General features: G+C 72.2%; 49 protein-coding genes and 1 pseudogene (2 of these 50 only partly in view). 25 read left to right on the top strand and 25 right to left on the bottom strand.

Annotated elements, in window-relative coordinates; genetic code table 11:
• On the top strand, nt 1-205 hold the 3' portion of the coding sequence (locus ABIC30_RS04430) for a hypothetical protein (RefSeq protein ID WP_020091655.1). It extends 47 nt beyond the left edge of the window; the window shows 205 of its 252 coding nt (coding positions 48-252); its start codon lies beyond the left edge, outside the window; it ends in the stop codon at nt 203-205.
• A 136-nt stretch (nt 206-341) separates the two neighbouring features.
• On the opposite strand, the gene ABIC30_RS04425 is transcribed toward ABIC30_RS04430, so the two are convergent.
• Nucleotides 342-626, bottom strand: a complete 285-nt coding sequence (locus ABIC30_RS04425; protein ID WP_020091654.1) for a hypothetical protein — start codon at nt 624-626, stop codon at nt 342-344.
• A gap of 304 nt (nt 627-930) precedes the next feature.
• On the opposite strand from ABIC30_RS04425, the gene ABIC30_RS04420 reads away from it, so the two are divergent.
• The 5 genes and pseudogenes from ABIC30_RS04420 (at nt 931) to ABIC30_RS04400 (ending at nt 4,907) form a co-directional block, all read left to right on the top strand.
• Entirely contained in the window at nt 931-1,605 is a 675-nt protein-coding gene (locus tag ABIC30_RS04420) for a MarR family winged helix-turn-helix transcriptional regulator (RefSeq protein WP_354454197.1), read from the top strand.
• 14 nt (nt 1,606-1,619) lie between these two features.
• Complete coding sequence (locus ABIC30_RS04415) at nt 1,620-2,339, top strand: hypothetical protein (protein ID WP_354454195.1); 720 nt, start codon at nt 1,620-1,622, stop codon at nt 2,337-2,339.
• Nucleotides 2,340-2,506: 167 nt separating this feature from the next.
• Nucleotides 2,507-3,508 carry a catalase gene (locus ABIC30_RS04410; RefSeq protein ID WP_331327750.1) on the top strand — a complete coding sequence of 334 codons (1,002 nt, stop codon included), beginning with the start codon at nt 2,507-2,509 and terminating at the stop codon, nt 3,506-3,508.
• 136 nt (nt 3,509-3,644) lie between these two features.
• A pseudogene (locus ABIC30_RS04405) lies at nt 3,645-4,194 on the top strand (peroxiredoxin family protein).
• On the top strand, nt 4,191-4,907 hold the full coding sequence (locus ABIC30_RS04400; protein ID WP_331327749.1) for an MOSC domain-containing protein: 717 nt from the start codon (nt 4,191-4,193) through the stop codon (nt 4,905-4,907). Before ABIC30_RS04405 ends, ABIC30_RS04400 begins: the two are co-directional and overlap by 4 nt.
• Before the next feature lie 75 nt (nt 4,908-4,982).
• On the opposite strand, the gene ABIC30_RS04395 is transcribed toward ABIC30_RS04400, so the two are convergent.
• Nucleotides 4,983-6,575 carry an FAD-dependent monooxygenase gene (locus tag ABIC30_RS04395; RefSeq protein WP_331327748.1) on the bottom strand — a complete coding sequence of 531 codons (1,593 nt, stop codon included), beginning with the start codon at nt 6,573-6,575 and terminating at the stop codon, nt 4,983-4,985.
• A gap of 387 nt (nt 6,576-6,962) precedes the next feature.
• Between ABIC30_RS04395 and ABIC30_RS04390 the strand changes: the two genes are divergently transcribed.
• Nucleotides 6,963-8,585, top strand: a complete 1,623-nt coding sequence (locus tag ABIC30_RS04390) for an adenylate/guanylate cyclase domain-containing protein (RefSeq protein WP_056521531.1) — start codon at nt 6,963-6,965, stop codon at nt 8,583-8,585.
• Nucleotides 8,586-8,601: 16 nt separating this feature from the next.
• Here ABIC30_RS04390 and ABIC30_RS04385 read toward each other — a convergent pair whose 3' ends face one another.
• The gene (locus ABIC30_RS04385; protein WP_354454192.1) at nt 8,602-10,491 is read right to left on the bottom strand and encodes a peptidoglycan DD-metalloendopeptidase family protein; all 1,890 of its coding nucleotides are present in this window, start codon (nt 10,489-10,491) and stop codon (nt 8,602-8,604) included.
• A 381-nt stretch (nt 10,492-10,872) separates the two neighbouring features.
• Between ABIC30_RS04385 and ABIC30_RS04380 the strand changes: the two genes are divergently transcribed.
• Together ABIC30_RS04380 and ABIC30_RS04375 are read left to right on the top strand one after the other, a co-directional pair.
• Nucleotides 10,873-11,202, top strand: coding sequence for a CsbD family protein (locus ABIC30_RS04380; RefSeq protein ID WP_026604704.1), 330 nt, complete (start codon nt 10,873-10,875; stop codon nt 11,200-11,202).
• A gap of 435 nt (nt 11,203-11,637) precedes the next feature.
• Entirely contained in the window at nt 11,638-11,898 is a 261-nt protein-coding gene (locus tag ABIC30_RS04375) for a hypothetical protein (RefSeq protein ID WP_020091644.1), read from the top strand.
• Between the two features lie 64 nt (nt 11,899-11,962).
• Here ABIC30_RS04375 and bcsS read toward each other — a convergent pair whose 3' ends face one another.
• Complete coding sequence (gene bcsS / locus ABIC30_RS04370) at nt 11,963-12,778, bottom strand: cellulose biosynthesis protein BcsS (RefSeq protein WP_091924485.1); 816 nt, start codon at nt 12,776-12,778, stop codon at nt 11,963-11,965.
• Between the two features lie 159 nt (nt 12,779-12,937).
• Nucleotides 12,938-15,361, bottom strand: a complete 2,424-nt coding sequence (locus ABIC30_RS04365) for a response regulator (RefSeq protein WP_331327746.1) — start codon at nt 15,359-15,361, stop codon at nt 12,938-12,940.
• A 426-nt stretch (nt 15,362-15,787) separates the two neighbouring features.
• On the opposite strand from ABIC30_RS04365, the gene bcsA reads away from it, so the two are divergent.
• Genes bcsA through bcsN form a run of 5 tightly spaced genes read left to right on the top strand, consistent with a single transcriptional unit; the run spans nt 15,788 to nt 24,915 of the window.
• Entirely contained in the window at nt 15,788-18,187 is a 2,400-nt protein-coding gene (gene bcsA, locus ABIC30_RS04360) for a UDP-forming cellulose synthase catalytic subunit (protein ID WP_354454189.1), read from the top strand.
• A gap of 5 nt (nt 18,188-18,192) precedes the next feature.
• On the top strand, nt 18,193-20,784 hold the full coding sequence (locus ABIC30_RS04355; RefSeq protein ID WP_354454217.1) for a cellulose biosynthesis cyclic di-GMP-binding regulatory protein BcsB: 2,592 nt from the start codon (nt 18,193-18,195) through the stop codon (nt 20,782-20,784).
• A complete protein-coding gene (locus tag ABIC30_RS04350; RefSeq protein WP_100251035.1) occupies nt 20,781-21,935 on the top strand; it encodes a family 8 glycosyl hydrolase in 1,155 nt (384 codons plus the stop codon). Before ABIC30_RS04355 ends, ABIC30_RS04350 begins: the two co-directional genes overlap by 4 nt.
• Entirely contained in the window at nt 21,920-23,929 is a 2,010-nt protein-coding gene (locus ABIC30_RS04345) for a hypothetical protein (protein ID WP_354454187.1), read from the top strand. Before ABIC30_RS04350 ends, ABIC30_RS04345 begins: the two co-directional genes overlap by 16 nt.
• A complete protein-coding gene (gene bcsN, locus ABIC30_RS04340) occupies nt 23,926-24,915 on the top strand; it encodes a cellulose biosynthesis protein BcsN (RefSeq protein WP_354454185.1) in 990 nt (329 codons plus the stop codon). The genes ABIC30_RS04345 and bcsN overlap by 4 nt, the downstream gene beginning before the upstream one ends.
• Nucleotides 24,916-24,950: 35 nt before the next feature.
• Here the strand turns inward: bcsN and ABIC30_RS04335 are convergent, their stop codons facing one another.
• The 5 genes from ABIC30_RS04335 to ABIC30_RS04315 all read right to left on the bottom strand — a co-directional run bounded on the left by ABIC30_RS04335 (nt 24,951) and on the right by ABIC30_RS04315 (nt 29,245).
• Nucleotides 24,951-25,292, bottom strand: a complete 342-nt coding sequence (locus ABIC30_RS04335) for a hypothetical protein (RefSeq protein WP_082557710.1) — start codon at nt 25,290-25,292, stop codon at nt 24,951-24,953.
• 41 nt (nt 25,293-25,333) lie between these two features.
• Complete coding sequence (locus ABIC30_RS04330; RefSeq protein ID WP_091678823.1) at nt 25,334-26,845, bottom strand: DUF2336 domain-containing protein; 1,512 nt, start codon at nt 26,843-26,845, stop codon at nt 25,334-25,336.
• Complete coding sequence (locus ABIC30_RS04325; protein WP_354454215.1) at nt 26,842-27,951, bottom strand: lytic transglycosylase domain-containing protein; 1,110 nt, start codon at nt 27,949-27,951, stop codon at nt 26,842-26,844. The genes ABIC30_RS04330 and ABIC30_RS04325 overlap by 4 nt, the downstream gene beginning before the upstream one ends.
• Before the next feature lie 89 nt (nt 27,952-28,040).
• Nucleotides 28,041-28,670, bottom strand: a complete 630-nt coding sequence (locus ABIC30_RS04320; RefSeq protein WP_020091635.1) for a flavin reductase family protein — start codon at nt 28,668-28,670, stop codon at nt 28,041-28,043.
• Nucleotides 28,671-28,681: 11 nt separating this feature from the next.
• A complete protein-coding gene (locus ABIC30_RS04315) occupies nt 28,682-29,245 on the bottom strand; it encodes a nitroreductase family protein (protein ID WP_020091634.1) in 564 nt (187 codons plus the stop codon).
• 153 nt (nt 29,246-29,398) lie between these two features.
• Between ABIC30_RS04315 and ABIC30_RS04310 the strand changes: the two genes are divergently transcribed.
• On the top strand, nt 29,399-30,316 hold the full coding sequence (locus ABIC30_RS04310) for an RgsD C-terminal domain-containing protein (RefSeq protein ID WP_026604700.1): 918 nt from the start codon (nt 29,399-29,401) through the stop codon (nt 30,314-30,316).
• 30 nt (nt 30,317-30,346) lie between these two features.
• On the opposite strand, the gene ABIC30_RS04305 is transcribed toward ABIC30_RS04310, so the two are convergent.
• Nucleotides 30,347-31,234, bottom strand: coding sequence for a DMT family transporter (locus tag ABIC30_RS04305; RefSeq protein WP_103985209.1), 888 nt, complete (start codon nt 31,232-31,234; stop codon nt 30,347-30,349).
• A 279-nt stretch (nt 31,235-31,513) separates the two neighbouring features.
• Here ABIC30_RS04305 and ABIC30_RS04300 point away from each other — a divergent pair, with 279 nt between their 5' ends.
• On the top strand, nt 31,514-31,912 hold the full coding sequence (locus ABIC30_RS04300) for a PRC-barrel domain-containing protein (RefSeq protein WP_020091631.1): 399 nt from the start codon (nt 31,514-31,516) through the stop codon (nt 31,910-31,912).
• A 51-nt stretch (nt 31,913-31,963) separates the two neighbouring features.
• On the opposite strand, the gene ABIC30_RS04295 is transcribed toward ABIC30_RS04300, so the two are convergent.
• Nucleotides 31,964-32,206: a hypothetical protein gene (locus tag ABIC30_RS04295; RefSeq protein ID WP_020091630.1), complete on the bottom strand. Its 243-nt coding sequence runs from the start codon at nt 32,204-32,206 to the stop codon at nt 31,964-31,966.
• A gap of 281 nt (nt 32,207-32,487) precedes the next feature.
• Here ABIC30_RS04295 and ABIC30_RS04290 point away from each other — a divergent pair, with 281 nt between their 5' ends.
• The 4 genes from ABIC30_RS04290 (at nt 32,488) to ABIC30_RS04275 (ending at nt 33,920) form a co-directional block, all read left to right on the top strand.
• On the top strand, nt 32,488-32,982 hold the full coding sequence (locus tag ABIC30_RS04290) for an HD domain-containing protein (RefSeq protein ID WP_020091629.1): 495 nt from the start codon (nt 32,488-32,490) through the stop codon (nt 32,980-32,982).
• 109 nt (nt 32,983-33,091) lie between these two features.
• A complete protein-coding gene (locus ABIC30_RS04285; RefSeq protein WP_354454180.1) occupies nt 33,092-33,298 on the top strand; it encodes a hypothetical protein in 207 nt (68 codons plus the stop codon).
• Between the two features lie 120 nt (nt 33,299-33,418).
• Nucleotides 33,419-33,676: a hypothetical protein gene (locus ABIC30_RS04280; protein ID WP_020091627.1), complete on the top strand. Its 258-nt coding sequence runs from the start codon at nt 33,419-33,421 to the stop codon at nt 33,674-33,676.
• 94 nt (nt 33,677-33,770) lie between these two features.
• Nucleotides 33,771-33,920: a hypothetical protein gene (locus tag ABIC30_RS04275; RefSeq protein WP_020091626.1), complete on the top strand. Its 150-nt coding sequence runs from the start codon at nt 33,771-33,773 to the stop codon at nt 33,918-33,920.
• A gap of 185 nt (nt 33,921-34,105) precedes the next feature.
• Here ABIC30_RS04275 and ABIC30_RS04270 read toward each other — a convergent pair whose 3' ends face one another.
• The 10 genes from ABIC30_RS04270 to ABIC30_RS04225 all read right to left on the bottom strand — a co-directional run bounded on the left by ABIC30_RS04270 (nt 34,106) and on the right by ABIC30_RS04225 (nt 43,927).
• Nucleotides 34,106-34,294 (bottom strand): hypothetical protein, encoded by a 189-nt coding sequence (locus ABIC30_RS04270; RefSeq protein WP_354454178.1) that lies wholly within the window; start codon nt 34,292-34,294, stop codon nt 34,106-34,108.
• A gap of 344 nt (nt 34,295-34,638) precedes the next feature.
• A complete protein-coding gene (locus tag ABIC30_RS04265; protein ID WP_354454176.1) occupies nt 34,639-36,327 on the bottom strand; it encodes a methyl-accepting chemotaxis protein in 1,689 nt (562 codons plus the stop codon).
• 227 nt (nt 36,328-36,554) lie between these two features.
• Nucleotides 36,555-37,004 carry a DUF3617 domain-containing protein gene (locus ABIC30_RS04260; RefSeq protein WP_020091622.1) on the bottom strand — a complete coding sequence of 150 codons (450 nt, stop codon included), beginning with the start codon at nt 37,002-37,004 and terminating at the stop codon, nt 36,555-36,557.
• 260 nt (nt 37,005-37,264) lie between these two features.
• Entirely contained in the window at nt 37,265-38,533 is a 1,269-nt protein-coding gene (locus ABIC30_RS04255; protein ID WP_020091621.1) for an MSMEG_0569 family flavin-dependent oxidoreductase, read from the bottom strand.
• Nucleotides 38,530-39,711, bottom strand: a complete 1,182-nt coding sequence (locus ABIC30_RS04250) for an MSMEG_0565 family glycosyltransferase (protein WP_020091620.1) — start codon at nt 39,709-39,711, stop codon at nt 38,530-38,532. Before ABIC30_RS04250 ends, ABIC30_RS04255 begins: the two co-directional genes overlap by 4 nt.
• Nucleotides 39,708-40,703 carry a sll0787 family AIR synthase-like protein gene (locus ABIC30_RS04245; protein WP_020091619.1) on the bottom strand — a complete coding sequence of 332 codons (996 nt, stop codon included), beginning with the start codon at nt 40,701-40,703 and terminating at the stop codon, nt 39,708-39,710. Before ABIC30_RS04245 ends, ABIC30_RS04250 begins: the two co-directional genes overlap by 4 nt.
• On the bottom strand, nt 40,700-41,242 hold the full coding sequence (locus tag ABIC30_RS04240) for an MSMEG_0567/Sll0786 family nitrogen starvation N-acetyltransferase (protein ID WP_020091618.1): 543 nt from the start codon (nt 41,240-41,242) through the stop codon (nt 40,700-40,702). The genes ABIC30_RS04245 and ABIC30_RS04240 overlap by 4 nt, the downstream gene beginning before the upstream one ends.
• Complete coding sequence (locus tag ABIC30_RS04235) at nt 41,242-42,345, bottom strand: MSMEG_0568 family radical SAM protein (RefSeq protein WP_020091617.1); 1,104 nt, start codon at nt 42,343-42,345, stop codon at nt 41,242-41,244. The genes ABIC30_RS04240 and ABIC30_RS04235 overlap by 1 nt, the downstream gene beginning before the upstream one ends.
• Nucleotides 42,299-43,375, bottom strand: coding sequence for a Nit6803 family nitrilase (locus tag ABIC30_RS04230; protein WP_020091616.1), 1,077 nt, complete (start codon nt 43,373-43,375; stop codon nt 42,299-42,301). Before ABIC30_RS04230 ends, ABIC30_RS04235 begins: the two co-directional genes overlap by 47 nt.
• A 69-nt stretch (nt 43,376-43,444) precedes the next feature.
• Nucleotides 43,445-43,927, bottom strand: a complete 483-nt coding sequence (locus tag ABIC30_RS04225; protein WP_020091615.1) for an MSMEG_0572/Sll0783 family nitrogen starvation response protein — start codon at nt 43,925-43,927, stop codon at nt 43,445-43,447.
• Nucleotides 43,928-44,286: 359 nt separating this feature from the next.
• On the opposite strand from ABIC30_RS04225, the gene ABIC30_RS04220 reads away from it, so the two are divergent.
• The 3 genes from ABIC30_RS04220 to ABIC30_RS04210 all read left to right on the top strand — a co-directional run bounded on the left by ABIC30_RS04220 (nt 44,287) and on the right by ABIC30_RS04210 (nt 48,643).
• Nucleotides 44,287-45,726: an aminotransferase-like domain-containing protein gene (locus tag ABIC30_RS04220; RefSeq protein WP_042672883.1), complete on the top strand. Its 1,440-nt coding sequence runs from the start codon at nt 44,287-44,289 to the stop codon at nt 45,724-45,726.
• Between the two features lie 442 nt (nt 45,727-46,168).
• The gene (locus ABIC30_RS04215; RefSeq protein WP_354454171.1) at nt 46,169-47,653 is read left to right on the top strand and encodes a methyl-accepting chemotaxis protein; all 1,485 of its coding nucleotides are present in this window, start codon (nt 46,169-46,171) and stop codon (nt 47,651-47,653) included.
• A 171-nt stretch (nt 47,654-47,824) separates the two neighbouring features.
• Nucleotides 47,825-48,643, top strand: a complete 819-nt coding sequence (locus tag ABIC30_RS04210) for a hypothetical protein (RefSeq protein WP_354454169.1) — start codon at nt 47,825-47,827, stop codon at nt 48,641-48,643.
• Between the two features lie 52 nt (nt 48,644-48,695).
• Here ABIC30_RS04210 and ABIC30_RS04205 read toward each other — a convergent pair whose 3' ends face one another.
• From ABIC30_RS04205 to ABIC30_RS04195, 3 genes are all read right to left on the bottom strand, one after another.
• A complete protein-coding gene (locus ABIC30_RS04205) occupies nt 48,696-49,409 on the bottom strand; it encodes a hypothetical protein (RefSeq protein ID WP_354454167.1) in 714 nt (237 codons plus the stop codon).
• Nucleotides 49,410-49,497: 88 nt separating this feature from the next.
• Nucleotides 49,498-51,282: a glycosyltransferase gene (locus ABIC30_RS04200; RefSeq protein WP_354454165.1), complete on the bottom strand. Its 1,785-nt coding sequence runs from the start codon at nt 51,280-51,282 to the stop codon at nt 49,498-49,500.
• A complete protein-coding gene (locus ABIC30_RS04195) occupies nt 51,282-52,979 on the bottom strand; it encodes a hypothetical protein (protein WP_354454163.1) in 1,698 nt (565 codons plus the stop codon). The genes ABIC30_RS04200 and ABIC30_RS04195 overlap by 1 nt, the downstream gene beginning before the upstream one ends.
• A 158-nt stretch (nt 52,980-53,137) precedes the next feature.
• On the opposite strand from ABIC30_RS04195, the gene ABIC30_RS04190 reads away from it, so the two are divergent.
• Nucleotides 53,138-54,133, top strand: coding sequence for a glycosyltransferase family protein (locus tag ABIC30_RS04190; protein WP_354454161.1), 996 nt, complete (start codon nt 53,138-53,140; stop codon nt 54,131-54,133).
• A 32-nt stretch (nt 54,134-54,165) separates the two neighbouring features.
• Nucleotides 54,166-56,049, top strand: the 5' portion of a protein-coding gene (locus ABIC30_RS04185) for a glycosyltransferase family protein (protein WP_354454159.1). Its footprint extends 1,320 nt past the window's final position; only the first 1,884 of its 3,204 coding nucleotides appear in the window; its start codon is at nt 54,166-54,168; its stop codon lies beyond the right edge, outside the window.

Raw genomic sequence — 56,049 nt, 5'->3', positions numbered from 1 at the left:
CACGGCCGCGCTCGCCGCGCCCATGTCGGCCGACGACAAGGCGGCGCTCCAGCAGCAATGCATGGGCGATTTCACGACCTTCTGCGGTGGCATGCCGCCCGACGATGGCCCCGAGACCCAGGCCTGTTTCGAGAAGAATATGGCCAAGCTGTCGCCGGGCTGCCAAGGCGCCATCCAGAGCTACAAGCAGGGCAAGAAGGGCTGATCCAACCCGGCTGTCGTCTCCCAAGATCGGACGCGATCAGCCTCGCCATCGGTCCCGCGCGGGTCTGATCGCACAGGCAATACAGCGGATCGAAGACCGTAGACGCGGGGGCGGCCCGAGCCGCCCCCGCCGGTGTTCAGTAGCTGTAGGACCGGCGTGGGTAGGCCTGGGGCGCGCCGTACCCGGTGTCGCGCGGCTGGACCCGCGACCCGTACTCGATCTCCTTGCGCCGCGCCTGCCGGTTGGCGAGGTAGCGGCCGCCCAGGCAGCCGGCGACGGCGCCGACGACGCCGCGCTCGGCGAGGTAATGGCCCGCCAGACCGCCGATGATCGCGCCCTTGATACAGCCCTTCGCCTCAGCCGCACCGACGCTCATGAGTGTCACGAGAGCGATGGCGGATGCTTGTCCCACGATGCGCATACTGATGCTCCTCTTCGATCCGGAAGAGAATGCACCTGCGTCACGACCGTTCCGGACGTCGGAAAAGGGGTCGGCGCCCCCTTGTTCGTCGCCGCGGAGGTCCGACTGTTTCGCGCGCGTCGCTTCGTCCTGATGTCGGCGCCGATCCTGTGGCTCCGCGACCGACGATCGTGCCGGACGGAGCCGTCGCCGTCGGAGGTCGTCCTCCGCAAGCAATGGCCCGTTCCAGAGCTGCGGTGCGCGTGCGGAGCGGCGGTTGCCACTCGGCTTGACTCCAATATTTAGGACTCCTAATTATAGATCCATGGACCACGCGGCCGACCCAGATCCCGTCCTGATCCGCCTGCGCGAGGGCTTCGAGCGCGTCGCCCTCGTGCTGCGGGCCGATCTGTGGGCGGCCGCGGGCGATGCGGGCCTGAATCCGACACAGGCGCAGGTGCTGGCGCTGCTCGCAAGACGCCCGGCCGGCCTGAGGGCGAAGGAGATCGCCGCGCAGCTGGCCGTCTCGGCACCGAGCATGGCCGACACGCTCGCCGCGCTCGCCCGCAAGGCCCTGCTGACGCGTGCGCCCGATCCCGCGGATGCCCGCGCGGTGATCGTGCGCCTGACCGACGAAGGCCGCGCGCTCGGGCGCGCCCTCGCCGCGGCCACGTCACAGGTGATGTCGGCTCTGGCGCGGCTGACGCCGCCTGAGCAGGCGGATCTCCTCCTGACCCAGATCAAGCTCATTCGGACCCTGCAGCAGGCAGGTGCCATCCCCGTGCAGCGGATGTGCGTCAGCTGCCGCCATTTCAGGCCGAACGCCCATCCGGCCGAGGCCCAGCCCCACCATTGCGCCTTCGTGAACGCCGCGATCGGGACCCGGGATCTCCGGCTCGATTGCGGCGAGCATGAAGCGGCCGATCCCGACGTCCAGGCTGCCACCTGGACGTCCTTCGCGAATGGATCGCCGCCCCTCCGAGCACCACGAGAGACCTGAAAGGACACATCGTCATGACGAGGATCAAGGCACGGGGCGTCGGCCTCGTGGCGGCGGCTCTGTGCGCGCTCTCCACCGGCGCCTCGGCCGAGCCCATCCGGGCGCAGCCGAGTCCCGCTGTCCTGGCGTCGTTCGACATCGTCGAGACGACGATCGCGACCAAGGGCGACACCGCCGTCTTCACCACCCGGGTCCGGGGCGAGGCGGGCAAGGACAAGCCGGATGCCACCGGCAAGTTCGAGGGCTCGAGCGTCTACGCCTACGTCTGGCCGACGACCCTCGACAGCGACGCGATCGGCTTCGACAAGGCTCAGGGTATCGTGGCGCTCGCCGTCACCTTCCACCCCGATTTCGACGACGCGGCCTACGGTGCCAGGAACCGCCATGTCTGGCACCCGCACTGGGTGGTGCTCGCCAAGGACGCGGCCTGCGGCGGCGGCCTGAAGGTCGTCGATATCCCGGACGGCGCGAAGCCGAAGGTTCCGCCGACCTGGCCGAAGGTCCCGCTTCTGATCGACAGCCCGGACTATCCGACCACCTTCCGGGGCGAGACGGTTCAGGTCGAGATCCCGGTCTCGCTCATCACCGGCATCAAGGGTGCCTCGTTCGACGGGGTGACGTCCGGCCTCAAGGTGAACGGCAACCTGCACGCGCCGCTGCTCTGCGTCAGCGACGTCTTCAAGGTCGCCTCGGGCAACCTGTCACTGCCGGGCAAGGTGACCCCTCAGAAGTAGGACGCGCGACAGGAAGCGGTTCGGCGACTGCCATCGCCGAACCGCCGGAAGATCCCCCTCCGAGCATCAGAGAAGGACGAGTCACCATGGCATATGCCCGCCTCGACGATCCACCCCCGGCCGCGGCCGGGCTCTCGCCGCGCGCAGACGTGATCGATCGCCGACCCGTGAGGGCGCCGACCGCGCCGAGGATCGCGGCGCTGGCACGCCTCGGCGGGATCCTTCTCGCGCTCCTCGCGCCGCCGACAGGGGCGATCGCCGCCGATGCCCAGGACTTGGTGGAGGCTCTGCGCACAGTCGCCGGCAGTCGGCCCGGCGTGCGCCCGACCTTCGCCAAAGGACAGTGCGTCCGCGGCACCTACACCCCTGCGGCCGAAGTGGGACAGGTGACGCGGTCGATCAGTTTCACGCGGCCGTGGCCTCTCGTCGGGCGATTCTCGGTCGGCGGCGGCAACCCGTCGGTGCCGGACGCGACCAGGACCGTTCTGCGCGGCTTCTCGATCAAGCTCCTGTCGGACGGTGGCGAGACCCATCTGCTGTTCGAGAACGCGCCGGTCCACTTCGCGCGGACCGTCGACCAGATGCTCGCGTTCCTGCAGGTCCGCGTTCCCGGCCCCGACGGCAAGCCCAATCCGGAGGCCATCGCGGCCTTCGCGAAGGCCAATCCGGAGACGACGCGCCAGGCGGCCTTCGTCGCCGGCAAGCCTGTCCCGGGCAGCTACGCCGGCCTCGTCTATTGGGGCGTGCACACGTTCACCGGGCTCAACGCGGACGGCCGTGCCGTGCCCTTCAAGTTCAAGATCGTGCCCCGAGCCGGCGAGATCACCCTCAGCGACGCGGAGGCGAAGGGCAAGCCTGCACACTTCCTGGCCGACGCGCTTCGGGAAGAGCTGTCGAAGGGCCCGGCGGGGTTCGACGTCGTGGCCCTGCTCGCCGGGCCCGGCGACGATCTCGGCAGCGACATCACCCGGCGGTGGCCCAACGAGGACGACCGGAAGGCGGTCACCCTCGGCACGATCGCCGTGACCGGCATCGAGCCGAACGAGACCTGCGACCAGGGCACCTTCGACCCGGGACAGCTGGCGGACGGCATCGACGCGCCGAAGGACGAAATCTTCGCGGCGCGCCGCACCGCCTACGGGATCTCGTTCGGCCTCCGCTCCCAGTGAGCCTCCTCGGCCCGGCGGCTGCCACCGCCCGGCCGCCACACCCGCGGGCCGCGCCTCGACAGGGCGCCGCGCGGCCAGCGGCCGATGCGACCAGACGGCCGCCCGTCATCGACGACTGGAGCTCCGGAGAAGCGGCATGACCATCCTGGCCCCCGAACTCGTGACCGGTCGCTGGTTCAACACGCCCGCGCCACTCTCCCTCGCCGCGCTGCGCGGCACGGTCGTCGTGCTGCACGCGTTCCAGATGCTGTGCCCCGGTTGCGTGGCGCACGGCACGCCGCAGGCCGAGAAGCTGCACCGGATGTTTGCCGGCAACGGCGCGGTCGCGGTGATCGGCCTGCACGCGGTGTTCGAGCATCATGCCGCCATGACCGAAGTCGCCCTCGAAGCCTTCATCCACGAGTATCGTCTGGACCCTGCCGATCGCCGTCGACCTCCTCGAGGACGACGGTCCGATCCCGCAGACGATGCGGCGCTATGGTATGCGCGGAACGCCGACCACGATCGTCATCGACCGCGACGGACGCGTCCGGGAACACGCCTTCGGGCAGGTCGACGACCTCGCGCTCGGGATCCTCGTGGGCTCGCTGATCGCGGCACCGGTCACGGGATCGGTGCGCGGGGAGTTGGTACCGGACGGGTGCGACGAAGCCGGCTGCCGGCTCACGGAGGAAGCGCGGCCATGACGGCGCGTCTTCTCCCACCCGTCCTCCCGCTCGTCCTCGCCGGCCCGGTCGCGCCGCTGGGACCGGACGGTCCGCCGAGCGGCATCGTCAAGAACCCCGTTCCCGCGCCGTGGCGGATCACGGCGACCGGTCTCGTGGGCGATGCCCAGGCCGATCTCCGGTACCACGGCGGTCCCGAGAAGGCGCTCCACCAGTATCCGCAGGACCATTACGCCGCCTGGGCCACCGAGATCGGCGATCATCCGGTGCTCTCCGCACCGGGCGCCTTCGGTGAGAATCTCGCGACGACGGGCTGGACGGAGCACGACGTCTGCGTCGGCGACGTCGCCCGCTTCGGCTCGGCGCTGCTACAGGTCAGCCAGGGGCGCCAGCCCTGCTTCAAGCTCGACCGACGCTTCGGACGATCCGGGATGGCGCTCGCCGTGCAGAGAACGGGGCGGACGGGCTGGTACTGGCGGGTCCTCGAGGACGGCGTCGCCGAGCCGGGAGACAGGATCGAGCTCCGCGCGCGTCCGCGGCCGGACTGGTCGCTCGCGCGCCTGATCCACCTCCTCTACGTCGACACGCGCAACCGGTCCGAGCTGCAGGCCGCGAGCGCGCTCCCGGAACTGGCGGAGAGCTGGCGCCTGCTCCTGCGCCGACGCTTGCGGACCGGCGCGGTCGAGGACTGGTCGAAGCGCGTCACCGGACGGGATGGCGGGCCGAGCGCCTGAACGCGGGCGCGTCGATGCGGTTGGGCCTCGGACGAGGGGCCGGGTTGCCGGTCGGATACCGGCCACGGCACGCGCTCATTGCGGGAAGGCCGACGGGAACAGGCGCCGGAGATGCGCGTGCAAGCCGGGCTCGCGCCACGTCCGGCCGCGCCAAGCGAGGTGCCCGTCCGGCCGGATCAGGCAGGCCATGGTCCCCGCGCCGTAAGCCTTACCGAAGGCCCCCGTCGGATCCGCGAGCGTCGTCACGCCCGGGATGGGCACCTCGCTGCCGATGACGACGACCCGGACGCGGGAACGGTGCTCGCGGGCCCAGATCGGCAGATCGGGGCCGGCCACGGCGTCCGACATCCCGGCAGCATGGATGAGGAGGACGTGCTCGGTGCCGCGGAGGGCGTCGAAGAGCCGCGTCGGAAAGCCGAGCCCGTCGCGGACCAGCCCGTTGACGTCGGGCGCCCGGTCGCCGGCCCTCGGGCCGGCCTCCGTCGGCTCCGTCGCGTCGCCGGCGATCCAGGCCGTGTTCCGGTAGCTGACGAGGACCTGCGTGTCGGCGAGGCGGTCCGGCGCGCCGCCGCGCTCCCGACCGTATCCCTCGCTCGCTGTCCGGGTCCGCGCGATCACGTCCGCGCCCACCGGGCGCCGCTCCCCCTCGTAGCTGTCGAGGAGAGCCTCGGGGCTGGCGCCCCGAAGAACCAGGGCGAGCTTCCAGGCCAGATTGTAGGCGTCCTGGATCCCGGTGTTCATCCCCTGCCCGCCGGTCGGCGGGTGGATGTGGGCGGCATCGCCCGCCAGGAAGCAGCGGCCGCGCCGATAGGCGGCGGCGAGGCGCATGCTGATGCGGTACACCGACGACCAGCGCAGGTCCGACAGGCGCGAGCCGTCCGGCAGGAGATCGTCGGCCACGGCCTGCAGGTCGGCCAGCGACGGGCCTTGAAGCTCGGCCTGGATCCCGTGGTCCGACCCGCCCGCCGGCACCAGATGCTGCGGCGCGAGCATCGAGACGCGGTAGCGGCCCGGCTCGGGGAGCGGGATGGCGATGAACATGTCGGGCGGGGCGTCCTCGTTCAGTCGCAGCGCCCGGACCGCGAGTCCGTAGGGTACATCCCAGGCGATGTGCACGTCACCGAGCATGAACGGCCAGGGATAGGCCTCGCCCTCGAACGCGATGCCGAGCTGGCGCCGGACCGTGCTGTGGGCACCGTCGCAGCCGACGACGTAGCGAAAGTGCGCCTCCGCGACCGCACCATCCGCCTCCTGCAGGCGCGCGCGGATTCCGGCGCCGTCCTGCTCCAGGGCCGTCAGGCGCAGGCCGCGCTCGACCCGGGCTCCGAAGCGCTCCAACTGACGGTTCAGGACGCGCTCGGTTTCGAATTGGGGCAGACCGAGCGACGCGTAGGGCAGATCGAGCGGTGGACTGACCGCGTCGACCGGCGGCTGGCCGTGCAGGATCGTGCGCAGGCCCGTGAGCCAGAGACCCGCGTCGATCATCTCGCGGGCGAGGCCCATGTCCTCCCAGACTTCCAGCGTGCGCGGGGTAACCCCGATCGCGCGGCAATAGGGCGACGGCCGCGCCGCAGCATCGACGACCCGGCAGCGCGCCCCGTGCCGGGCGAGTTCGCAGGCGAGCGTCAGACCGACCGGACCGGCTCCCACGATCAGTACATCCGCCATCGCACCCTCCCCGGACCGATCCCGAATCGTCCCAGCGCCCGCACCTATCTGAGATGGCCTGGCCGGAATCACGCCGTCGACGCGCGGACTATAGGTGCCGTTCGAAGGATCCGCCGCAGGCACGGCTCGGGATGCGCCGCTCCCGACCGACGACGATGCGCCGATCCCGCGACAGCGGCTCGGCGCGCGTTCCGGAGAGCCGACGGCGGAGGGCGCGCCACGACCTCCCCAAGTCGATTGATTTCGTCGACTGTGTTTCGCGCAGACATTGCATTGATGCCGCGGTTCGGGGTGCGCCCGAAAAGTCAATGCTTCTCGGGAAAGACATCATTGTATATGGAGCTGACCAGTATGGGGCCGTGTCCTGGCGCCCCGGGGTCGCGAGAGATGTCGAGTTTCGACGAGTCGGTCGCGCGCCAGCAGCGGTTCATGGGACCGCTCCTGGTGGCGGCGATCCTGTTCGGCCTGGCCGGGCTGCCGGTCGCGGTCTGGCTCGACCTGCGCGGCCTGTCCGAGCGCATGCTCGCCACGCAGGCGATCGAGACCGGCCGGATCATCGACCAGATGCGCAGCTTCTACGCCAGCGACGTCGTCCAGGCGGTCAACGCCGCGACCGGCCGGGTCGAGACGCGCCACGATTACAAGGGGGTGCCGAACGCGATCCCGATCCCCGCGACGCTCTCCCTGGAACTCGGCGAGCGGATCAGCGGCGGGGACGGCGCGGTGAAGTACCGCTTCGTCTCCGATCTCCCGTTCAAGGACCGCAAGCCGCACGATCTCGACAGCTTCGAGACCCAGGCCCTGGCGGACCTCCGGGCGCACCCCAAGACCGGCTTCGTCAGCGAGACGACGGGGTCCATCTTCGACCGGCAGGTGCGCATCGCGGCGCCGATCCGCATGGAATCCGCCTGCGTGCGCTGCCACAACGCCCATCCCCTGAGCCCGAAGACCGACTGGAAGGTCGGCGACGTCCGCGGCATCCAGGAGATCGTCCTGCACCAGCCGATCGCCGCCAACGTCTTCGCCTTCAAGTACCTGCTCGGCTACTTCATCCTGGCGGCGCTCGCCGGCACCACCTTCCTGCTGCTGCAGGCGCGCCAGTCCCGCCTCATCGACCGGATGAACAGGGAGCTGACCGAGTCGAACGGGTTCCTGGCGTCGGTCTCGGTGCAGATCGCCAAGTACATCTCGCCCCAGGTCTACAAAAGCATCTTCAGCGGCGAGCGGGACGTGTCGGTGGCGACCGAGCGCAAGAAGCTGACGATCTTCTTCTCCGACATCAAGGACTTCACCGCGACCACCGAGCGCCTGCAGCCCGAGGAACTGACCGCGCTGCTGAACGAGTACCTGACCGAGATGACCGCCATCGCGGTCAAGCACGGCGGCACGGTGGACAAGTATATCGGCGACGCGATGCTGGTCTTCTTCGGCGACCCGGAGAGCCGGGGCGTCCGCGAGGACGCGCAGGCCTGCGTTCGAATGGCGATCGAGATGCAGAAGCGCCTGGGCCAGCTCAACGCCCGCTGGCGGCGATCCGGCATCGAGCGCCCGTTCCAGGCCCGGATCGGCATCAACACGGGCTACTGCAACGTCGGCAATTTCGGCAGCGACGAGCGGATGGACTACACGATCATCGGCGCGGAGGCGAACCTCGCCGCCCGCCTGCAGGCGGCCGCTGTCCCGGGCGGCATCACCCTGAGCTACGAGACCTACGCGCTGGTGAGCGACATCGTCCAGGCGAGCCCGCAGGAGCCGATCCGCATGAAGGGCATCAGCCGCGAGATCGTCCCCTACGCCATCGAGGGCGACCTCACCGCCGAGGCCCCGGAGACGATCTTCTCCGAGCACGCCCGGGGGATCGACTTCTACGTCGACGTCGACGCCCTGGAGATGGAGGGCGCGGCGCGGCTCCGGAAGCGCCTGCTCGACACGCTCGCCGCCGTCGACCGCCGGATGACCGGGGCGGGCACCCACTCGGATGACGGCACGCGGCCCTCCGCGGCCGGCTGAGGTCCGGGCGACCGCGTCAGAGCGGCAGGGCCGACATCGCCAGGGCGCCGTGGTGGCGGAGCGCATTGGTGGCCGCGACCTGCCGCTCGAAAGCCGTCATCAGCCTGGGCGAAACGCCCTGGCTGTCGGGCAGGCGGATCGTCATCGGGTCGAGGAAGCGCCCGTTGACGCTCACCTCGTAGTGGACGTGGGGGCCCGTCGAGAGGCCGGTCGAGCCCATGTAGGCGATGACCTGCCCCTGATGGACGGTCGCGCCGACCTGAACGCCGTGCGCGAGCCGCTGCAGGTGATTGTAGGCCGTCACGTAGCCGTTGGCGTGGTGGATCTCGACGCGATTGCCGTAGCCGCCGCGCGGGCCCGCATACGCCACGGTCCCGTCGCCCGTCGCCATGATCGGCGTGCCGGCCTTGTTGGCCCAATCGACGCCGTTGTGGAAGCGGGCGTAGTGGAGGATCGGATGGACGCGCGTGCCGAAGGGCGAGGTGATCCGCCCGTCGGCGATCGGCATGCGCATCAGGAACTTGCGGAGCGAGTTGCCCGTCTCGCTGAAGTAGCTCGCCGTCCCGGCCTCGGGCGCCTCGAAGCGGTAGGCGCGGTGCTTCACCCCGCCGAGCGTCACGGCGACGTAGCGCACCTCCGGCGGGCCGCCGACCTTCTCGCTCGGGCTGAACAGCACCTCCAGCCGGTCGGACGGGGCGATCCGGCGCTGCATGTCCAGGCCGAACGCGAAGATGCCGACGATGCGCTCGGCCAGGATGCCGGGCATGCCGTTGCGCAGGACCGCCTCGAAGATGCTCCTGTAGAGGCTGGCGCCCGAACCCTCTCCGTCGCCGTCGTCGCCGGAACGCGACGCCGCGACCTGGGCCGACGGCGGCGCCACCGTGACGAAGCCGCCGGAATCCCGTTCCGCGACGATCTCCTCGACGCCGCCCGCGCCGTAGAGCGTCACCCGGGCGATCCGGCGCGCGGCCTCGCCGGCGCGCGACCGGACGAGGAGAAGGTCAACGTGCTGCCCCTCGGCCAGCCCGGTGCGGGCATGCTCGCTGAAGGCGGCCAGGATGGCGGTCACGCTCGCGGGCTCGGCGCCGTTCGCCGCCAGCGCGTCGGCCAGAGTCTCGCCGCGCTTGAGCACGACGTCGCGCGTCTCGGTCAGGCTCAGGCCGGAGGCGGGCTGGGTCTCGGCGAGGTCGGTGATGTTCTCCGGGACGACCCGCACCTCGATCGCGTGGAACGGGTCGCGGCCCGTATCGGCGCCGGCGGCGGTCGCGGCGGCGTCGGCCGGCGCGGCGACCAGGATCTGCGAGAGCAGCCGCTGCGGCGCGAGCGGCGCGGCGATCCGCGGCCCCGTCTCGCGCGCCTCATCCGACTGCCTCTCCACGAGGGCCGTGACGTCCTCGTCGCTCAGGCCGGGCGCGTCGTCGGGAACCGGCGTGCCCTCGAGCGCGGAGCGCGTGATCGTGACCGTGGTCCCGGACGGATCGTCCACCGGCTCGTCTGCGACAGGGGCGACCTCTCCGTCCGCGGCGAGCTGGCGCGTCGGATCGAAGGGTGGGATCTGCCCGTCGACCGCGTCGCCGGAGGACAGGCTCGTGAACAGTCGCACGAAGGGCTGGGTCCGGATAATCTCGCGCTCGCCGACCTGGTGGGTCACCGGCGCGGAGAACTCCTCCCGGTCCGAGGCGACGAGTTGGCGCCGCACGAGGCGGTCGCCGCGCTGTCCGACCACGCCTTGCCCCTCCGCGACCTGGGCGGGCCCCTGGCGGAATGTCGGCTTGGCTGGCGCGAGATCGGTGTCGACGGACATGCGGAGCGCCGCCCCCATGAGGGCCGCGCCGCAGGTGGCGATCAGGCAGCTGGCGCAGAGCCAGCGCAGGTTCAGCCGTCGCCGGTCGAGCGGCGTCGTCACTCCGTGGGTCGGGGCCGCGACCGCGCTGCGCGACAGGGACCTGTGCAGAATGGGCAGCCCGCCGCGCGGTGCTCGTCCGCCCTCGTTCATCCGGTCCCCTCACGCTCAAGCTCGCCGCTTCGGCGGTGAGTGCGGCCTGAATGAGGCTGCGACTTGCGCCTGGCGCGACGCTCGTCCGCTCAAGGAGCGCACGTGTCGAACGCGGTACCGGCGGGCAGGACGGGGCATTCGTCGACCGCCCACGATCGTTTCGACCGGACTCCGCCACGGAGCCGGGGAACGCCCGGCGCAGATCGCTGTTGCCCCAGTCGCCACGGAGGGATCGGGGTCCGACCGCCGCGACTTCGGCACCTTGCCGCGACACATTCGGAGAACATGGTCATGGTCGACACGGACAGGGTCACGGGCGCCGCGCGCGCGTTCGGCGGGAAGGTGCAGGGCGCGGTCGGCGACGCCGTCGACTCGGACCGTCACGCGCTCGAGGGGCGTCTCCGGGAGGCGCAGGGCACCGCCGAGAATCTCTACGGCCAAGCCAAGGACGCCGTGCGGCACGCGGCCGACGAGGTCTCGGACCACGCCGCCGAGGCCTACGACCGGAGCCGCCACGTCGCCTGGGAAGGTCATCAGAAATCCGTCGAGTGGCCGCACGCCTCCCTGATCGTGGCCGGTCTCGTCGGCTTCGGTCTCGGTTTCCTCGTCAGCCGTCTCTGACACGGATCGCCGCGTGCCGCCGTCGGCTTCACGTCGACTGGATCGCGGGGCCGCGAGCGCCGTGCGCGATTAAGTCGGCACGGAGGCCAGGGCCGAGCCCGTGCCGCGGGAGGCGCGGGCCCCCTCTCCCGCGCGAGAGGGGGATGGCGCCGGTTCTCGACCGGGAACCGCCGTCCTAATCGAACCATCGCACATCGGTCGGAAGCGACCCGAGCGGGTTCAGGCACATGCCGCACGCAGCCGCCACGCCCGTCGGAAGCCCATCGGCGCTGCCTGGCCGATCCTTGCGGCACAGAGGGTGTCGGCGACCTGCGAGGGTCCACGCCCGAGTCCGGGAATGAGCCTCCAGTATCCACGCTGTTGGTAACTTGTGTTCCGTTATGGAACAGAGTCATTGGCTCTATTCTCGCTCTAGACACCGCTGAGAGGTGTCTAATGCATCAGTTTATCGGCCTATTTGCCATCTTCGTCACGCTGGCCGGCGTGCTCCACACCTGGGGTGCGCCGCGCTGGGCGATCGCCGGCCTCTGCCTGATCGGTCTCCTCGGCGTGTCGGCCACCGTCGTCGGCATTCAGCCAAAAGTGGCCCCGTCGCCGGTGTCCCAGGTGCAGTCGCTCAACGACGCGATGCAGCCCGTCTTCGAAGGCGTCTGGGACCCGCTGCGGCCCGGCCGGCTGCTGACGACGTCCCGCTAGCGTCTCCGGTCCGCCCGGGCTCCGCCGCGGGCCGCGGGTCCGGTTGGACAGCCCGCGCCGTACCCTAGAAGGTCGAGCGCGCCTCGATGCTGGAATAGTACCCGGAGCCCTGCACCCGATCCCGGACGTAGCCGGCGGCCACCGACATCTGGACGGGTCCGAAGCGGACGCCGGTCAGGTGGGCGCCGATCCGATACTGGCGGAAGAAGTCGTCGCCGAGGAACAGCGCCTCGGGGCCGATATAGACGCCGTCGGCGAGCATGTAGCCGACGCGCAGGCGCGAGTAGTAGGCGTTGAACTTCGTCGAGTACGAGCCGTAGGCCGAGACCATGGTCCGGTCGGTCGGCGTCGCGTAGAAATTGCCCGCGACCTTCAGCCCGACTCCCGTACCGACGACCGGGTTGCCCGGATCGGGAATCGACAGCTGGTTGCTGCGGACGTTGAAGCCGATGAATCCTGCGAGGGCCGCGTCCTTCCAGACCCACTCGTAACCCGCCTGCAGGGCGCCTTCCTGCTGGTAGCCGGTGACCCGCGTCGCGACGGACCGGCCGGGATACGAGTAGGTGCCACCGATGGCGTCCACGCGGACCCGCAGGCCGTCCCGGGTGGGTGAGCCGTTCGGCGCGGCGGTCACCGTCACGGAGCCGAAGGCCGAGCTGTTCGACGTGACGCTGGTGGATCCGTCGACCGCGACGGCCCAGCTGTCGTCGACCGCCTGCTGCGAGGCGCCCGTGTACCAGTCGGCGCCGGCGCTGCGCGCCGGGAGGTCGGCGGCGGCGGCCTGCGTGGCGGAGGCCGCCGCGCAGGCGCACGAGAGGGCCAGAACGGTCGTGTACGGAGTGCGAGGACGTCGGGCAGCTGGTTCCGCAGTCCTGCCCATATTCGAAAGCTCCGTTAAGGTACGATTTACGCTTTAACCAACACTCGTCGACAATAGTTAACATCCACTTTTGGAAGGACTGAGTTTCGATCAGGGCGTCGGCGCGGAGAGCGAGCGCGAGAACCGCGCGGTCGCTCAATCGGGCGGGATGCGCGGCGATCAGGCCGCGCGCGCGCGGACCGCGGCGTCGAGGACGACCTGCAGGTCCTCGTTGCGGAAAGGCTTGTCGATCCGCAGGAAGGCGTCGGCGGAGCGCGGCAGCTGGCCGTGTGGGCTGGCGAGGATGACCCGGATCTGCGGGTAGCGCTCGACCACGGTGGCGGCAAGCTGGAGACCCGCCATCACCGGCATCGATTGATCGACGATCATCGCGTCGAAGGCGGCGTCGCGGGCAAGGATCTCGAGGGCGTGCGCCCCGGAGGCGGCCTGGACCACCGCGTGGCCGAGATCGGCGAGCACCTCTGCGACGCTGGCCCGCACGAGGCCGTCGCTCTCCACGAGCAGGATCTTCAGCCCCGCCGCGCGGATCGGAGGGAGCGTGGCGACGGCCGGGGGCGCGGCGGGCAGCCAGAACTCGGCCAGGAACGGCTCGGCGCCGGTCCCGTCGCGGATCAGGCGCCAGTGGCCGCCGGTCTCGGTGACGAGCGCCGCGGCCGCCGCGAGGGTCGGGCCTGCTGCCGTCGGCAGCGGCGCGGCCTCGGGTCGGCGACCGCTGCTGACGAGCACGCGCACGTAGGCCGCAACTTCCGCCGCGGCGCCCATGTCCTCGGGGGTGCCCTCGACGGCCGCGATGGCGAAGCCGGCGAGGTCGGCGTCTCGAATATGGAAGGCCAGGTTGAGGAGCAGCAGCTCCAGCACGCGCTCGCTGCACAGGACGGGCGGCAACCCGGCGGGGATGCGGTTGAGGACCGGCATCTCGCCGAGGGCGTTCGCGGCCAGGAACGGCAGGTAGCCCTCGAAGGTGGTGGCGAGGTCGGTCTCGGCGAGGGTGATGCCGGTCTCGTCGCCGCGCACGAGGTGCAGCATCCGGCGGGTGAGCGCCGCGCCCCGGCGCGCGCCGGCCGTCGCCCGCCCGACCAGCCGTTCCTGGTCGTCCCCGAGGGTGTGGCGCCGCGCCAGCAGCGTGAGATTCGTCAGGACGACGGTCAAAACGTCGTTGAACTCGTGGACGATGCCGTCGGTCACCCGCCGCAGGACGAGGTTGCGACGCGGCTCGACGGGCCGCGGCAGGGTCGCCCCCTCGCCGCCCGGCAGCTTCCGCATCAGGGCGAAGAGCCGCCGGTCGCCCCTGGCGTCGGCGAGGCACAGCAGCCTCACCTGGACCTGCTGCTCCGGCCAGTCGCGGAGGTGCAGGGTCACGTCGTGCGGGCCGTCGGCCGCGAGGGCGGCGTCGCGCGCCCGGTCGAGCACGGGCCGGTCCTCGGCGACGAAGCAGGCGGCGAACGGGGCGGCGACGGGGGCTCCGTCGTCGCCGGCCGCGCTCCGCGAATCCAGCAGGGTCCGGCCGGTGTCCGGATCGATCTCGCAGCAGGCCCAGCCGGAGACCGCCTCGAAGGTTGTCAGACGCGCCTTGAGGCGCGCGACCTCGGACCCGGCGCCGGCCATCTGCAGCCCGGCGCTGCGGCGATGCCCCGCGAAGACGTCCGAGAGCGCCGCGAACTCGCCGATCCACGTGCGGGGCGCTTCGGTCTCGCCGGCGGTCTCGCCCTCACCCCTCAGGAGGCGGCGCAGCGGTCGCGTCAGCCGCTCTCCCGCGACGAAGCCGAGCGCCGCCGCGCAGAGAATCAGGGCGAGCCCGACGCCGAGCATCCGCCAGTCCGGTGACGCGGCGAGCGACGCGCCGGAGGGCACGGCCTGCGCCGTCACCAGCCATCCTGGCGAACCGATCTCGGCCGCGAGACGCATCGGCGTCGTGGCCGAGACGGCCGTCGTCCGGAACGGGCTCGGGGCCCCCGACAGGACCCGGCTGTCCGGGGTGGCGACGAGGAAGCCGAGGGTGTCGGGCAGCGCCGCGGCGCGCCGCACCTCCTCCTCGACCTTGGTGAGATAGCTCGGGTCGGCGTCGAGGCGCAGCAGGCCGTCCTGACCGCGCTCGCCCAGCGCGACGGCGGTCCCGAACGGCGAGTCGGCCTCCGCCCCGTCGCTGACCACGATGACCCCGGCCGCGCGGCCGCGCAGGAACCACGTCTGCCGCGCGACGCTGCTGCCGACGCGGCGCTCGTCCCGGGCCGCCAGCACGGTACCGTCGGGCGCGACGAGGACGGCGTCCCGGTAGACCGGGTTGAGGTCGAGCCACCCGCGCAGGCGCGCGGCGCGCTGGTCGGCGGAGAGCAGGCCCTCGTCGTCGCGGAGCATCAGGGCGGCGCTGCGCGCGTCGACCACGGTCTGCCGCAGCCGCGCCGCGAGGGCGGCGACGTAGGCGCGCGAGGCCGAACCGACCATCTCCTGCGGGGACGCCGCGGGTCCGGGCCGCGCGGCCGGGACGACGATCAGGACGGCGGCCGCGAACCCCGCCGCCGCGGCGATCGCCACCTGCAGAGCGTTGAGCAATCCGAGGGAGATCTGCAGCGGCTTCGCGGTCATCCGTACGCCCGGGGGTCGGTGCCGAGCGAGGCGCGATTTTCGTTAAGGGTCGATTAAGGCCCGCGGCGCAACCCGGCCGTGCCCCCCGACGCGGGCGCGGTCCGCCGGGCGGGTCGTTCCGACTATCCGTGGCGCTCTGCGTCGCCTGCCCCGCACCGAAGCCGGTTATAGCGAAGCTTTAGAACGGAATATTAATGTATTCGGCGCAACGGCGCGTCCCGATCCCGCTCTCGCAGCCCGATCGACTTCGCCGCGCCGGGCATCATCTGGGTTGCTTGCATTCCTAAGTTAACTGTAATTTCCGGCGAAGTGGAGTGGGCTGGATATTACGAATGGGTTTGTTCATTGACCATCGTCGCTGTACAAACCCGGCGGTAGAGCCGTTGCACCTCGATCCGAGGGATTTTTGGCCCGGGAGGCTGTAGCGTGAGGCAGGCGTTGCGTTGGCTGGCCTGGGTTGGGGCGACAGTCGCCAGCCTCGCCCTGCTCAGCCAGCCGGTCGGGACGCAGGCCCAGCTCGCCATGAGCCTCGCCGCCATGGCGGTGATGATCGTGCTGTGGGCCGTGCTCGACGGACCGCGCACGCGGTTCGTCTTCATGGCGCTCGGCAGCCTCGTGGTGCTGCGCTACATCCTGTGGCGGCTCACCAACACGCTGCCCTCGCCGGGCGACCCGGTCAGCTTCGGCTTCGGCCTGATCCTGCTGGTGGCCGAGCTCTACTGCGTCTTCATCCTGTTCGTCAGCCTGATCATCAACGCGGACCCGCTGCGGCGCGACCCGCCGCCGGCTGCCCCAGCCGCCGACCTGCCCACGGTCGACGTGTTCGTCCCGAGCTACAACGAGGATGCCGCGATCCTCGCCATGACCCTGGCGGCGGCGCGACAGCTGAACTACCCGCCCGAGAAGCTCACGGTGTGGCTGCTCGACGACGGCGGTACCGACCAGAAGTGCAGCGATGCCGACCCGGCCAAGGCCGCGGCGGCGCGCGCCCGTCGGGGCGAGCTGCAGTCGCTCTGTGACGAGCTCGGCGCCCGCTACCTCACCCGCGCCCGGAACGAGCACGCGAAGGCGGGCAACCTCAACAACGGTCTCGCCCATGCCCGGGGGGACCTCGTGGCGGTGCTGGACGCCGACCACGTCCCGTTCCGCTCGTTCCTGACCGAGACCGTCGGCTATTTCGCGCAGGATCCGCGCCTGTTTCTCGTGCAGACGCCGCACGCGTTCCTCAACCCCGACCCGGTCGAGCGCAATCTGCGGACCTTCGAGCGCATGCCCTCGGAGAACGAGATGTTCTACGCGGTCACGCAGCGCGGCCTCGACAAGTGGAACGGCTCGTTCTTCTGCGGCTCGGCGGCCCTTCTGCGCCGCACCGCCCTCGACGAGGCCGGCGGCTTCTCGGGCATCACCATCACGGAGGATTGCGAGACCGCCTTCGAGCTGCACTCGCGCAACTGGAACAGCGCCTACGTCGACAAGCCGCTGATCGCCGGCCTGCAGCCCGACACACTGGCGGACTTCATCGGCCAGCGCTCCCGCTGGTGCCAGGGGATGTTCCAGATCCTGCTGCTGAAGAACCCGGCCTTCCAGAAGGGCCTCAAGCCCATTCAGAAGATCGCCTACCTCTCCAGCATGACCTTCTGGTTCTTCCCGATCCCGCGGCTGATCTTCATGTTCGCGCCGCTGCTGCACATCTTCTTCGACCTGAAGATCTTCGTGGCCAGCGTGGACGAGTCGATCGCCTACACGCTGACCTACATCATCATCAACTTGATGATCCAGAACTATATCTACGGCAAGTTCCGATGGCCGTTCGTGTCGGAACTCTACGAGTACATCCAGGGGGTCTACCTGGCCAAGGCGATCGTCTCGGTCATCGCGTCGCCCCGCAAGCCGACCTTCAACGTCACCAACAAGGGGGCGACCCTCGACCACGACCACATCTCGTCGCTCGCCCTTCCGTTTTTCCTGATCTACCTGCTCCTGATGCTCGGCTGCGCCGTCGCGGCGTGGCGCTACCTGTACGAGCCCGGCGTGACCAACCTCATGCTGGTGGTCGGGCTGTGGAACTTCTTCAACCTGCTCACCGCGGGCGCGTCCCTCGGGGTCTGTGCCGAGCGGCGCCAGCTCGAGCGCACGCCCTCCCTGGCGATCGATCGCCGCGGCGTCCTCACGGTCGCCGGGCACAGCGTCGACGTCTCGATCGAGCGCGTCTCCGCCGAAGCCTGCACCCTGCGCCTCCTCGGCGGCGCCCTCGATCCGGGGCTCACGCGGCCGCCGCTGCGGGGGACGCTCAGCGTCGAGCCGACGGCCGGCGCGCGCCGGACCGCGCCGCTTCCGGTCCACCTGGACCAGGCGACGCGCGACGGACAGGAGCTCGTCATGCGGGTGAACTTCGGCACGCTGGCCATCCGCGACTACCCCGCGCTCGCGGGACTCATGTACGGGGACGCCGAGGCGATGCGGCGCTTCCAGCTGCTGCGGCGGCGGCACAAGGATATTCCCACCGGCACGCTGCAATTCGCGTGGTGGGGCTTGGTCGAGCCGTTCCGCGCACTCCGCTATCTTCTCGCGAGCCGTCGCCCCAGGCCCGTCGAGATCGAGGAGGCGCCGATCTACGACGCACCGCACGACGCCGCCGCGGCGCCGGTGCCGGCTCCGGTGCCGTCCGTCCCGGCACCGGCGGCCCCCGCTGCGGCGCCGTCGCTGCCCGCGACCGCCAAACCCACCGACATCGAGAGCGGGGACGACTGGGTCCGCCTGATGATGGATTACGAGAACGAGCGCACCCTGGCCGAGCTTCGCGGCCGGCGCACGAGCGCGGCGTGACGGCGATGGGTGCTCGGCTCTGCCTCCCCGTGCTGGGACTGCTGCTCGGTCTCGCGAGCGTTCCTGCCCTGGCCCAGAGCTTCCTGGGCTCGGGGCCGGCGGAACGGCTGACGGTCCCGCCGAGCGGCAACGCCCTGCGCGCGCCGTCCGAGGACGGGTCGGGCCCCGCACGCCGGCCGGACGCGTCGGCGACGGAGACGCGGCCGACCGCGCGCCCGTCCGAGCCGCCCCGGACCGCCGCGCCTCAGACGGTGCCGCGCGCGGCGATCCAGGCGACCATCGCGCCGGCGCGACGGCTTCCGTCCGGCCCGCGCGGCTTCCGCCTGACCGGGGAAGAGGATTCCCTACGCTACCCCGTCTACCTCACCGAGGCGCAGACGCGGGGACCGGCACGGCTGCGCCTCTCCTACCTGTCGGCGATCTCGGTGGCGCCGGAGAGTTCCGAACTCGCTGCCTTCGTCAACGGGACGAAGGTCGGCTGGACCCGCATCCAGGCGCCCGGTGCCGTGAAGGTGGTGGAGTTCGCCATCGGCGACGGCGTGCTGAAGCCCGGCTACAACGCCGTCACCTTCACCGCCAGCCAGCGCCACCGCGTCGACTGCTCGGTCGGGGCGACCTACGAATTGTGGACGCAGATCGACCCGTCGCGATCCGGCCTCGTGGTCCCGACGGCGACCGACATGGACGTCCGGTCCCTCGCCGCGGCGGAGCCGGACGAGAGCGGCGCCCTGCCGATCCAGGTCATCCTGAACGAGCGTCCGAACCTGGCCCGCCTTGAGCGGATGATCGAGGCGGTGCAGGCCCTCGCCCTCGTGGGGCGGGTCGCCCGTCCGACCGTGACCTTCGGCCCTCCCCTGCAGGGCCGGAACGGCATCAACCTCGTCGTCGGTACCGCCTCCGAGATCGCCGGCGTCGAGGGCGTTCCCGAGTTGGGCCCGATCACCGGTCCGCGCCTCGCCATCCTGCCGTCGCGGCCGAACACACCGCCGACCCTGGTGGTCACCGGGGCCCGCGACGAGGACGTCCGTCAGGCCATCACCAACATCGCCGTGCCGGCCGACACCGGGACGCCGGGCGGGCTCAAGGCTGTCCAGCTCTTCCGCGGCTACATGGTGCACGGTGGCGAGAAACTGACGCTCGACCGCCTCGGCGTGACGTCCCGCGAGTTCTCGGGGCGCCTGCTCCATGTCGGCTTCGCCCTCCGCTTTCCCGGGGATTTCGTCCCGGCCGATTACGGCAAGGTGATGCTCCACCTGGCCGGGGCCTACGTGGCCGGGCTCTCTTCGGACGCCCGCATCGTCATCGACATCAACGGGCGCAACGCGGCCAGCGTCCCGCTACCCGACGGGCGCGGCGAGGTGTTCGACGACAGCGCGATCCCCCTGCCCTTCAGCCTCTGGCGCCCCGGGGTGAACCACGTCGAGATCTCGGCGCAGCTGCCGAACGCCGCCGACCAGGTCTGTGACACCCTCAGCCCGGCGGCCAAGCAGGCGCGCTTCCTGTTCCTCGACCGCTCGCGGATCGAGATCCCGCATTTCGCCCGGGCGGCGCGCAGCCCCGACCTCGCGGCGATCAAGGGGGGCGCCGTACCGTTCGTCGTCCCGGGGCAGCGCGCGCGCCTCGTGCTGCCGACGCCCGACCGCGACAGCGCCGACGCGGCCGCGACCCTCGCCGCCCGACTGGCGATGGCGGCCGAGCGCGTCATCGATTTCGAGGTCGTGACCCAGCAGCAGGTCGTGTCCGACACGAGCCAGCTCGTGGTCGCGCCCGCCCGCGCCCTCGACCCGGCGCTCCTGGAATCGGTCGGTTTCGATCCGCAGCAGGTCCAGCGGGTCTGGGAAGGCCGCGCCGACATGGTGGCCACCCCGGGCCAGTTCGGTCCCGAAGGCGTGCTCACCCTCGATCGGCTGCGCCGCAACCTCCCGATGCGTTGCGCCCTGCCGACCCTGATCCCGCAGGTGCGCCCGGCGCAGCCCGCCCCGGCCCAGCAGGCGCCGCCGTCCCAGGGCGAGACGAGCGCCGGGCCCTCCCCGACCACGGCTCCGGCCCCCTCGCCGGGCTCCGCGTCGGACCGTGAGCTCATCGACCGCTGGGAGGCGTCGACACGCGGCTCGCGCCAGATCTGGGCGGCCCTGGACTCCGTCTGGAACGAGATCACCGGCACGGTGCACTCCCTGCGCCAGACGATCACGGCGCAGGTGAAGCCGGACGAAACGGTCGAGGTTCCGGCCACGGCCTCGCTGCTCATCGCTGAGGGACCCCCGGTCCAGGCGAGCAACACCGTGATCGTGACCGCGCCGAACGCGTCGCTGCTGAAGGCGTCCGTCTCCTGCCTCGTCGACCCGGTGGTCTGGGCGAGGCTCGGCGGCAGCGCCGCCTTCCTCGACGCGTCGAACGGCACGCTGGTGACGTCCCGGCCCGAGCGGATCGAGATCGTCGAGACGCAGCCGCGATCTCTGCCGAACCTGCGCCTCGTGTCCGCGGCTTGGCTGTCGATCAACACGGAATACTACGTGGGCATGACCCTCGCGATGGCTCTCTGCCTCGGCCTGGCCACCACGAGCCTCGTGCGCAACGTCGGCAGGAAGAATCCATGAGCCGCCGCGCCCGCACCCCCCTGGCCGCAGCTTTCCTCGCCGCGGCGATCCTGCCCGCGGCGGCGGCCTCGCCCCAGGACGAGCCCGCCGTGCCTCCGAGTACCGCGCAGCCGGGCACGCAGCCCGCGCAGGCGCCCCGGACCGCGACCCAGGGGCTCGCCGGCAAGCTCGGCAACGACGCCGCGTGGCGGGCCTACCGCGCGCGGTTCATCACCGACCAGGGGCGCGTGGTCGACACCGCGAACGGTCAGATCAGCCACAGCGAGGGCCAGGGCTACGGCATGCTGCTCGCCGTGGCGGCCGGTGATCGGGTCAGCTTCGAGCGGATCTGGGGCTGGACCCGGGCCAACCTGATGGTCCGCGGCGACGAGCTGCTGGCGTGGCGCTGGTCACCCGACAAGCGTCCGGCGGTGAGCGACATGAACAACGCCACCGACGGCGACATCCTGATCGCCTGGGCGCTCACCGAGGCGGCCGAGGCCTGGAACGAGCCGAGCTACCGGACCGCCGCGCGCCGGATCGCCATCGAGTTCGGGCGCAAGACCATCCTGTTCCGGGACTCTCACGGGGCGCTGCTGCTCCCCGCGGTCTCGGGCTTCTCGGCCCGGGAGCGCCCGGACGGTCCGCTGATCAACCTCTCCTACTGGATCTTCCCCGCCTTCCCGCGCCTCGCCCTCGTCGCGCCGGAATACGACTGGGCGGCCCTGACGCGCAGCGGCCTCGCCCTGCTGCGGCAGTCGCGCTTCGGTCCGAGCAACCTGCCCACCGAGTGGATCTCCGCCAAGGAGGCGCCGCGTCCCGCGAACGGCTTCCCGCCGCTGTTCTCTTACAACGCCATCCGGATCCCGCTCTACCTCGTCTGGGCGGGGCTGGTGCGGCCCGACGACCTCGCGCCGTTCCAGGCCCTGTGGTCGGGCGCCGATCGGGAACGGCTGCCGATCGTCGACACCGGCGACGGGCGGAAGGTCGAGTGGCTCACCGAGGCCGGCTACATGGGGCTCCCGGCCCTGGTGGCCTGCGCCCTCGACGGGACGCCCTTCCCCGAGGATGCGCGCGGCGACATCGGCAACCAGAACTACTACCCGGCCACTCTGAGCCTCCTCGCCCTGACCGCGGCCCGCATGCGTTACCCGTCATGCCTGAAGTCCTGACCGGTCGTCCGCCGGCACGCCTCCGACCGGCCGCGCCCTGCCTCCTGATGCTGGCGCTCACTGCCGCGCCGGCCGCCGCGCAGGTCGACGCGCGACCCGGTCCCGCGCCGCAGTCTCCCGCCGCGCCGACACGGTCCGAGCCCCGCATCGTCTACGGCGACGGCCCGCGCGCGCCGGCGATCCTGGCCGACCCGGCCACGTCGCGCACGACCGACATGGTCGACGAGAGCGCGCTGCGCTACTACGCGGCCCAGAAGCAGACGGCTCGGATGAAGGCCGAGATCGCCCGCCTGAAGCGGCTCTATCCCGGCTGGAACGAGCCGCCGGACCTCAACGCACTGCAGCCGAGCCCGCCCGAAGAGGCGCCCCTGTGGGACCTCTTCACCGCGGGGCGGTTCGACGACCTCCGCGCGGCGATCGTCGCGCGCAGGTCGATCGACCCCGCGTGGCAGCCCTCCGAGGAGCTCGCGCGCAAGCTCCGCCGGGCCGAGTTCCGGTCCCGGATCACGGCGCTCACCGGCAAGGACGCCGACGCGATCATCGACCTCTACCGCGCCGATTCCGGCGCCCTCGATCCGCTCGACGTCCAGAGCATCTGGATGGTCGCCGACGCCCTGGGCGATACCGGCTCGGGCGACGAGGCCTTCGAGCTCTACAAGTCGATCCTCGACGGCAACGCCGATTCCGGCGTGCGCCTCGCCACCATCCAGAAGGCGATGGCGCATCTGCGCATGGCGCAGGCGGAGCGCCTGATCGAGATGGGGCATCGGGGCGCGAACGGGGCGTCGGAATTCGACGCGATCCGCCTCGACATCACCCGTGCCCGGATCGCGGCCTTCCTGCACGAGGAGAGCGCCGAGACCCCGACCCCCGCCGATCTCGCGGCCTTCCAGGCCGTCGCCCGCAAGAGCGGCGATCCCACCCAGACGAGCCTCCTCGGCTGGTACGCCTACAAGCGCCGCCAGTTCCGGGAGGCGCTCGAATGGTTCAAGCAGGCGATCGCCCGGGGCGGCGACGCGATGGTCGCCCACGGGCTCGCCCTGACCCTGCGCCAGCTCGACATGGCGCGCGAGGCCGAGGAGGTCGCCTACGCGTGGCGCGACAAGTTCGTGGGCAACGAGCTGCTCTACATCGACATCCTGGAGCAGAAGCTGACGCTGCCCCGCCCGCCCGCCATCGAGCCCGCGCGCATCGCCCGCTACGCCCAAGTCGTGACGGCCTCCACCTCGGGCGAAGGCGCCCAGGGGCTGGCGTGGTACGCCTACAATTCCTGCCAGTTCGACACGGCGCTGGAGTGGTTCCAGCGGGCCGTCGCCTGGATGCCGAGCGAGGGGACCGTCTTCGGCTACGCCCTCACGCTGCAGCGCCTGAAGCGGCAGCGTCCGTACCTCGAGGTCGTGAACCGCTACGACGGCCTCTTCGCGAAGGTGGTCGACCTGCTGTTCCGCGAGAATGCCGGCGGGTCGCCGCTGCCCTGCGACCCCGTGCCCGCCGCCGCCGGGCCCGCACCCGGGCGGCACGCCGCGCCCGCGGCGCGGGTCGAGACGCCGCCGATCAACCGGGTGCCGCGGCCGGACCTGCCGCCGGCCGGCGCGGACGCCAAGCCCCTCGCCGTGCAGCGCAACGAGTTCCCCCTGGCGGTCTCCATGGAGAACGCGCTCCGCTACCCGCCGCCGGGGCTCGTGCGGGTCCTGGCCGAGCCCGTTCCCGCGGGGACCTACGCCCGCGAGCCCTCGAACCCGGCGCCGCCCCTGGTGGCCCGGCGCGTGCCCGGCGCGGGCCCGATGCCCTACGAGCGGTTCGGCTACGCCCTGCTCCCGGACTATCGCGGCGTCGACAAGCCCGAATTCCTGTCGCCGCCCGCCGCCGGCACCCTGTGGCAGGACCAGCAGGCCGAGCGCGGGCGACCCGAGAATTCCGAGGCGAAGCGGTTCCAGCTGCCCGCGCGCTCGGCCTACGACACCTCCGCCACGACCGAGCGGACCACCCCGTGAGGCGCGCCGCGATCCGTACGGCCCGGCTCTGCGCCCTGGCGTGTCTCCTGCTGCCCGCCGTCGCGCGGGCGCAGACGGTCCCGGTCCTGACCCTGCCCGGCGCCGGGACGCTGACCGCGGTGATCGAGACGCGCGAGCGCGACGGGTTCGACCAGCGGCTGCGCTATGCCGGCGGCGACGGTCGCAACCACGCCGAGATCGCCCTGCGCCGGGAGACCGCCGACCTGCTCCTCGCCTTCCCGCCGCGGCTGGCCAAGCCCAGCGAGTTCGGGATCGCGGGGGAGATCGCCGTCCGGTTTCCCGGGCAGGCGATGACGGTGCGGCCGCCGCTGCGGAACGCCTACGGCCCGGTGGGCATCGCGCTCGGCGCCGACTGCCTCTACGCGTGGCAGTGGATCGAGAGCGGACGCGGCGCCGCGTCCGCCGGCGGGCAGCCGCCCGCTCTGTTCCAGGCGGAGCCGCTCGCGCGCCGCGCGATCTCCCTGCGGATCCGGCTGTGCCGCACGGCCGAGGCCAGCCTCGGCGACCTCGTGCGGGCGGTGGAGGGCCTCAGGATCGCCCTGCCCGGCACCCGCCCCCCGCCGGTTGTCGCGCGCGTCCCGCCGCGTCGGGTCGCGCCGCGGGCCGCCGTCCGCCGCCCGAGCCGGCCGGCCGCGGCCGAGGCACGCCGAGACGAGGTTCCGCCGGTGCGGACGCCGGCCGCGTCACCGCCGCAGGTGCCCGTGGCGTCGCCCGTCGCGCCACCCGCGGCGCCGCCCGTCGCGCCGCCGGCACCGTCCCCGAGCGCCGGGGCGCCGGATCAGAAGCGCTACATCGTGCCGCCGACCCCCCAGACCCCCGCACCGGTGCTGCCGGAGCCGGGCGGCCAGCGCTACATCATTGAGGGGAGCGGCAGCGGGATCGCACCGAAGCCGGCGCCGGGGCAGGCCCCCGGTGAGACCTTCTTCCGCGACCTACCGCCGGAGGCCTATCGGCCGCCGAACTGAGTTCAGGTCCGGGCGCCCGCCTCGGATCTGAGCCGTCAGAGCACGAAACGCCCGAGCTCGTTCGCCGGGAAGGTTCGGAAGCGCCGGTATCCGCCCTGCACCGCCTGGGCGAGGGACGCGACGCCCGCGAGATCGCCCGCCTCGGCCCTGCGGGAATCCGCCTCGGTCAGGACGAGGCCCACCGTGATCGAGACCGCGCTGATCGCGACCGGCACGGCGAGAACGTGTCGGCCGGTCAGCCCGTCGGAGGCGACCACGTCGACCGCGTAGAGGCTGAACAGGTAGGCGCGCTCCGCGATCAGCGTCCGCGCCTCCGCCAGGACGTAGCGCGGCTCCTCCCCCGGCAGCCGGCGATATCGGGAGATGTCCGGTGCCATCGCTCCCCCGAGCGGCGAGCCTTGGCGGATCCAGGCGGCGATCAGGCGGCGATCCGCTCCGGCTTATCCTCGCTCGCGGCCGGCTCCGGCCCGGCGGGGTCCCGGCTGGCGCGGAAATGATCGAGGATGCTGTCGCCCAGACCGTCGAGCACGAGGTCGGTCGCGGCCTGGACCTCCGGGTCGACCTCCTCGGGCCGGTACCAGGCCAGGATCTGCTCGGGCAGCGCGTCGAGGATCGCGCCCACCGGGTTGACCGGCTCGGCCGCGGCAGGCCCGTCCGCGGCGTCGGCGATCGCCACGACGACCGGGGTCGCCGTATCGGTCTCCTCCGCGAAAGCGGTCCGGCGCTGGCTCTCCAGGGCGGCGCGCCACGCGGCGTCGGCGGCCTCGGCCTCACGGCGGGCGGTCTCGCGCGCCAGCGCCTGGGCGGCGATGGCGCGGGCCACCTCGCGCGCCTCGTCGCGGGCCGCCTCGGCCTCGTAGCGGTTGAGCAGCGTGATGACCGGGTGCATCTCCGGATCCGACAGGTCGCCGCAGGCTCCGATGGCGGATTCGATGAGGCGCCGCGACAGGCCGGTGCCCCGGACCGGGGCCGCCGCGCGGGCGAGTTCCTGCCAGGCGGAGAGCGCCGCCTGCATCGCCGGCAGGAGCGCTTCGGGCAGCCCGGCGCGGTCGTGCAGGTCCGCGAACAGGCGCGGGTCGCGCATGGCCCGGGCGACCCCGGCATGATCCTGCCCCGACAGGTCGGCCAGGGCGGCGAGCGCGAAGTCCGTCCGGCCCGAGAGCACGGCGCGCAGGATCAGGCCCGCGGTCAGCTGCCGGCTTGCGCGCAGATGGGTCACCAGCCGCGTCACGGCGGCCGCGCCGAAGCCCTCGCAAGCCTCGAGCGCGACGCGCTCGCCGGCCTCGCGGCTCATCCGGTCCAAGCGCTCGGCGCCGAGCCAAGCGCGGTCGGTGACGAAGTCGGTGAGCGCCCGCGCCACCGCGATCCCGAGGGCATGGCGCACCTCCGGCGGCAGGTCGGCGCGGGCGAGGAGCGCCTCGCGCAGGGCGGCCTCGTCGCCGCGGCGCTCGATCATGCGCAGCATCCGGCCCGCGGTGATCTTCGCCGTCGGATTGGCCGCGAGTACGACCAGCGTGTCGGTCTCGCCGATCTCCGCCAGGGCGCCCGCGACCGCGTGCGAGAGGTGGTGCCGGGCGGCGATCACCGCGCGGGTGGCCTCGTCGCCGAGGGCGGCCGCGTCCACGAGGTCGGCGTCGGTGAGGACCGGCGAGCGGGCGAGCACCGGCCGCGCCACCTCGGGAACGTCGGAGGACAGAGCGACGACCAGCGGGCGCGGCGCCCGCGCCGAGGCCGCGCAGGTCTCGGCGAGCGCCCGGCGCACGAGCGGCGACGGGTCGTCGAGGAGCGCGAGCAGCGCGGTCTTGGCCTCCCAGGCCGCGTCGGCGCCCAGGTCGCCGTAGAGGTAGGTCCGGGCCAGCGTCGCGGTCGCCTCGGCCCGGCGCTCGGCCGAGGCGTCCTGCGTCCAGGCCAGAAAGTCGCGGATGATCATCGACCGCTCCGGGGGGCAAACAGGCTGGTCCTGCTGCCGGACATGGACGCCGCGGCCGCGAGTTCCGCGGGTCGGCGGGGCGGCAGCGGCGGATTGAGGAGGGCGGCGCCCGGCGGCGTCGCCGCCGGTCCCGCCGTTGCGCCCGTGATGGCACCCGTGATGGCACCCGTGACGGCGGGCTCCGCGACGGCGACGCGCGGTGGCGGCTCGGCGTCGGAGCGCGGGAAATAGGTCGGCGCCGCGTGCTGCACCGGCGCGGCGCTGTTGCGCGCCTGCCAGAGACGGGCCGCGGCGTCGGAGGCCGCGCCGCGCTGGTCTGTCTGGAACAGGCTGCGCAGGTCCGAGGTCCCGCCGAACGCGGTCGCCGCGCTGGCGTAGGCCGAGACGGCCTGCGGCGCCGCGGCGCCGTCCTGGCGCAGGCCGGTGAGGTCGGTGGCCGCGGCGCCCTGGGCCGCCGCCGAGAGGCTGGCATAGAGTTCGGCAGCACTCCGCGGCCGGCCGGCGCGGTCGTAGAACAGCGCCCGGTTGGCACCGGCCGCCTCCGGCAGGTCGAGGGCGGCGGCGCGCTCGGGGAAGGCGCGGGCGGTCGAGATCAGGGCGGCCGCGCCCTTCGCGCCCAGCACGTGGGCCGCGTAGAGATCGCCCGCGGTCGGCTCGCGACCGAGGGCGCCCGTGAGGGCGTCGGCGTTCTGCTGGGTCAGCGCGCCGGCCAGCGTCGCGGAGATCTTGGGATCGCGGCGCAGGTCGAGGATCGCCTGCCGCTGGCCGGCGTCGGGAACCGTGTAGGTGCCGTCCGACTGCCGGGTGATCGCGTCGGCCTGCGCCTGCAGGCCGAGCCGCGGCCCGGCATTCTTCATCACGCCGAGCCAGGTCTGCTCGATGAACTGGAACAGGCCGGTGGCCGAGGAGGTGCCGGCCTTGGCGGCGGGATCGAGGGCGGATTCCCGCCGCGCCGTGGCGAGGAGATAGTCGAAGCCGACGCCGCTCGCCGTCGCCCCGTCGCGGATGGCCTGGACCACCGGCCCGGAGGCGGGCGTGCCCGGCAGCGCCCGCGCCTGGGGCGGCGGGCTCTCCGGTGGGCTCGACGGCGTGGTGAACAGGAACATCCGGGCGGGCACGGTGCTGGAGACCGCCCGAACCTGCGCCCGCTATGGTAAACAAGTCCTCAATCGGCCGCGCGCGACCGGTTCCTGTTTCAGGACCCGGTGAACTCCCCCGCGCCCTTCGGTCGGCGCATCTGAAAGCGCGTGTCGGCGGTGGCGTGGAAATAGTCGAAGTACCCGCCGCGCATGATCGGGTGCATCGCCGCCGTATCGACCATGCCATCCGCGACGTACCGCTCGTCGACGTAGATCGACACCACCTGCCCGATCACCAGGAAGTTCTCCGCCTCCCCGCCCGAGAGGGGCACCAGCGGCACGGTCTGGAGCCACCGGCACTCCAGGGCCGCCGGCGAGGCGGCCACGCGCGGCGGCCGCACCTTCTGCGAGGGCGCGGTCTCCAGGTTGGCGAAGGCGAACTCGCTCGTTCCGCGCGGCAGCGGCGCCGAGGAATCGTTCATCCCGTCGCGCAGGTCCCAGGTGGCGAGACTGCAGACGAACTCCCGGCCCTCCTCGGCGAAGGTCATCGCGTCCTTCCGGCCCGAGGAGGAGAACGCGACCATGTTGTCGGCCACGGCGTTGAAGAACGAGTAGGGCGCGAGGTTGAGCGCGCCCGCGCGGTTCATGGCGCTGATCCAGCCGATCGGTCGCGGCGCGACGATGGCCTTCAGCGGGTTGTGCGGGAGGGCGCGCGACTCGCGCGGCAGGTCGAGGTCGTAGTGCACGGCCGGTCCCTTCAGAGGTAGGTGACGATCTCGTCGAGGGCCGGCCGCGGCCGGTCGGAGGGCACCTCGCGCGCCCGGCCGATATGGACGAAGCCGGCGAGCTTCTCGGTGGGCGCGAGGCCGAGGGCGTCGAGCACGCGGCGGTCGTAGGCGCACCACTCGGTCAGCCACGACGTGGCGAAGCCGGCGGCGTTCGCGGCGATCACGAGGTTCATGGTGGCGGCACCGGCGGAGAGCACCTGCTCCCAGTCCGGGATCTTCACGTGCGGGCCCGCCCGCGAGACCACCGCGACGACGACCGGCGCGTGGGTCAGGCGGGCGCGTTCCTGCGCGAGCCGCTCGGGCGCCGCGTCGGGATTGTCGGCCGCGAAGGTCGCCGCGATGACCTCGCCAACCTTCGCCCGGGCCTCGCCGGCGATGACGATGAAGCGCCAGGGCGCGAGCTTGCCGTGGTCGGGCACCCGCGAGGCGGCCGTCAGGATGGATTCCAGCTGCGCCCTGTCGGGCCCGGGCTCGTCCAGCAGCGCCGGCGGCACCGAGCGTCGGGTCTTCAGGAGATCGAGGGTGGCGGTCATGCGCTCCGTCCCGGTATCGCGTCCCGACCGGGATGTGGCATGCGCGGGCCGCCGGTGGAAGAGCGGCCTTGCCGCCGCCACGGTCGGGAGTCAGAGGCAGGCCCGGACGATCCGGTGTCGCGACCGGCGAGACGAGCAGAGAAGGGCCGACCGATGCGCATGAGGCTTGCAGCGACCGCGCTGGCGATGCTCGCCGCCGGCCCGCCGGCCGCGCTCGCGCAGCAGGACCCGTTCCAGAACCGGCTCGGCGGCGCCCTGCCCTCGCCGTCGATCACGACCCCGAACCTGCCGCCGTCCCTGCCCCCGGCCGAGCCGGACGCGCAGCTGTCCCTGTCGGCGCTCCTGTCGGGACCGGGCACGGCCCTGCGCCAGGGGCTCGCGTGGCGGATCTACGAGGATCGCGGCGACGGCACGCGGCCGTCGATCGTCGCCCGCTCGACCGAGGCCGAGCCGCATTTCACCCTCGCGCCGGGCGCCTACGTGGCGACCGTGACCTACGGCTTCGCCAGCGCCTCGAAGCGGATCGTGATGGGCGGGCAGCCGACGACCGACACGCTGCGGGTGGCCGCCGGCGCCCTGAAGCTCGCGGGTGCGGTGGGCGATCAGAAGATCCCGCCCGGTCAGGTGATGTTCTCGGTCTTCGTCCCGGTCGGGACCAATTCCGAGGGCCGGCTCGTGCGCGCCGGCATCAAGACCGGCGAGCTGCTGCGCCTGCCGGAGGGCACGTACCACGTCGTCTCGACCTACGGAGAATCGAACGCGATCCAGCGCGCGGACCTGCGCGTCGAGAACGGCAAGGTCACGGAGGCGACACTCAACCATCGCGCCGCGACGGTGACCCTGAAGCTCGTCGCCGCCCCCGGCGCCGAGGCCTTCGCGGGCACCGCCTTCTCGGTCCTCACCCCCGGCGGCGACACGATCCGCGAGGCGATCGGCGCCTTCCCGCAGGTCACCCTGGCGGAGGGCGACTACGTGCTGATCGCCCGCCACGACGGGCAGGTCTACACCCGGGAGTTCAAGGTCGAGAGCGGGCTCGACCGCGACATCGAGGTCGTGGCGAAGTCCGGCTGACGCTCCCGGGCCGACGGCTCGGCGTCGTTCTCAGGCGAAGCGCCGCGCCAGCGCCACGCAGGCGGCCACGGCCAGGGCGGCGGCGATCATGGCGGGCTCGATGTGCTCGCCGAGGACCAGCGCGGCCACGCCGAGGCCCAGGAACGGCTGCAGCAGCTGCAGCTGGCCGACCGACGCGATGCCGCCGCGCGCCAGGGCGCGGTACCAGAACACGAAGCCGATGAGCATGCTGAACAGCGCGACGTAGCCGAGTCCCGCCCAGGCCGGCAGCGGGATCGCCGCCAGCTCGGCCGGCCGGAGCAGCAGCGCGAGGGGCAGGCTCACGGGCAGCGACAGGACGGTGGCCCAGGCGATCACCTGCCAGCCGCCCAACCGGCGGGCCAGGACGCCGCCCTCGGCGTAGCCGAGTCCGCAGAGCAGGATCGCGGCCAGCATGAAGGCGTCGCCGGGACCCGGCGGACCGTCGAGCCCCCGCGCGGCGAAGCCGACCGTGACCAGCGCGCCGGTGATCGAGAGCAGCCAGAAGACCGGTGACGGTCGCTCGCCGGAGCGCAGCGCGCCGAACAGGGCGGTGGCGAGGGGCAGCAGGCCGACGAAGACGGTGCCGTGCGCGGCGCCGACCGTGCGCAGGGCCAGGGCGGTGAGGAGCGGGAAGCCGACCACGACGCCCGCGGCCACGATGGCGAGCGCCGGGAGATCGGTGCGCCGCGGGCGCGCCTGCCGGAGCGCCAGCAGAGCGGCCGCGCCGGCGAGGCCGGCGAGCGCCGCCCGGGCCGCGCTGAGGAACAGGGCGTCCATGCCGGTCAGCGCGAGGCGCGTCGCGACCAGCGACGCGCTGAAGATCGCGACGCCGATGAGGCCGTCCACCCAGGCGCCGGTCGCCGGTCCGCGCGTCGTCTCGATCACTCCCCCCGCCACGGCTGTCCCCTCCCGATACGTGCGGGTCCCGGCATGCCGTGCCGGGGCGCGGTCGGCCAGGAACGGTGGGGGCGCGGCCGGGCAATCTGTCCCGGTCGATCTTCGATACAGTTGGCCACCCCGTTCACCGCGTCGGAGCCTCGTGAGGGGTGTCGCCGCGCGGGTCGTGCGCCGGCCGAAGGTTCCATGTTCCGCGCATTAACATTTCCGTGCAGTCGCGGAACGATGCGCCCGAGGCGGCCATTTCAGACCACCCATACCGGGCCACTGGAGTACACCATGCGCCGCCTCGTCATCGCCGCCTTCGCCGCCGCCGCCCTCGCCGGGCCCGCGCTCGCCGCCAACGAGGCGCCGCAGACGGTCGCGCCCAAATTCGAGACCGTGCCGCAGGACGCGGTGCTCAGCTACAACCTCATCGGTCTCAACGTGACCGACGCGCAGAACAACACGGTCGGCGAGATCAAGGACCTCGTGATCGATCACGGGAAGCTGGCCGGTTACATCGTCTCGGTGGGCGGCTTCCTCGGCCTGGGCGAGCGCTACGTCGCGGTCTCGCCGAGCTCGATCGCGCTGGGCTACGACGCCGACGCGAAGAAGTGGAAGGCCATCATCGGCGCCAGCAAGGACCAGCTGAAGGCGGCGCCGGAGTTTAAGTACGAGGGCAAGTTCAAGCGCTGAGGCACACCGCCGCGGCCGGGCCCAGCGCCCGGCCGACCCGGCGCCCCGCACTCAGACGGAGGCGTCGAGGGCCTGTCGCGCCAGGCGGGCGACGAGGGCCTCCCGCTTGGCCTGGCGCAGCACGATCCGCGCCGCGGCCCGCGCGTTGGACGCGCGCAGCTCGGCCCGCGGGCCGCCGTCGCGCAGGGCGCGCCACGCCAGCGCGCGGAACCAGCGGACGTTGGCCAGCGCCGCCGCCCTGCGGCTCAGCGGCCCGCCGACATCCAGCGGCTTCTCGAGTGTTCCGGACGTCATGGTCTCGATCCTGAAGCGCGACTCGCCGCTTGTCCGATTATGGAACAACAGATGGCGATTCCACGGGAGCTGAGCAATAGTGTTGCCAACGTGAACTTTTGAATCGAGCGCGAAGACTGCGCATCCACGAAATGAGGTAGTCCCGCCCCGGGACGGCACCGGGCGACGGGGCGCCGCGCGGCAGGCGATCCTGCGGGAACGCCGCGGCGGGGACCCGACTTCCCGCAACGGGAAGCCGGTGCGGCGCCGATCCGGGCCGGTCGATCTGGAGAGCCGGTCGCGTGCCGACGATTTTCGATGCCCATACCTTCGCCCTCACGGCGCATGCGGGTCAGCTCGACAAGGGCGGCGAGCCGTGCATGCGGCACCTGGAACGCGTTGCGAACGCCGCCCAGACCCGGGCCGGTCACGCCCGACTCATCGACGGGCTCGACATCGACCCGATGCGAGTCATGCAGGCGGCGCTCCTGCACGATGTGCTGGAGGACACGCCGCGTACGGCGGCGGACCTCCGCGCCGCCGGCTTCGAGGCCGACATCGTCGAGACGGTGACGCTTCTCACGAAGCCGCAGAGTCGGATCGCGTATTCCGAGCGGATCACCACCCTGATCGCGGCCGGCAACCTCGCCGCGCTGCTGATCAAGATGTCCGATACCGAGGACAACCTCTGCCCGACCCGGATCCCGCCCAACGCCGCGTTCCTGCGCGAGCGCTACGCGACGGCGTTCGAGCGCCTGAAGGCGGCGGCGGCGGCGCGCGGGTACACCGGCCGCTGAGCACCAACCCAGGCGGGGAACATTCGCGCGAGCGTCCGGTAGATGATGCAACGCCCGGGCTGACCGCCGAGGTTCCGGACCCGGGGATGTGAGTGCCGGAGAAGCGCCGATGACACCGTCGATCCGTTCACCCGCCGCGATCAGCGACGAGGGGCGCCACGCCCGCGACCGCGGCGATCCGATCACCGCCAACCCCTATCCGGCGGATTCGGAATCCTGGGCCACCTGGGATCGCGGCTACCGGATGCCCGACGAGCAGGCGCGCGCCGCCACCCCGGCTGCGGTCCGGGAGGACGCGCCACCGGAAGCATCGTGATCCGGGACCCGTGCCGGCCGGTCGGCGACGCGGTCGGAACAGCGGCGGTGGCGCGGGGTTGCCCGCACGACCGGTAACGGCTCCGCGAGAGCGATTGCCGGACCGAGAGGGAGATCCGCCATGAAGGTCACGAGTCTCGCCATCGCCGCCCTCCTCGCGGCCGCGATTCCCGCCACGGCAGCCGAGAATGCCGGCAGCGCGACCAGCCGGTCGGGCACGGCCAACAGCACCGGCCCGAGCGACGCGGGGTCCGGCTCGACACCCGGCGCCGCCGGGAGTGGCCCGTCGACCGGCTCGATGAGCCGCTCCGGTACGACGAACAGCACCGGCCCGAACGATGCCGGATCCGGCTCCAAGCCGCCGGCCGGCGGCCGCTGACGGGACCGCGTCGCGCAGCGAGCGGCGCGGAGATCCTGTTTGGCGATATCGCCAAACAGGATCTCCGCGCCCTCACACGCTACAGGGAGGATCCATGTCGGCACGCACCCGCATCTCACTCGCCGCTCTTCTGCTGCTCGGCCTCGCCGCCTGCGACGACAAGCAGGCGCAGAACAACACGCCGACGAAACCCGACTCCACCAAGATGGAGCCGCAATCGGCGCCGAACACGCAGAAGCGCTAGAGCCGTTCCCGAACGGGGCAGGTGCGGACGGGGACGCTCGCCTAGCCGCCGCTGTTCGTTACGCGGGTCCGTTGCCTCTGTGGCGGAGGCCACACGTCTCTGCGGCCCGACCGGGGAACCCGGTCATCCGGACCGTCGCGACACCTCCGGGGTCGGCACCGGCGACGGCCGGGCATCCCGGGCGGTCAAGTCCGGATCGGCGAGGGACTTGTCTCGGATTGGCCGGTGGTTGCGCCGGTCGGCGGATCGCCGGACGGGTCGGCGATCGGCGGTACGGCGGCGCCGAAGCCGAGAGCCGCCTCGACGAGGATATCGTCGAGCGCGTCCGCGACCCACACGGCGCCGTCGAGGACGGATGTCAGGATTCGAGTCATCTGCACCTCCCTCCCGCATCCCGGGTCGCCGCCGCCGGACGGCGGCGACCCGGGATGCGGTCTTCAACCGGTTCGCACCCGCCGTCTCAGACGAAGTGCATCGGGAGGGCACGGTCCAGGATCTCGACGTAGGTCCCGGCGAGAACCGCGACGGTGGCGGCGGCGACGGCCGTGGCGAGGGCGAAGCGGGCAACGAGGGTCATGGAAGTCTCCATCAGGTCCGCGACTGTGTTCGCGGTGTAACCCTGATGTAAGCTCAAGCTTTCCCCGCCGAGGTGCTGCGGCACACCCCGGCGATGAACTGGCCGGAGCGGCCTATATCGCCGGGCTCCTCAGTCGGCGCGTCAGGCGGCGCGCACGGTCGCGAGGAACCGACCGACCTCGGCGGACAGGTGCTCGGACTGGCGCGACAGCTCCGAGGCCGCGCCGAGAACCTGGCTCGCCGCCGCGCCGGTCTCCTCCGCGGCGCCGGCCACGCCGGCGATGTTGCTGGTCACCTCGCCGGTGCCCTGCGCGGCCTGGGTGACGTTGCGGACGATCTCCTGCGTCGCCGCGCCCTGCTCCTCGACGGCGGCCGCGATCGAGGTGGCGACGCTGTTGATCTCGCGGATGCGCCCGGTGATCGTCCCGATGGCGGAGACCGCCTGACCGGTCACGCCCTGGATCCGGCCGATCTGACTGGAGATCTCCCCGGTCGCGCGGGCGGTCTGCTCCGCCAGCGCCTTCACCTCGGAGGCGACGACCGCGAAGCCGCGGCCCGCCGCGCCCGCGCGGGCGGCCTCGATCGTGGCGTTCAGCGCCAGGAGGTTGGTCTGACCGGCGATCGAGGAGATCAGGCCCACCACGTCGCCGATCTTGGCGACGGCGCCGCTGAGTTCCTGGACGAGGGCGCCGGTCTCGTCCGCCTCGCCGGCGGCGGAGCGGGCCAGCTCGGCCGAACCCTGGACCTGGCGCCCGATCTCCTGGACGGAGGCGCCGAGTTCCTCGGCGGCGGCCGCGACGGTGCTGACGTTCGAGGCGGCCTCCTCGGCGGCGGCCGCGACCGCCCCCGACTGCGCCGAGGTCTGGCCTGCCATGGCCGACATGGAGCCGGCGGTGGCCTGCAGCTCGGTCGCGGAGGCCGAGACCTGCCCGACGATGCCGCCGACCGCCGCCTCGAAGCTGTCGGCCATCTGGCGCATGCCGATCCGGCGCTGCTCCTCGGCGGCGAGGCGCGCCTGCGCGGTCTCGGCCTCCAGCGCCTTCATCTGGATAAGACCCTGCTTGAACACCGCGACGGCCGACGCGATGGTGCCGATCTCGGTCTTCTCGCCCTGATGCGGGATTTCGGCCGACAGGTCGCCGGCGATCAGCGCCTGCATCGGCCGCACCACCGCGGCGATGCCGCGGGTGACGCCGAGGACGATGATCACGCCCGACAGAACGGAGACCGCCACGGCGAGAGCGATCGCGACGAGGCTCACCGTCCAGGTCTCGTTGAAGACGGCGGTGCCCTGGGCCTGCGCGGCATCGGCGCCGGCGTTGTTGATGGCGATCAGCTTCTCGAGAGCCTTGGAAGCGGCGCGGCGCGGGATGAGGCCCTTCGTCTCGTAGAGCTGATAGGCCTCGGTCTTCTTCCCGGCCCGCGACAGGTCGACGACGTCGTTGCGCACCGCCTTGAAGGTCTGAGATTCCTGGTTGAACGCGTCGAAGAGCGACCGCTCTTCGGGCGAGCTGAGCAGGCCCTTGTAGACGGCGACCCGGTCGGCCAGCTTCCGGTCGAAGCTGTCCATATCCTTCTCGATGCTGGCGAGCAGCGCCGGATCGGTCGCCTGCGTGTGCCGCAGGAGAAGGCCGCTGCTGCGGGCGGTCAGCGTGTCGATCTCGCCCAGCGCCCGGATGCTCGGCAGCCAGTTCGTATCGATCTCAACCGCCTGCTCGCGCAATTTGCGCGTACTCACGAGCCCGAGCACGCCGAGCCCGATCACGAAAACGGTCAGGACCGAGAAGGCCACGACCAGCTTTGTACGAATGGAGACACTCTGTAGCGACACGGCGGCCTCGACGGAGCCGAATAGAACAATTCTGCGGCTGCACGACGCACGATTAGCGAAATGTATTTAATATCCGCTAATCAGACCTTCCCCTGACTCGCGGGCTGTCGCTCGCCGTCTCACGGAGGGATGCCGGTTTCGCGGCTTGGATCTCCGCGGCGGCGCCCGCGCGGACGCGGGGCGGCACCCGACGGGCTCGCCCGCGCCCGAGGCGCCTGCCGGTGTGCCTATCTGGCCGCCGGTTGGGGCATCTTCACGATCTTGCCGTCGGGCAGGATGATGTCGCCCGGGCTCTGTCCGGCCGCGCAGGGACCGATGTAGGTGGCGTCGATCACCATCTGGCGTCGCACGGGCTCCTTGGCGTTCGGCATGCCGGTCAGCGTCGTATCCACCTCCATGTGGATCTTGCTGTTGAAGTCGCCGCTGATCTCGGTCGTGCCCGCGGCCGAGATCGGGCCGAGCTTGCACTCGGTCTCGCCCTTGTAGCCGGTGCTCGTCTTGACGATGGTGCGCTTCGCGCAGTTCTGGCCGCCCCCGAACGCGGCCTGCGCGATCTGATCGGTCTTCTCGTCGATGCATTGACGCGCGGTCGTGTTGCCGTCGGGCGACGTGGTCTTGCTCTCCCACAGGCCGGCCTTGCGTGCCGGCAACGTCTCGGCGGAGGCCACACTGGTCATCGCGGACAGAATCGCCGCAATCCCGATACCGACGGTACGTGCTCGCATGGATGATCCCTGGCTCTGACGCGACTCAGGCGCCGCAACGGGGCGTGGCTAACCGATGCGATACAGGCGAACAAGTCGATCCTGGACCAGCGTTCGCTCCGGAACACTGGAGGGGATCGGCACTTCGGCCGCGGATACCCGGCTTGAGCGGTCCGAATGCCGGGATGACCGAGGGGAGGTTTCGCCCGGGTTTGACCGGATGATGATCCGACTCACACCGCCCGCTTCAGGCCGACCGCACCGGCGCCGAGACGCGCCTCGATCACCTGCACGATGTACTCGGCGTCGCGGCCGACCGCGCCGAAGCGGCCCGAGCCCCACGTGTTCAGCCAGGGCAGGCCGATGAAGGAGATGCCCGCCTCGGCCGTGACGCCGCGCCTGTGCTTCGGCTGGCCGGCGCCGTTGAACACGGACGCGTCGAGCCACCGGAAATCCGGCGCGAAGCCGATGCACCAGACCACGCTGGCGATGCCGGACCCTTCGAGGGGGAGCGCGGTGACCGGCTCGCCCGGCTCCCAGACCGGCGCGTAGCGCGCCTGGACCGGCGCCGCGATGCCGGCCGCGTCGATATGGGCATCGATGGCCGCGTTGATGCCGTTGTAGGTCCGGTCGGCCTGGTCGAGCGCGGGCCGGAGGTTGTCCCGGAAGCGGAGCGCGCCCGCCGCGTAGTCCTCGAGGACGCCGTAGAGCGCCATGCCCTCCAGGGCGAAGCGGCGCAGGTCGATATCCCGGCCGCCGTCGCGACCGGTCACGTAGTGGTTGGTGTTGTCCCGGACACCGTCGCGCAGCGGGTGATCGTCGACGGTCTTCTCGTAGTAGCCCATGTCGGCGAGCCACGCGACGACGTCGCGGCCGCGGTAGAAGCGGGCGCAGCGGGGTGCGTCGCCCACGGCGAGATGTACCTGCCGTCCGGCGAGATGCAGGTCCTCGGCGATCTGCGCGCCGGACTGCCCCGAGCCGACGACCAGGACCGCGCCGTCGGGCAGCTGCGCCGGGTTCCGGTACTGATTCGAGTGGATCTGGGTGATCGCGGGCGGCAGCTTCTCGGCCATGCGCGGGACGATCGGCGTGTGGTAGCCGCCGGAGGCCACCACGATCTCGTCCGCGGTGTAGTCGCCCTCCGAGGTCCGGACCGCGAACACGCCGTCGTCGCGCCGCGCCACGCGCGTGACCGCCACGCCCTCGCGGAGCGGCGGCCTCACCTTGGCGACGAAGGCCTTCAGGTAGGCGACGATCTCGTCCTTCCTCATAAACCCGTCCGGGTCCGGCCCGTCGTAGGGGTGGCCCGGCAGGTCGCACTGCCAGTTCGGGGTGACGAGGCAGAACGTGTCCCAGCGCTGCGTCGCCCAGGTGTGCGCGGCCGTGTGCTTCTCGAAGACGAGGTGCGCGATGCCGCGCTGCTTCAGGTGGTAGCTGACCGAGAGGCCGGCCTGGCCGCCGCCGACGACGGCGACGGGAACGTGACGGGTCGTTGTCGTCATGGCTGCAACTCCGTGAAGGCTGCCGCGCCGCGGGCGCAGGCGGCGTAGGCGTCGCGGTGACGCGTCGCGCAGGCGCGCCAGGAATGGGCGGCCGCGCGCTCCAGCCCCGCCGCCCGCAGGCGGGCGCGGGTCCGCGGTTCCAGCGCCGCCGCCATGGCGGCGGCGATGCTGGCGGGGTCGGCGGGGTCGACGAACAGCGCGTCGGCCGGCGTCAGGTACTCGGTGAAGGGCGGCCGGTCGGAGACGATCGCCGGCGTTCCGCAGGCCATGGCCTCCAGCACGCAGAGGCCGAACCCCTCGGTCCAGGACGGGAAGGCCAGCAGGTCCGCGGCCCGGTAGAGCGCCGGCATGTCGGCCTGCGCGACGGGCCCCGTCTCGATGACGGCCGCGCCGCGGCCCACCTCCAGACCCGCGGCGACGAGGGCCGCGCGGCAGCGTTCGCGGTAGCCGGCGTGGTCGAGGAGCGAGGCTCCGCCCGCGACGACGAGCTGGGCATGCGGGTGGCGCGTCCGCAGGCGCGCGAACCCCGCGATGATGCCGAGGCTGTTCTTGCGCTCCTCGAGGCCGCCGACGCTGAGGACGATCGGCCCCGCGCCGAGCCCCCAGCGCGCCCGCAGAGCCGCGTCGCCCTCCGCGGCCGCGGGGCGATAGACCGACAGGTCGACCCCGTTGCCGACGATCCCGGCCTCGGCGCCGATCGCGTCCCGAATCCAGTCGGCCCACAAGCGGCTGACGCAGAGCAGCCGGCCCGCCTCGCGGATCGCGCGGTCCTGCCAGCCCGCGAGGACGGGGTCGGCGAAGCTGTCGACGTGGTGGACGGTCCGGACGAAGCCCGGGATCAGGCGCCGGTGCTTCAGGGTCGCGAGGGCGTTGCCGCCGATGCCGTCATGGGCGTGGAACACGTCGAAATCGCGGGCCGCCGGGCTCGCGAAGTGGCGCAGGTAGTCGTGGATGCGGGTTCGTACGAGGTCGGTCGTCCCGCCCGCGACCGGCTCGGCGGCGACCGCCACGGTCGCGCAGGACGCGTCTCGGAAGAACCCGCGGACGGACGGGTCGGGCGCGTGGACCACCGCCGCGTGACCGAGTTCGCACAGGGCCTCGGCGAGGGCGAGGCAGTGGGCGACGCCGCCGCGCGGGTTGGTGGAGTGGGTCAGGAGGGCGACGCGCAGCGGCTTCACGGCGTCGCCCCCAGGCCGTCCCTGCCGCAGCCGATCAGTGGGCCGGCGGCGAAGTCCCACACGATGGCCTCGGCGCCCGAGGCGTCCCGCACCCGGACGGCCCGGCCGGCGTCGAGGCTCCCGATCCGGGCCGCCGCGATGCCGCGCTCGGCGAAGCGCGCGGTGACGGCCGCCGTGCGGTCGGGGCGGACGCTGACGAGGTAGCCGAAGCTCGGGAACGCCGTCAGCCAGCGCGTGAGCGGGACGTGGTCGGGCCGCGGGATCGCGTCGAGGTCGATGACGCCGCCGACGGCGGAGCATTCGAGCAGCATCAGGGCCGTACCGACGACCCCCGCCATGCTGATGTCCTTGGCGGCGCCGGCCAGGCCGTCCTCGGCGAGGCCCGGCAGCAGGGCGAGATCGCCGCGCAGCCGCGCGCCCGGCGCGCCGGTGGAGGCGTCCCAGTAGGGGTGCGGGTCGCGGAAACGCCCGCGCAGGTCGATGGCGGCGACGAGGTCGTCGCCGGGCGAGGCGTCGAAGCTCGTCAGCAGGCGCGGTCCCGCCCGGCCGAGCACCGCGACCGCGAGGTTGCCGGCGGCCGCGCGGGTGTTGGTGTGGCCGCCGACCACCGGGACGCCGTAGAGCGCGGCGGCGTCGGACAGGCCGGCCAGGATCGGGTCGGCGGTCCCGGCCTCCCGGGCCCAGAGGGCGTCGACGACGGCGAGCGGGCGCCCGCCCATGGCGGCGACGTCGCTCAGGTTGACCATGATCCCGCAATAGCCCGCGAAGTACGGATCGTCGGCCACGAAGCTGTCGAGGAAGCCCTCGATGGCCAGCAGCAGGTGCCCGTCGCCGTCGGGGATCGCCGCGCAATCGTCGCCGACCGGCACGGCCGCGTGCCGGCTCCCGAGCCCGAGCCGCCGCACCACCGCGTCGATGTCGCGCTTGTGGCCGACCCCGCGGGCCTCGCGGATCTGGCGGGCCAGCGCCCGGACGTCGATCCCGGCGGTCACGCGGCCCTGCGGAAGGTGAGGAGGCCCTGCTCGGGATCGTGCATCGGCGGGTAGGCCGCGAGGTCCGCCTCCATCAGGCGGTGGGGCCGCCCGTGCAGGTCCAGCGCGTCGAGGCTCTCCCAGTGCAGGGCCTCGAACAGCGCGACGTTGCCCTCCTGGACGTGCGCGAGGAAGCGGGTGCAGCCCCGCGCGTGGGCCGAGGACACCGCGACCCGGATCAGGCCGGTGCCGAGGGCGGCGGCGCTGCGGAACGGTTTGGCGACGGCGAGGCGCGAGCCCCACCACGTTCCCGGGCGCGCGCCGTCTTCGTGGATCCGCACGGTGCCGACGACGGCGTCCGCGTCGCCGCCGAGCGTCGAGAGGGCGCAGACCGGGATGGCGTGCGCGTCGATCGCGTCGCGATCGTCCGCACTGAAGATCCCCTGCTCCGCGCAGAAGACCTGCCGCCGCAGGGCCGCGCAGGCGCGCCGCTCCCAGGGCGCGACCGCGAACTTCACCCGGAAGTGGCTGGGCCGGTACGGCGGAACGGGGTCGAACATCAGGCCGCCTCCCCCGCGCGCTCGTAGGTGGAGAGCGCCGAGCAGGCGCCGCACCGGCCGCAGCCGGCCTTGATGTCGGTGGAGCGCAGGTTCGCCCGCCCCAGCATCTCCGCGAGCGGCTTCAGGACGGCGTGCATGAAGTCGTGCCCGGGGGCCGGATGGCTCTCCAGCGGCGTGCCGGAGATCGGCACGAAGGGCACCACGAACGGGTAGACGCCCATCCCGATCAGCCGGTCGGCCATCGCGAGGATCGCCTCCGGCGCGTCGCCGAGGCCGGCGAGGATGTAGGTGGAGACCTGGCCGCGCCCGAAGACCGGGACAGCGGCCGCGAAGGCGTCGTAGTACCGCTCCAGCGGCACGCCCGCCTTGCCGGGCATGATCCGCGCCCGCACCTCGGGCGTGACGGCCTCGAGATGCATGCCCAGCGCGTCGATGCCTGAGGCCTTCATCCGCTCGAACCAGCGGTCGTCGTCGGGCGGCTCGCACTGGGCCTGGATCGGCAGGTCGACGGCCGCCTTCACCGCGAAGGCGCTCTCGCACAGGATCGCGGCGCCGCGGTCGGTGGCGTTCGGCGTGCCGGTGGTCATGACCATGTGCTTCACGCCGTCGAGCAGCACGGCGGCGCGGGCGACCTCGGCGAGCTGCTCGGGCGTCTTGCGGGCCACCGTGCGGCCGGCCGCCAGAGACTGGCCGATCGAGCAGAACTGGCAGGTCTTCGCGCGGCTCTGGTAGCGGATGCAGGTCTGCAGCACCGTGGTGGCCAGCACGTCGCGCCCGTGCAGGACGGCGATCTTCGCGTAGGGCACGCCGTCGAAGGTGGAGAGGGCGTAGAAGCGCGGGCGGCCCGGGAAGGTGACGTGGCCGACCACGACGCCCGCGTGCTCGATCACCGCGATCCCGTCCGCGTCCGGCGGGCGCACGAGGAAGGGCGAGTCGAAGGCGGCCTCGGTGTGGACCGGCACCATCACGGTGCGGCCCGCGATGGTCATCGCCTTGTGGTCCGAGGGGCCGGCGCCGCCGCGGCGGCTCGGCGCGCCGGCGCGGCTGTCGGCGAGCCTAACGCCGCAGGATTGCAACGCGTTGATCAGGCGCTCCGTCGGCATCCCGATCAGGCCCGTCGGGGCCGGCGGGGATATGGGACGGCGCGTCGGAAGCGGGCTGCTGCTCATGGTCGGGGCTCCGGGGGGCGGTCTGCGAACGGGCCGGCCGCTGCACGAAGGCGGCCGGGCGGTCGTCGTGGAGCAGGCTGAGGAGTTCCGGCCGCGCGTAGTGGCCGACCGAGTCCATCATCCGCTTGCGCTTGGTCACCAGCGCGAGATCCATGTCGGCGATCAGGATGCCCTCGCCCGGTCCCAGGGGATCGGCGAGGTGCTTGCCCTCGGGCGACACGATGGCGGTGCAGTTCCCGCCGCGGCAGGCGCCGCGCAGGCGCTCGTCCGGGCAGACCTGCGCGACCTGCGCGTCGGTGAGCCAGCCGGTGGCGTTGACCACGAAGCAGGCCGCCTCCAGGGCGTGGTGGCGGATCGTCACCTCCATCTGGTCGGCGAAGATCTGGCCGACGAGGGAGCCCGGGAACTGCGCGGCGTGGATCTCCTCGTGGCCCACCATCAGGGCGTAGCGGGCGAGCGGGTTGTAGTGCTCCCAGCAGGCGAGCGCCCCAACGCGGCCGACCGCCGTCTCCACCACGGCGAGGCCGGCGCCGTCGCCCTGCCCCCAGATCATGCGCTCGTGGTAGGTCGGCGTGATCTTCCGGCGCTTGAGCTTCAGGGCGCCGTCCGCGTCGAAGATCAGCTGCGCGTTGTAGAGCGATCCGTGGTCGCGCTCGTTGACCCCGACCACGATCACGGCCCCGTGGCGCCGCGCGGCCGCGGAGACCGCCTGCGTCGCCGGACCCGGCACGGCGACCGCGCGCTCGTAGAGGCGCAGGTGCTCGGGCCCCTGGAGCGCGGGCGGGAGAACGAACGAGAAGTACGGATAGTAGGGCACGAAGGTCTCGGGGAAGACCATGAAGCGCGCGCCCTTGGCGGCGGCCTCGTCGACGGCGTTGAGCACGCGCTCCAGGGTGCCGTCCGGGCGGTCGAGGTCCGGCGCGATCTGGATCGCGGCAGCCCGCACGATCCGGGTCTCTGACATGGGTGGTCCTCCGGCTGAGCCAGCGGCTGCGCGCGTCGCGCGCGGCCGCCGGGGGCGTTGGCGCGGCCGTCAGACGGTCCAGGTGTCGATGATCACCGCGTTGTCGCGCTTGTGCAGGAGGATGCAGTCGAGCACGTCGAGGGGGTTGATCATACGAATACCCTCGATGAAGGCCGCCTCGCTGTGCCCGTACAGCGCCTGTGTCGAGAAGCGGCAGGCGTAGACCTTGCCGCCCTCGGCCATGAACTTCTCGAGCTGGTTGTTGAAGTTGAGATGGCCCGGGAACGCCTCGTCGCCGAGCCGGGGGAACCCGCGCTGGACCCCGAGGGTGATGCCGGGGCCGTAGAGCAGGATCGAGGTCTCGAAGCCCTTGCGCTGCAGGCGGGTGGCCTGGAGCAGGTTGACGAGGCCGATCGAGCCCTCGAACGCCACGGTGTGGAAGGTGACGAGGGCCTTCTGGCCGGGTTCGGCCTTCACGTCCTCGAAGACCTTCTCCTCGTAGTCGACCAGGACGTCGCCCTTCTTGTGCGGCTCGCGGTTCACGGCAGGCATTGCTCACGCTCCTCGATGGTCTGACCGGCGGCAGGGGGGGCTGCGCACGTTCAGACAGTCGGATGGCAAGCCATGTGCCAGATCGGAGCCGTCAGGAATGCATTCAATAACGCGCCCTGCGATGCATACAATGATACGATCAATTGAGCGAAGTCGATCCGCTCGGTTCTACTCGACGACGCACAATTCATCATCAGGATTTGCGCACGTCGTCGCCAGATGACGCGCGCTTCGGCGACGAGTATTGTACGCATTGCACGCATCGGTCGCGCCGTGATAGGCCGTCACGCGCCCGGTACGGCGCTTGCAAGCCATACAATCGATCATTGATCGGTTTTCAGGTCGCGGGTGCTGGACGGATGAAGGCTGGCGGGCGGGGAGGACGGTCGGTCGACCGGGGCGACGCGGCCGGTATCTGGACGCCGGACCTCAGGCGCTGGGGCAAGCCCCATTACCTAGCCATCGCGGACGCGCTGGCGGACGACATCCGGACCGGCCACCTGCTTCCGGGCACGCGCCTGCCGACCCAGCGCGCGCTCGCCGCCACGCTCGACCTCAACTTCACGACCGTGTCCCGCGGCTACGTCGAGGCCCACAGGCGCGGCCTGATCGAGGGCCGGGTCGGCCGGGGCACCTTCGTGGTCGACCCGGCGGACGCCGCCCGCACCGCTGGGCCAGCCCTTCCCCGGCGGCCGGGACCGGTCGACTTCACCATGAACCTGCCCCCGGAACCCGACCTGCCCGGCCTGCGGGCCCGCATGCGGTCGTCCTTCGCGGAACTCTCGGGCGATCTCGCCGACCTCCTGCGCTACCAGGGCTTCGGCGGGACGGAGGCGGACAAGGAGGCCGCGCTGCGCTGGCTCGCGGGTCGCGGGATCGCGGCGGCGCGCGAGCGCCTCCTGATCTGCCCCGGCGCGCACAGCGCCCTGTCCAGCATCCTGGGACAGGTCGCGCAGGCGGGCGACACGATCTGCGCCGAGCGCATCACCTATCCGGGCATCCGGACCCTCGCGGCGCACCGGGGCCTGCGCCTCGTCGGCCTGCCGATGGACCGCCACGGGCTCGACCCCGACGCCTTCGCGGCCGCCTGCACGCGGGGGGCGCCGAAGGCGCTCTACCTCAATCCCCTGCTGCAGAACCCGACCACCGCGACCCTGTCCCGCGCCCGGCGCGAGGCCGTCATCGCGACGGCCCGCCGCTACGCGGTCACCATCATCGAGGACGACGCCTACGCGCGCATCTGCCCGGCACCGCCGCCGAGCTTCGCCGAACTGGCGCCCGAGATCACCTATTACGTGGCGGGCGTCGCGAAGTGCCTGGGCGCCGGCCTTCGCCTCGCCTTCCTGATCGCCCCGAACGCGCGGGCCGCCCTGCCCCTCGGCGACGCCCTGCGCGCCGCCACCGTGATGGCGTCGCCGATCTCGACCGCGCTGACGACGCGCTGGATCACGGACGGGACGGCGGACGCCATCGTGGATTTCGTCCGTGCCGAGTCGGCCGCGCGCCAGAGCCTCGCGGCCGCGCTGCTGCCCGCCGAGTCCTACGTCGCGGACCCGCACGCCTTCCATGTCTGGATCACCCTGCCGGCGGGATGGACGCGCTCGGCCTTCGCCAGCCAGGGCCGTGCGGCGGGTCTCGGGGTGGTCGGCAGCGACCCCTTCTGCGTCGCGGGGACGCCGCCCGAGGCCGTCCGCCTCTGCCTCGGCGGCCCTTCGACCCGGCAGCAGATCGCCCACGGGCTGGAGAGGCTGGCCCACGCCCTGGACGGCTCGCCGGCGCTGGCCTCGACCTACATCTGACGGAGCCGGCCGCGTCCCTTCGACCGCGGGCGTCGGGTCGGTCGAATCGTGCCGGTGCGTGGCATCCAGCTGCATCGCGTCGCGGTGCGCCGATCCGGCAGCGAAGACCAGAAATCCTATTCTACGTTATCATATGAACTTCCGTGCAACCTGAGAGCATGACGGCACCGGATCTCGGCGTCGAAATCCGTACTCTCGATTGTATAGTTTACCGGCACTGAGATCGAAGATTGCGTAAAAATTTACTCCTCTGGTAGTTTTGCACTATCCCAGACCCTCCCAATCTCGAACTATTGTGCCGTTCAGATTTAAGTCATCGTTCACGATTGTGCGCAATCATTATGCGAGGCCGTCATGCCGTGACAGTAAATCAGCGGCAGATCCCAAGAAGAACCGCGTGTTCGCACTCGGGATCCCGGCAATGACAAGAAGGGATGGGATAATGCTCGGCGCCCTGCGCGGTCGTGAAGGTCTGGCGGCGAAATTCGATGCCCTCGACCGCTCACAGGCGGTCATCGAGTTCGAGCCGGACGGCACCATCATCACGGCCAACGCCAATTTCCTGACGATGATGGGCTACGCCCTGCCCGACATCCGGGGCCAGCGTCACGCCCTGTTCGTGGAGGCGGCGCATCGGGAGACACCCGCGTACCACGCCTTCTGGGACGCCCTGCGGCAGGGCACCCATCAGGTCGCCGAGTTCAAGCGGATCGCCCGGGGCGGCCGGTACGTCTGGGTGCAGGCGAGCTACAACCCGGTGCTCGACCGCGCGGGCCGCGTCGTGAAGGTCGTCAAGTTCGCCTCGGACATCACGGCGCAGAAGCTGCTGATGCTCGACTACGCCGGTCAGATCGCGGCGCTGCACCGGTCGCAGGCGGTGATCGCCTTCGATCCGGCCGGCACGATCCTGGAGGCCAACGGCAACTTCCTCGAGACGATGGGCTATCGCCTGGAGGAGATCCGGGGCCAGCACCACGGCGTGTTCGTCGACCCGGCCGAGCGGTCGAGTGCCGGCTACCGCGCGTTCTGGGAGGGCCTTGGCCGGGGTGAGTTCGCGGGCGGCGAGTTCCGCCGCATCGCCAAGGGCGGCCGTGACGTCTGGATCCAGGCGACCTACAATCCGATCCTCGATGCCAGCGGCTGCGTCCTCAAGGTCGTCAAGTTCGCCGCCGACATCACCGCGCAGGTCCAGGAGCGCCACCGGCGCGTCGCGGCGCAGCGGGCGATCGGCGTCGACCTCGACGCGATCGGCACCGCCGTCGAGGGCGCCAGCCGCCGGACCGCGGAGGCCGTCGACCTCGCCGGGCGGGTGTCCGGCGATATCCAGAGCGTGGCCTCGGGCGCCGAGGAACTGTCGGCCTCGGTGGGGGAGATCAGCCAGCAGGTCAGCCACGCGGCGCGGATGGCCGGCGAGGCCGTCGAGCAGGCCCGGCACACCAGCACGATCGTCGAGGGCCTGAGCGGGCAGGCGGCGCAGATCGGCGACGTCGTGACCATGATCCAGGGCATCGCGGCCCAGACCAACCTGCTCGCGCTCAACGCCACGATCGAGGCGGCCCGGGCGGGCCTCGCCGGCAAGGGCTTCGCGGTCGTGGCGTCGGAGGTGAAGGCGCTGGCCGAGCAGACCGCCAAGGCCACGGATCAGATCCGCGACCAGATCACCACGACGCAGGCCACCACGCGCGAGGCGGTGGCGGCGATCGGCTCGATCCAGGGCACGATCCGGGCGCTCGACGAGATCTCGGCGGCGATCGCGGCGGCCGTGGAGGAGCAGTCGGCGGTGACCCAGGAGATCTCCGGCAGCATGCACACGGCCGCCCGCGGGGTCGGGACCATCGCGGGCGGCATGGCGGCGATCGCGCGGGCCAACGAGCAGGTCGACGCGGCCACCCGCCAGGTCCGGGAAGCCGCGCGCGCCGTCGGCTGAGGTCGCCCGCCCCGGTTCCGGGGACGCACCGGCGCTCGCGGGTCGCCGCGACCGGTTTCAGACGGGCGGATTCGCCAGCCGGGTGCTTTGGCCCGGACAGGCCGCCCATGATAGCGAGGGCGCGGCTCCGATGCCGGCCCGGGTCGGCGGCGCGACGCGCGGGAAACGACCTTGGCGGCGATTTGGCTGACGGCCCTGATCCGGGCGCTGACCTCCGGGACCGTGGTGGTGCTCGCCTCCGTCCTGGCCGAGTGGCTGGGACCGGTCTGGGGCGCGCTCGTCGTCAGCCTGCCGGTCTCCGCGGGGCCGGCCTACGTGTTCATGGCGATGGAGCACGACGCCGCCTTCGTGGCCGGGGCGGCCCTGAACGGCTTCGCGGCGAACGCCGCGACGGGCCTGTTCCTGATCGTCTACGCCCACCGGGCTGCCGGCCGGGACATGACCGCCACCCTCGGGCCGGCGATCCTCGCGTGGCTCGCGGCGGCCCTGCCGGTCTCGGCACTCACCTGGACGCCGACGACGGCGTTCCTGCTGAACGCCCTGGTCTACGGGGCCGGCGCGCTCTCGACCCGGCACGTCGTGCGCGCGACCCTCGTGCGGAGCTCCGTCGTCGCGCGGCCGCGCCCGCTGGATCTGCTGATCCGCGCGAGTGCCGTCGCGCTGTTCGTCGCGGCCCTCCTGGCGCTGAGTACGGCGCTGGGCCCCGCCAGGACCGGGGTCATCGCCGCCTTCCCGGTCACGATGACGAGCGCCTTCGTCATCCTCCATCGCCGCATCGGCGGGGCGGCGATGGCGCGGCTGGCGAGCGTCGCGATCCGCGGGGTGTTCGGCTTCGGCCTGACCCTGCTGACACTCCACCTGATGATCCAGCCCTACGGTGCCGCGCTCGCGCTGACGGTCGCGCTCCTCGTCTCGCTGATCTACTCGGCGGGCCTCCTCGTGGTGCAGCCCCGTCCCGGTCGGCAGGAGCCCGGCATCGTCACGCGCTGAGGCGCGCCATCCGACCGCGACCTCGTCGCCAGGACGCAGCCGACGAAGCGCCTCAGAAGCCATTGTCCTCCCGCTGCAGGGCCCGCTTGCGCCAAGCCGTGAGCAGGCTGGCGAGCGCGTCGGGATCCAACCCGTAGCTGTCCGGCAGACCCGCGTTGCGCCCGATCAGGTGTTGGTTCATCGCCCCGAGGCGCGTCGCGCCGGCGCTCGTGTCGTCGAACGTGACGAGGCGTTGCCCCGAACCCGGCATGGAGACCGGCTCGAACACGCTCACGTCACGCCACCGGACGCGCCGCGCACGGCCCAGCTGCACGACGGTGAAGCCCGTCTCGTCGAGGTGCAGCGCCGAGCCGCGGATCGCCGTCAGGATGAGAAACGGGACGCCTCCGAGGAAGAGCGCGACGCCCGGCCAGAGCAGCAGTTGCATCGCCGTGGAGGGCGCCTCGTGCAGCACCATCCAGAGCGTGACGCCGCCGAAGCCGGCGGCCATCAGCGCCAGGAACAGGAGTTTCCGCACCGAGGCGCGCAGGATCACGGGGCCGGGGAACTGCGCCGCCAGCGACCCCGCCGACCGGCTCTCGGATTCGAGCAGGTCCGGCCGCAGCTGCCACACGGCGACGGCCGCGCACACGCCGAAGAACACCGTCGTCGTGACGCCGCCATCCGCGCCGGTGGCGATCATCCCGAGGCCGGCGGCGACGAAGAGGAGGCTGATGCCGAGCAGCAGGACGTTCCGGCCACGGTCGCCGCGCGCGAGTTTCAACACGATCGCCCCGCCCTCCCGCGACGCCGATGGCCGGTGTGGCCACCCGATTCCGAGACGCGACCATACAGGCCGCGCCGCGAGGCGGCGATCACGCGCGCCGCGCCGTGTGGCCGCTCTCACCCAGCATCGCCAGCACCTGCGCGGCCCCCTCCTCCGGCGCGATGCGGGACGTGTCGAGGAGCGGCACCCGCAACTCCTCCGCGAGCGCCCGATAGCCGGCGATCCGGGCCTCGGTCATGTGCTCCGACGGGTTCGGGACGCCGCGCGCGACCATGCGGGCGATGGTGGTGGGACGGTCCGCCCAGCACATGACGGTGAACGGGCGCGGCTCCCAACCCGGACGGAAGGCCGGCGAGAGGAGCTGCGAGGCGGTGAACCAGTGCCGGTCGAACACGACCGGTCCCGGCGGGGCGTTGGCGATCGCCGCCGCCACGGCCGCGTGCGCCAGGTCATCGGCCAGCGCGTGCTGCCCCGTCCGGGCGAGGTGGACCAGGATGGCGCCGACCGGACCGCTGAACGGGTTGAGCACCGTCGCGCCGAGCGCCTCGGCGACGTGCCGCGCGATACTCGACTTGCCGGAGCCGTCGAGCCCGTCGACCGCGAGCGCGATCCGCGCGGCCTGGGCGGCCTTCTGCTGGGCCCGCGTCAGGTTCGAGGGGTAGATGCGGCCCTCGCGACGGCCGTGCTCGAGGTAGTGCAGTTGCCCCTGCCACGCGTGCTCGAACAGCGCCGCGAGGTCGGCATGCAGCCGGATATAGCCGAGGGCGTCGAAATCCTCCGGCAGGGGCCCGTCCCGGCTCGCGAGGTCGGCGAGGCGCAGCGCGGTCTCGCGCGGCGGGCCGGACGGGCGCGCCGCATCGGTCCGGCCCGCCCGCAGCGCGATCGCCTCCGCGACGACGGCGAGCAGGCCGTCCGCGTAGGTGTCCCAGTCGAGCGCCCGGATCCGCGCCCGTCCCGCCTCGGCCCGGGACGCGGCACCGGCCGGATCGGTCGCGATCCTGTCCACGGCCTCCGCGATGGCCGCGCCCAGCGCCGCGTCCGGACCGTCCGGCACCACCAGGGCCGTGATGCCGTCCTCGGCGAAAGCCAGCGTGCCGTGCACGGTCGCGACGAGCGGCGTGCCGCAGGCCATCGCTTCCGCGGCCGGGTTGCACCAGCCGGCATGCGCCTCCGCGCTGCAGAACGCGTCGAGCCCGTGATACCACGCGGGCAGGTCGGACTCGGGCAGCGGCCCGTGCACGACGAGGCGGCCCGACGCCACCAGATCGGCGCGCGCGCCCACCAGCCCCCAGTCCGGCCGTCCGAACCAGTGCAGGGCCCACGCGTCACCGAGCCTGTCGAGCGCCGCGAGCTGCGCGGCGGGGCGCTTGTTGGCGATGCCGCCGAGCCGGCGCCGGGCGCCGCGCGCGGGCGGCGAGACGGGCGGCGCGAACAGTCCGCTATCGACCGCACCGACGAGGCGCCGCCACGGCAGGCCGAGGGCCTGGAGGGCGGCGTCGTCCCAGTGGTCGTTGTTCGCCACGACGAGGTCGGGCGCGAGGGTCCGCGTGACGCGCGCGTAGGCGTCGCGCCGCACCGGCGCGTTGAGGAGGTGCTGGATCCGGGCGCCGAAGTTCGGGGCCCGGAGGTCCGCGAAGCCCTCGATCGTGGCATCCGGGAAGCCGCCGCCGGGCACCATGACGGCGTCCCAGCTCGCGCGCGCGGCGTCCTCGCGGTGCAGGACGGGCAGCCGCGTCTCGAACCCGTCCTCGCCGGTGCCCAGAGTCAGGTACGCGAACGCGTGACCGCGACGCGCGAGCACCCGCCCGACCCGCTCGAACCGGAGCAGGCCGCCCGTCAGCGCCAGGTGGTCACAGGCGACGAGCAGCCGCATCACGGGGTTCCTCTGATGAGACGCAGGAGGCGAAGGGACAGGCGGCTGCCGTCGCCGGCCGAAGCGCGGCGAGTGTCGAGGGTGTCCTGGAGGTGGTCGCGCGCGCGGTGCATCTCGGCCGCGTAGGCGATCACGCGGTCGGTGCGGCGGACGCTCTCGCGCGCGGCGGCCTCGTGCGCGGCGGCGTCGGCGGCGCGCGCGGCGCGCAGGGCCGCATTCTCCTCGAGCAGCCGCGCGATCTCCGCGGAGGCCTCCGCGAGCGCCGCGCGCGGATCCGCGTCGATCCGGGTCTCAGTGCCGACCGGCAGGCGCGTCGCCGCCGCCCAGTCCAGGCCGCGCTCCGTCACCCAGTCGCTGACGATCGTCTGGAAACGGCTTTCCCGGGCCAGCCGGTCGGCGAGCTGCGCATCGTCCAGAGCCAGCCCGAGCCGCGGCAGCAGGGCGCGCAGGGCGTCCAGAAGGGGCAGCGTGGATGGCCCGCCGGGACGCCAGTCTCGCGCACCGGTCAGCGCGTTGACGAGGCCCCGCACGGCGAGGTGGCCAGCGTCCAGAGGGCCCCCGAGCTCCCATTCCAGGTCTATGAACGTGCCGTCGGCGCCCGAGACGAGATTCTTCGGGATGGCGTCGAGGGCCGGTCCCGGGAGGATCGTCTGGGTCTCGAGCGGCGCTCCCGCCGCGAAGCGGCGCGAGACGGCTTGAAGCCACGTCCCGGCCCAGGCGGCGACGGCGTCCGGGCACCAGCCTTCCCGCGCCAGCCGCGCCTCGAGGACTTCAGACCAGAGGGAGCCCGGCACGTAGGTCTCCGACGGCAACAGGTTCGTGACGCCTCGAACCGCGGCGGGAAGGTCGGGATACGCGCGCGCGCGGCGCACCGCGATCTGCGACCCGGCCTCCGCGAAGGTCACCAGCCGCTCGAATTCCGGCCGGCGGCGCAAACCCGCGTGGATCGCCAGCCGGTCGTCCGGCGGCAGCGGCTCCGCCGATGCCGCGATCACGAAGGCGGGCGCCAGATCGCCGATGAGCCCCTGCTCCGCCACCGTGGCCCAGGCGCGCCGCGGCGAGAACAGCGCGCCCGCGCGGGCTGCCGGATCCGGCCCGGCCGCGCCGATCGCGAGCATTCCGGGATCGAACCCGCCCGGCCGCGCGAGGCCCCGCTCGGCGATGAAGCTCACGGGCTCCTCCCGCCCCGGGAACGGGAACCACCATTCCTGATAGGCCAGGCCGCGGGCCTGCAGGGACCGTTTCAGGCCTGCCCGCGTGGGCAGCCGGAGGCCGTCCGACCTGAGGCGTCCCTCGAGGCTCGGGAAGCCGCGCTGCCCCACCGTCTCGGAGCCCGCAGCGAGTCCGTGGAGCGAGAGGGCGTTGTCGATGACGAGGATCAGCCGCCCGCCGGGCCGCAGCCGTTCCTGGGCCCAGGCGATCGTCGCGTCGAGCGCGTCCCGGCCCCCGTCGTCGCGACAGGACAGCAGCCCCGTCAGCACGACGCCATCGAAGAGCGCGGAAGCCGGCAGGTCGGCGCCATCCGCCGTGGTGACGAGGGTGGCGTCGGAAGCCCAGCGCGCGCGGCTCCCCGCGTCGGGCTTCGGGCCCAGCAGCAGGAGCGTGCCGGTCAACCACGGCAGGAAGGGGCGCAACGCCTCGGCGCAGGGCTCGCGCGGCGGGTGCGGCGCGCCTATTGCCACTTCATCCCGTGCCATACTTCCTGATTGCCAACATTGAATTGCCCGAAATTACCCAATCGCCAAGTGGTTGGGGGAAATTAATCGACGAAATGGACATGCGACAGTTGCGTGTCTACTTACAATTGGCATTAACCTGCAATTAAAACTGGCCCGTCTCGCCGAGGTCACGAGGGATGAATTTCGTCAGCGCGATCTCGTTGGCCGGGCCGCACGTCCTGGTCACGAGCACCTTCCCCGATGCGCTCAACAGGAATCCCGGGATCCGAAGCGATCTGGCCGACGGCTTCGCCGAACTGCTCGGCGCCGAGCGCGTCAGACACACCCCTCTGGAACTGGCGGTCGCGGCGGTCCGGGCGACCCGGCCGGATGTCGTGATCGCGGTCGGAAGTCTCGTGCCTGACCTGGCGGATCTGCGCGCGCTTCGGCGGGCCGCGGACGCCGTGGGTGCCGTCCTGATCTTCTGGCTGACGGACGACCCGTACGAGTTCGACTACGCCTTCAAGGCGGAACTCTACGCCGACATCGTCGTGAGCAACGATTCCTGGGCGGCGCAGCACTACCGGCACCCCGACGTCCACCACCTGCCGCTGGCCGCGGCGCCCGACCGGCATTTCCGGCCGATCGCCCCGGTGGCGGAGCGGGAGACAGTCCTGTTCTTCTGCGGCGTCGCCTACCCGAACCGCGTTGCCCTGATGCGCCGGATCGACGATCTGCTGTGCCGGCACGTCGTGGAGATCCTGGGCGCCGAGTGGCCGGACACGCTCCGATGCGCGGTGAACCGCCGCCTCACGCCGGCGCAGATGGCCGACTACGCCGCGGCGGCGCGGCTGACGCTCAACATCGGCCGCGACCTCGACGTGGCCAATCGCCGGCTGTCGCTCCCGCAGGCGACGCCGGGACCGCGCACCTTCGAGGTCGCCCTGTCGGGCTCGGCGCAGCTGTTCTTCGTCACCGGCCTGGAAATCTGCGCGCATTTCGAGCCGGACACGGAGATCCTGCTGGTGGACGGCGCGGCCGATATCGCGCGCGCCATCGAGCGGTCGCTCGACGAGCCCGGCGCGATCGAGGCGATCGCGCGCCGGGCGCAGGCGCGGGCGCTCCGCGAGCACACCTACCGGCATCGCGCGGCGCGCCTGCTCGACCTGAGCCGCCTGACGGTCCCGGCCTGATCACGCCGCCGCTGAGACGGACGAGACCGCGCATGTCCGACCTGTCGATCCTGCTGCTCGACACCGAGCCGCAGACCCACAACCGCTACCTCGTGCTCGCCATCGCGGACGCGCTGCGCCGGCATCCCGCGGTCGGCCGGGTCCATGTCGGCGGGCACGGCGATGCCCTGGCCGCCTTCGTCGAGCAGGGTCTCGACACGCTGATCGCTTTCGGCGGCGCGCGGGCGCACGCGCCCCTGGTCGGTCGGCTCGCGGGGCTCGCTCGGACCAGCGTGCTCTGGACCACGGAGGATCCGTACGAGCGCGAAGCGAACGTGCGCGGGTCGGGGGTCTTCGATCTGGTCTTCACGAACGACCTTGCCACGGTCCCGGCCTACGGAGGCCGGGCACACCACCTCGCCCTCGGCGCCTCCTCGCTCTTCCACGATCTCCCGGTGCTCGAGGACGACGCGCGCTACCGCTACGACCTCCTCTTCATCGGAACGGCGTGGCCGAACAGGGTCGCGACCCTGAACGCGCTCTCGGCCAAGCTGCCGCGGGACGTGAAGTTCAAGCTGGCGCTGCCGTGGAACGCGCATATCGGTCCGCCGGAGCTGGAGGACGAGGCGCTCGTCACGGACTGGCGCTGCGGCAACCGCGACTTCGCCCTCCTGGCGAACCGCAGTCGCGTCGTGCTCACCCTGCCCCGGATCTTCTCGGCGGCGCGCGCCGATCAGGCGACCGGTTCGACGCCGCCGCCGCGGCTGTTCGAGACGGCGCTGGCCGGCGGCTACCAGGTCGTGGTCTCGCCCGAGCCGGAGACGGCCGCCTACTACACGCCGGGCGCCGAGATCGCGCTCTGCGACGACGAGGCCGGTGCGGTCGAGGCGATCCTGACGGCCCTGACCGAACCGGAGGCCCGCATCGCGCGCGCGCGCGCCGCGCAGGCGCGGACCCGCGCCGAGCACCTCTACGACCATCGCGTGGCGACGATCCTGGACGCGGTGATCGACCGGCGCCGGACGCAGACGCGCCGGCCCCCCCTCGAACCGTCAGCGCCCCGCACGGTCCTGATGCTCACCCACAACCGGATGGGGCATCGTCCCGGCGGCGGGGTCGAGGTCTATCAGGAACTGCTGACCGAGCTCGGCGAGCCGTACCGCGTCCTGTTCCTCTTCTCCGTCTTCGGCGACGGGCGCTGGTCGCTCCGGCTCGAGGGCCCGGGGATCGCGGAGAGCTTCGCCTGCGGTCCCGTCACGCCGCCGCTCTCGACGGACCCGTTCGTGGAGGGGATCTTCCAGAGACTGCTGTTCGAGCATCAGGTCGACCTCGTCCACATCCATCACCTGATGCACGTCCCGCTGTCGCTGCCGCTGATCGCGCGGGCCTGCGGCATACCCACCGTCTACCACCTGCACGACCATTTCCTGATCTGCGAGCGCTGGCTGCTGCTCGATCACACCGGCCGGTTCTGCGACGTCGTCAATCGCGGGGCGGACCAGTGCGACGCGTGCCTGGTCTCGGGAAACCAGTATCCGCCCGGCTCCAAGGCGCGCCGCGACGGCATGATGACCCTGGTGACCGACGCGATCGACGCCTTCGTCACGAGCACGCCCGCCACGGCGGAGTACCTCCGGCGCTACTTCCCCGGCATCCCCGCCGACCGGATCGTCGAGATCCCGATGGTGGCGCCGAACACCGCGCCGGCCGGGGCGCGGCCGGTGTCCAGGCGCAGGCGCGACGGCGATCGGCTGACCGTGGCGATCCTGGGCAATCTCGCGGCCCACAAGGGCGGCCAGCAGGCGATCAACCTGATCCGGAGCTGCGAGGCCTATCCCATCCATTTCAAGGTGATCGGCCGCATCGACGACCCGTACCGCGAGGCGGTCGCGGGCCTCGGACCGGATCAGGTCACCGTGACCGGCGCATACGAGCAG

This window comes from Methylobacterium sp. 1030 (assembly GCF_040544715.1).
Classification (GTDB): domain Bacteria; phylum Pseudomonadota; class Alphaproteobacteria; order Rhizobiales; family Beijerinckiaceae; genus Methylobacterium.
This window is presented reverse-complemented; position numbering and strand designations above follow the sequence as displayed.

Bases quoted from the DNA above. Each gene is read 5' to 3' on its own strand.
- bcsS (WP_091924485.1), bottom strand. From the start codon at position 12,778: ATGGGCAGGACTGCGGAACCAGCTGCCCGACGTCCTCGCACTCCGTAC.
- ABIC30_RS04415 (WP_354454195.1), top strand. From the start codon at position 1,620: ATGACGAGGATCAAGGCACGGGGCGTCGGCCTCGTGGCGGCGGCTCTG.
- ABIC30_RS04315 (WP_020091634.1), bottom strand. From the start codon at position 29,245: ATGACCGCCACCCTCGATCTCCTGAAGACCCGACGCTCGGTGCCGCCG.
- ABIC30_RS04190 (WP_354454161.1), top strand. From the start codon at position 53,138: ATGAATTTCGTCAGCGCGATCTCGTTGGCCGGGCCGCACGTCCTGGTC.
- ABIC30_RS04325 (WP_354454215.1), bottom strand. From the start codon at position 27,951: ATGTTCCTGTTCACCACGCCGTCGAGCCCACCGGAGAGCCCGCCGCCC.
- ABIC30_RS04225 (WP_020091615.1), bottom strand. From the start codon at position 43,927: ATGCCTGCCGTGAACCGCGAGCCGCACAAGAAGGGCGACGTCCTGGTC.
- ABIC30_RS04380 (WP_026604704.1), top strand. From the start codon at position 10,873: ATGGTCGACACGGACAGGGTCACGGGCGCCGCGCGCGCGTTCGGCGGG.
- ABIC30_RS04420 (WP_354454197.1), top strand. From the start codon at position 931: ATGGACCACGCGGCCGACCCAGATCCCGTCCTGATCCGCCTGCGCGAG.
- ABIC30_RS04310 (WP_026604700.1), top strand. From the start codon at position 29,399: ATGCGCATGAGGCTTGCAGCGACCGCGCTGGCGATGCTCGCCGCCGGC.
- ABIC30_RS04260 (WP_020091622.1), bottom strand. From the start codon at position 37,004: ATGACCAGTGTGGCCTCCGCCGAGACGTTGCCGGCACGCAAGGCCGGC.
- ABIC30_RS04285 (WP_354454180.1), top strand. From the start codon at position 33,092: ATGACACCGTCGATCCGTTCACCCGCCGCGATCAGCGACGAGGGGCGC.
- ABIC30_RS04350 (WP_100251035.1), top strand. From the start codon at position 20,781: ATGAGCCGCCGCGCCCGCACCCCCCTGGCCGCAGCTTTCCTCGCCGCG.
- ABIC30_RS04220 (WP_042672883.1), top strand. From the start codon at position 44,287: ATGAAGGCTGGCGGGCGGGGAGGACGGTCGGTCGACCGGGGCGACGCG.
- ABIC30_RS04375 (WP_020091644.1), top strand. From the start codon at position 11,638: ATGCATCAGTTTATCGGCCTATTTGCCATCTTCGTCACGCTGGCCGGC.
- ABIC30_RS04395 (WP_331327748.1), bottom strand. From the start codon at position 6,575: ATGGCGGATGTACTGATCGTGGGAGCCGGTCCGGTCGGTCTGACGCTC.
- ABIC30_RS04335 (WP_082557710.1), bottom strand. From the start codon at position 25,292: ATGGCACCGGACATCTCCCGATATCGCCGGCTGCCGGGGGAGGAGCCG.
- ABIC30_RS04330 (WP_091678823.1), bottom strand. From the start codon at position 26,845: ATGATCATCCGCGACTTTCTGGCCTGGACGCAGGACGCCTCGGCCGAG.
- ABIC30_RS04425 (WP_020091654.1), bottom strand. From the start codon at position 626: ATGCGCATCGTGGGACAAGCATCCGCCATCGCTCTCGTGACACTCATG.
- ABIC30_RS04240 (WP_020091618.1), bottom strand. From the start codon at position 41,242: ATGTTCGACCCCGTTCCGCCGTACCGGCCCAGCCACTTCCGGGTGAAG.
- ABIC30_RS04280 (WP_020091627.1), top strand. From the start codon at position 33,419: ATGAAGGTCACGAGTCTCGCCATCGCCGCCCTCCTCGCGGCCGCGATT.
- ABIC30_RS04295 (WP_020091630.1), bottom strand. From the start codon at position 32,206: ATGACGTCCGGAACACTCGAGAAGCCGCTGGATGTCGGCGGGCCGCTG.
- ABIC30_RS04275 (WP_020091626.1), top strand. From the start codon at position 33,771: ATGTCGGCACGCACCCGCATCTCACTCGCCGCTCTTCTGCTGCTCGGC.
- ABIC30_RS04200 (WP_354454165.1), bottom strand. From the start codon at position 51,282: ATGCGGCTGCTCGTCGCCTGTGACCACCTGGCGCTGACGGGCGGCCTG.
- ABIC30_RS04230 (WP_020091616.1), bottom strand. From the start codon at position 43,375: ATGTCAGAGACCCGGATCGTGCGGGCTGCCGCGATCCAGATCGCGCCG.
- ABIC30_RS04215 (WP_354454171.1), top strand. From the start codon at position 46,169: ATGCTCGGCGCCCTGCGCGGTCGTGAAGGTCTGGCGGCGAAATTCGAT.
- ABIC30_RS04345 (WP_354454187.1), top strand. From the start codon at position 21,920: ATGCCTGAAGTCCTGACCGGTCGTCCGCCGGCACGCCTCCGACCGGCC.
- ABIC30_RS04355 (WP_354454217.1), top strand. From the start codon at position 18,193: ATGGGTGCTCGGCTCTGCCTCCCCGTGCTGGGACTGCTGCTCGGTCTC.
- ABIC30_RS04195 (WP_354454163.1), bottom strand. From the start codon at position 52,979: ATGGCACGGGATGAAGTGGCAATAGGCGCGCCGCACCCGCCGCGCGAG.
- ABIC30_RS04400 (WP_331327749.1), top strand. From the start codon at position 4,191: ATGACGGCGCGTCTTCTCCCACCCGTCCTCCCGCTCGTCCTCGCCGGC.
- ABIC30_RS04390 (WP_056521531.1), top strand. From the start codon at position 6,963: ATGTCGAGTTTCGACGAGTCGGTCGCGCGCCAGCAGCGGTTCATGGGA.
- ABIC30_RS04270 (WP_354454178.1), bottom strand. From the start codon at position 34,294: ATGACTCGAATCCTGACATCCGTCCTCGACGGCGCCGTGTGGGTCGCG.
- ABIC30_RS04255 (WP_020091621.1), bottom strand. From the start codon at position 38,533: ATGACGACAACGACCCGTCACGTTCCCGTCGCCGTCGTCGGCGGCGGC.
- ABIC30_RS04365 (WP_331327746.1), bottom strand. From the start codon at position 15,361: ATGACCGCGAAGCCGCTGCAGATCTCCCTCGGATTGCTCAACGCTCTG.
- ABIC30_RS04300 (WP_020091631.1), top strand. From the start codon at position 31,514: ATGCGCCGCCTCGTCATCGCCGCCTTCGCCGCCGCCGCCCTCGCCGGG.
- ABIC30_RS04235 (WP_020091617.1), bottom strand. From the start codon at position 42,345: ATGCCGACGGAGCGCCTGATCAACGCGTTGCAATCCTGCGGCGTTAGG.